Here is a 50,378-nt window from a genome sequence, read left to right as displayed (position 1 = left end):
CAAACCCGTCTTATCCTTCGGCGTGGTCCCTCAGCAGTCTGCCACCCGCCTGGCCCGCTTGTGGACTCCCCTGCTCCAGTACCTGGGAGCGAAAAGCGGGGTCACCCTGCATTTCAAAACCGCACGGGATATTCCAACCTTTGAAAAGCGGCTGGCCCAGGGAGACTATGACCTCGCATACATGAATCCCTATCACTACACGGTGTTTCACCGCGCCCCCGGGTATGAGGCCCTGGCAAAGGAAAAAAACAAACGCATCCGGGGAATCATCGTCGTGCTGGTGGAGAGCACCGTGCAAAGCATTGACGCCCTGGAAGGGGCCACCCTTGCGTTTCCAGCGCCCGCGGCCTTTGCCGCCAGTGTGCTGCCCCGTGCAAATTTCCGCCACGCCGGGATTTCCATCACGCCCCGGTATGTCTCCTCCCACGATTCGGTCTATCGAAGCGTGGCCAAAGGATTGTTTCCAGCTGGCGGCGGGGTGATGCGCACCTTTATGAATATCGACGAAGAGGTGAGAAATCAATTACGTATTCTCTGGCGCACAGAGCCCTACACCCCCCATGCCATCGCGGTTCACCCCCGAATTCCGGAGCCAATCCGGCAGGCCCTCCGGAAGGCCATGATCACCCTGGACCAGGACCCGATAGGGATCCCTTTGCTGGAGGCCTTAAAATTTAAAGGGCTGGAGGCAGCCCAGGATCAGGAGTGGAACGATGTCCGGGCACTGGGCATTGAATTGCTGGACGAATTGATCCATCCATAGGGGTCATCACACAAGGCGTCGGCATGTCCTTCAGGACAAAAACCATACTGGGAATCGCCCTCATCGAAGCGGTGCTGCTCTTTATTATCATCTTAAACAGCCTCACCTTTCTCCAACGGACCAACGAAGAGGCCCTGGAGCAGTATGCTCACTCCACCGCCAGGATTTTTGCCGCCATGGCCCGGGACTCTCTGTTGGCCAGCGACCTGGCCTCCCTGGAGAGCTATTGCCAGGCCATACTCAAGAGCCCTGGCCTGAAGTTCGCCCGGATCATCAGCACCTCCGACGGCGTGCTGGCGGCCACGGGGGATGAACAGGCCCTGGCAAAACCCTTTGTCGCCGATCGACAGGTCACCGACATCACCGACGGCACCTTCGAAGTGACGGCCGAGATCTCAGAAAGTGGCTATGAATTCGGGCGGGTTGAGATTTCCATTGCAACCGATCGGCTGCAGGGGCTGATCAACAAGGCCCGCTACCGGGTCCTGACCCTTGCCGGGATTGAGATGATCCTCACGGCCCTTTTTTCTTACGTCCTGGGCTATTTCCTCACGCGCCAGGTGGGGCGCTTATCCATCGCCTCCACACGCATCGCCTTAGGAGAGTTCGGCTATCAGATACCGGTGTCCGGCAAAGATGAAATCGCCTCCGCCAGTCGGACGTTCAACCACATGTCCACCGCGCTGAAAGAGTCCTATACCGATATCCAGTCGGCTCTGGCAGAAGCAAAACGAAACAAACACGCCAGTGAAGAGAGCGAGGCGAGCATGCGAGCCGTCCTGGAAGGCGTGGTCGATGCCGTCATCACCATCGACACCGAGGGCCTGATCCTCTCCTTTAACCCGGCGGCAGAAAAAATATTCGGGCACCGAGCCGAAGGTGTTCTCGGAAAAAACGTCGCTATCCTCATGCCCGAGCCACACCACAGCCGCCACAATCGCTACCTTCAAAGGTATCTTGAGTCCGGGGAAAACAAGATCATCGGCATCGGCCGGGAGATGGAGGCCATTCGCCAGGACGGAGGCCGATTTCCCATCGAACTCTCCGTGAGTCAGGTGAACCTGGGCACCAAAATTCTATTTACCGGTATTATCCGGGATATCACGGAACGAAAAAAAGCCGAGAAAGAATTAAAAGGATACCGGGAAGACCTGGAGCAGAAGGTCGCCAAAAAAACAACCGAACTGCAAATGGCCCAGGAAAAATTAGTGCAAAGAGCAATAGAATCGGGTCGGGCCGAGCTCTCCGCCATGGTGCTCCACAACATTGGAAACGCCGTCACCCCTTTAAAAATTCAGGTCGAAGGGATGCAGCACACAGAACTGGAACAAATCAGCGACCTGTTTTCCAAGGCGTATCAAGATCTTCGTGCCCAGGTTGGAAATCTGGACGATTACATTCAGGAAGGAAAGCGGGGGCAGCAGGTTTTTGACTATTTGGGAACGCTGGGCGAATCCCTTCAACGCCACGTATCCTCTCAGTTGTCCATGGTGATGAAAATGGAAATCGCCTTGAACTATATCTCTGAAATCATCAGCCTGCAGCAGGCTTACGCGGCGGGGAAACAGGAGATTCAGGAGATGGTAGACCTCAACCGCGTCCTTGAAGACGCCCTTCAGGTGCAGGGCAATCTACTGAGCAAACAAGGCATTGCGGTTCACAAGGAGCTCTCCCCGAAGCTCCCACGGGTCCAGATTGATCGCAGTCGCCTCCTTCAGGTGGTGGTGAACCTGCTCAAGAATGCATCGGACTCCATTATGGAACAAAACGCTTCCAACCAACGCATCACCCTCCGGTCCGGCCTGGAGGGCCCCTCCCTCTTCATGGAGGTCCTCGACACCGGCATCGGGATCGAGCCCGCCCGACAGCAAAAGATTTTCGAATTGGGAAACTCCAGCAAGGGCACCAGTGGATTCGGGCTCTACTATTGCCGACTCTTCATTGAAGAACACAACGGCACCATTGCGGTCACCAGCTCGGGGAGGGGACAGGGGGCCTGTATTCGCATGACGCTTCCGGCGGTGGCAACCGCAGACAAAAAGCTCGCGGCCCCCCCGGTCGAAAAAAGATCCCAGGGATAACCGCGGCGACCACCCGATCCTGTCACCGGGGAGACGCCCCTTGCCCGAGGACACGATAAATGTTCAGGAGAATGGCCATGACCCCACCCCCCACCCTATCCCACCGGGACCCGACGCACGACAGGTCGGCAGCAGGAGACGACGAAAACCGGCGCATCCTGATCATCGATGATGATCCGGGAGTCCGCCAGGCCTACGATGACATTCTCTCGACCACCGCCCCCCAAGAAGTGTTCACCCAAGGGGCCCAGCTCTTCGGAGAAGAGCCCACCCAGAAAAAAACGGTACCCCAAACCACCTTTGAACTCTCCATGGTGGAGTCCGGGTTAAAAGGGATTCAGGCGGTCAAAGAGAGCCTGGATCGTCAAGCCCCCTTTGCCATGGCGTTTATTGATATGAAAATGTACGGCATGGATGGGGTAGAAACCACGCGAAACATCTGGTCCCTGGACCCCACGCTCAAGGTGGTTATTGTCACGGCTTTCAGTGAGTTCACCCCAGATGAGATCATCACGGCCCTGGGTCGGGAAGATATCTTCTATCTACGCAAGCCCTTCAACGGAGAAGAGATCAAACAGTTTGCCCGGGCCTTGACCCGCACCTGGAATCTGGAGCGGGACCGGGAAGGGTTGTCCATGCGATTGCGCGACACCAACAACGCGCTGATTGCAGAAAAAGAGAAGATCGAAACGGTGCTTCGAACCGTGATGGATGGGGTCTTGGTCACCAACGAGAAGGGCTGCATTCATTTGATCAATCCGGCCGGAGTCGCTTTGCTTGAGTTGCCTGACTCCGAGGTTCTTGGCGCATCCCTGGAGCAAGTCGTCCCTGACAAGGCCCTGGCCCTCTGGATCAAAAAGAGTTTTGAAGAGGCCGCCCATCAGGAGGATTATCAGCAAGAGATCCCGGGAGAAAAAAGACCCCGCTCACTTCGCATCCGCTCCGTCATCCTCCCCGGGCCTGAGGAGGGGATCCATGAACGGGTCTCCATCGTATACGACATCACGGAAGAGACAGAATCAGGCCGGATGAAAAGCGAATTCATCTCCACGGCGGCCCATGAGCTGCGAACCCCCCTCACCTCCATCCAGGGGTATTCTGAGATTCTTTTAAATCGCAAAGACCTGGAAGAATCGGAACGGTTCCGATTTCTGGAGTATATCTACCGCCAGTCCGTGGAGTTGTCCAAGATTGTCACAGACCTGTTGGATCTCAGCCGCCTCGAAGCCGGATTCGACATGGTGTTAAACCGATCGGAATGTGTCGCCGGTGAGGCCATTCGCAGCACCGTCCCCCTTTTTAAACCGACCTCTGAGATTCACCACTTTGAGGTCCAGGTCTCCCCGGACAACATCACTCTCTACGTGGACAAGGAAAAAATGGGTCAGGTCATGAAAAATCTCATGGGAAATGCGGTGAAATATTCTCCGAAAGGCGGGATCATTGAGGTGGGCAGCGGCGTGGAGCAAGAGGACTACCACGTCTGGGTCCGCGATGAGGGACAGGGCATGACCCCGGACCAGGTGAGCCATGTGTTCAACAAGTTCTATCGGGCGGACATGACCAACGCCGCCCCCATGGGCACCGGCTTGGGAATGACCATCGTCAAACACATTATCGAGGCCCATAACGGCCGAATATGGGTCGAGTCAGCCCTCGGTGTGGGAACAACCGTCCACTTCACCCTGCCTGTGTATAATGCGGACCCAAAGGGTACCAAGGAAGCCTAACCGGAAAAGAGAACCATGAAGCCAACCGATGCGTTTATCCAACTCAGCAAATACGCCGAAGACCTGACCAAGGTCTACAAAGCGGAAAAAGGCAAACGGGCCGAGCTCAGAGCCGCAAACCTGCAGCTCAGCCAATACGCCCGCGACCTGACACAAACCCTGGAGAACCTTAAAGGGGCCCACACCGAACTGAAATCCGCCTACCTGGACACCATCGGACGCCTGGTCGCGGCCGCCGAATACAAAGATGAAGACACAGGGGACCATATCGTGCGCATGAGTCGATACAGCGAACTCATGGGGAAAGAATTGGGGTTGTCCGAACGGGATGTGGAGCACCTCCTCTATGCCTCCCCCATGCACGATATCGGAAAAATCGGGATTCCCGACAGCATCCTCTGGAAGAACGGCAAACTCTCCACCGAAGAGTTTGAGGTGATGAAAACCCACACCACCATCGGCGCGCGCATCCTTGCCAAATCAGAAGCAGGGGTGCTGCGGGCAGGCCAGCAGATCGCCATCACCCACCACGAGCGATGGGACGGCAGCGGCTATCCCCAGGGGCTATCCGGTGAGGCTATCCCACTTTTCGGACGTATCGTCGGTCTGGTGGATGTCTTTGATGCCCTCTCCTCCAGGCGGCCCTACAAGGACCCCTACCCGGTGGAGGTGGCCCTCAGCCTCATTAAAAAAGGACGCGGGACGGCCTTTGACCCCGCAATTGTCGACCTCTTTATCTCAAAATTCGGCGGAATTCTGGATATTCGCGAAGAGACCGGCGGAGAGGATCTCCCCACGTCCCAGGAATTCAGTTGGAGCGAACGAGATGTAAGTGATGGAACCGCGGCCCACTCACCGAAGACAAACCCCTGATGTTCAAACGCCAAGGAGATACGGTTGAAGACAATCATGATTGTAGACGATCAGATGGAAGTCCGGGAACTGGTGGCCGTCACCCTTCAGGTGGGTCCCTACCGCACCATTAAGGCAAAAAGCGGGGAAGAGGCGCTGACCCTGGCGGCCACCGAACACCCGGACCTGATCATTATGGACGTGATGATGCCCGGCGGAATTGACGGCTACGAAGCCACCCGCCGCCTGCGCACAGAATGGGAGACATCGGCATGCCAGATTCTGCTGCTCACCGCCAAAGGCCAGAAAGAGGATATCGAAAAAGGATATGAGGCCGGGGCCAACGGCTATTTCATTAAACCCTTCAGCCCCCTGGAGCTGATCCAGCGAGTCGAAGAGATTCTGGATCCCGAACAATCCAATTTATAAAAAATGAACGCCCCTTGACGAATCCGTGCCGGTTTCACCGCAACGTGCCAGATTCTCGCAAGGGCCCTTGCAGTGGCAGGCGGATACCATTGCAAGGGGCCATGCCAAAAAGGAAAAAAACTGTATTTTCCCATCCGTTACCGCGCCCATCTCGCCAGGAGGACTTGCACTTGACGATATCTGCATTATTTTTCAATGACGTTCAGACATGACATCCCCTTCTACCCACCTCGACATGGAGTGCCCATGAAAGACAACATCCGTCCCCTTAATGCCCCTCTTGCCCTCCCCTGCGGAACCGTCATCAAAAACCGTATCCTGAAATCTGCCATGAGTGAAATCATGGGAGACCGACAGCACGGCCCCACCGCCAAACTCTCTCGTCTTTATCGGCGATGGGCCGAAGGCGGCACCGGCCTTCTGGTCACCGGAAATGTCATGGTGGACCGCCGCGCCCTGGGAGAGCCCGGCAATGTGGTCATCGAAGACGACCGCCACCTGGAAGCCCTCTCGGCATGGGCTGAAAACGGGAAAAAGAACGGTACCCACATCTGGGTGCAGCTCAACCACCCGGGACGCCAGTCTCCCGCCTTTCTCTCCCCGGAGCCGGTGGCACCCTCGGCCATCGCCTACACCTCAGACCTCAAAAGGGTGTTCAACACCCCCAAGGCCCTGTCAAACTCAGAAATTATAGAGATCATCGACCGCTTTGCCCTCGCCGCGGAGACCGTCAAACGCGCCGGCTTCACCGGGGTGCAGATCCATGGCGCCCATGGCTATCTCGTCAGCCAGTTTCTTTCGCCCCTTTACAACCAGCGTACCGACCAATGGGGAGGCGATATTGACGGGCGCATGTTATTTGTTCTGGAGATTTACCGCGCCATCCGGAAAAAGGTGGGCCCGGAATACCCGGTGGGGATTAAGATCAATTCGTCGGATTTCAAGCCGAATGGATTGACCGAAGAAGAGGCCCTCACCGTCATCAAGACGCTCTCGGAAGAGGGCATCGACCTCATCGAAATCTCCGGCGGAAACTACGAAGCACCGGCGATGATGGGGCAAAGGAAAGGCACGGCGAAGGAGGCTCCCTATTTTATTGAATTCGCCGACCGAGCCGCAAGGCACGTGGGCACGCCCATTGTCCTCACCGGTGGTTTCCGGACCGATCAGATGATGGAGACAGCCCTGTCAGACACAGGGGTCGCCATGGTGGGGCTGGCGCGGCCCCTGGTGGTGGACCCGGAGTTGCCCGAAAAGGTGCTCTCCGCCCAACCCTACACCAGCCCGGTCAGGCCCCTGACCACTGGAATCAAGGCCCTTGATCGCATCGCCATGCTGGAGATCACCTGGTACGAAAACCAGTTGCGTTACCTGGGCATGGGAAAAAACCCCAAACCCAACGAAAATGTGTATAAAACGGTCTGGAAAATTCTTTCCGGGATGGGGGCCGTGGCGTTCAAGAGGCGTCGGGCTTGACCGATTAAAAGAGGTTTCACGGGCCTCAGGGGCCGGCTCACGCCGCCCCGCCTTGGGCCAGCCCGTTCATACAACAATGGTTTTTGTACCGAACACCCATTTTTTATTTTACTCGGATTCATTAACTGATATGTATGGATCTTCATTGTTTTAGCAATCACTCCACACTCGAACCCCTGACACATATCTCACGGAGATGTTATGAAAAAAGCACTCGGCGGCATTATTATTCTCGGTCTTATTCTACTTTTGGGCGCCCCATGGTATGTCGGCAGGCAAGTAGAGACGTTTTACAGCCAGATCACCGATGAAACGCTCCAAAAAAACCCCACGCTCGAACTCACGGACCTCAACTACCAGAGGGGATGGTTCTCATCCACGATCACCGGCAGCATGTCCCTCAAAACCATGGGACAGGACCTGGCCCTCCCCGCTGAACTTCGCTACAAAAGCGTGATCACCCATGGCCCTGTGTTTTGGGGTGCCCTCTCCTCCAAATCCCCCGTGGGCCTGGCCCTTGATCACTCCACCCTCTGGATTGAGCCCACCGAAGACGAGGAGGTGGATTTAAACGCCGTGCTCAAAGAGCTCCCCCCCTTTAAAATGGAGAGCCTCATCGGTTTTGACAAAACAATCGACAGCGTTTACAGCATCGAGGCGTATACCAAGACCATTGAAGGCGATAAAAACCCGGTCAACATCGCTTTCGCGGGATTAAACGGATCCGGCACCTTCAACTGGGCCACCCGTGACTTCAACTTCAAGGCAGAGGCTCCCTCCTTTACCGTCACGGAAAGCGACACGGAAAAACTCTCCATCGACTCGGTGATCTTGTCTGCCAATAAGAATCAAGGGGATACCAGCGCACGGTACGATATCTCCCAGGTCGCCATCACAAGCAAAGATGCAAGCATCCGCTTCAACCTGGATGACGCCTACGTAGCCGCCCAGGGAATAGAAAAGGCCGAGGTTTACAACTCAACCCTCGAGCTCGGCTTTAAAAGCCTCAAGACCCATGAGTTAAGCTATGCACCAGCCTCGCTCCAAATCCTGCTGGACAACCTGGACAAGGCCTCCATGGACGCCCTTCGGACCACCATCAACGAAGCCACCGCCAACGCCGATGAAATGGGTTCGAATATGTACGGCATGATGATCATGGGAAAAGTGATGGAACTTCTGCCGGAGATCCTGAAACGAAACCCCAAGCTGACCCTGGCCTCATTGAACCTCGGCACCGCCAAAGACGAAGCCCTCACCGCCACTGGCTATGCCGCCGTTGTGGGGGAAAAGGCAGCCAATCTTCCCTCCATGGCTTTGATTATGCAGGCCCTGGATGCCCAGTTTGAAGCGGCTCTGCCCAAAGCCTTTCTCAACACCTTTATGGACCTCGGCAAGTTGATGCAGCTCATGGACCAGGGATTCCTCGTCTCTGACGGCAAATACTACCGCACCCAGGCCACCATCAAAGAAGGCCACGTCACCATCAACGGCAACACCATCATGTAAGGCCACAAACCATACGCCCTCACCAAAAAAGGCCCCTTGAATAGACGCAAGGGGCCTTTTTTTATACCCTGCGGCCTGGCGTGAGCGGAAAGACGCCGACCTCAACCCTTCCCCTTTCAACGCCCTTGATTTATAATTGACAGGATCACTCACTGTGCTCAGGTCGACCGGACACATCCCCCCCATCGACTCAGTCGCAATCCAGCGGAGACACTGCCATGCCCCAGACCACCGCCAACGGCCTCTCCATGCACTACGAAACCCATGGTGACGGCCCCCCCTTACTGTTTATCCACGGGCTGGGATCCAGCCTTCGGGATTGGGAATACCAGGTCGAGGCATTTTCCTCTCGATTCCGGGTCATCACCCTGGATCTCCGCGGCCACGGGAAAAGTGAAAAACCCATAGGACCTTACAGCATCGCCCTCTTTGCCGAAGACGTGGGGGCCTTTCTTCAAAAAATCACCGATGAACCCGCCCACGTGGTGGGGCTCTCCATGGGCGGTGCCGTCGCCTTCCACCTCGCCCTGGACCACGCCCCCCTCCTGCGATCCATTGTGGTCACCAACATGAGCGCCATCGTGCCGGTGGAGACCTTTGCCCAACAGCGTTTTTACTACGGGCGTCTTCTTATCTCCGCCCTCCTCGGACCGAAACGCATGGGCGCACTCATCGCAAACAATGTCTTTCCCACGCCTGAGATGGCCGAGCTTCGAGAGACGTTGATCTCCCGATGGGCTGAAAACCCCAGGCGTCCCTACCTCTCCTCTCTGCGTGCCCTGAAAAACTGGAGCGTGATGGAAAGGCTCCCCCACATCACCTGCCCTGCCCTGCTCATCCATTCAGAGCACGACTACGCTCCGTTGCCCCATAAAAAAGAGGTGGCCGCCCGCATGCAAAACGCCATCCTCATGACCCTGCCCGGCACCCACCACGTCGTCAACGTGGAAGAACCGGAGTCTTTCAACACCCTCGTGATGCAATTCCTGAAAAATTTAGAGTCACGGGAGTCCCCCTGAAACAAGAGACTTGTTTTACAGGCCCCAGCCCTTCACATTCACCATCGAAAAGAGATGCCATGGAACCTCTCCTGACTCCAATGACTCGAAAACGCGCCCGGGAAATCGGGTTGCTGCTGACCACCGCCGGTATCGAACATCGCATTGCTGCCGAAAACGGATGCCTGACCCTGTGGATCCATCCCGAGGAGAGCCAGCGCTGCCGAACTCTGATCGCCACGTATGACGTGGAGAATCGCCCCCGCATCGAAAAAACATGGTCCCTGGCTCCGTCATGGTCCGGCCTCTTTGCCGCCTGCGTGATCCTGGCGATTTTTCTTAAAACCGGCTCCCTGACCGGGTTGGATGAACCGGTAAAACTTTATGCCGCCTCCTCTTCCCGCATCCTGTCCGGTGAGTGGTACCGCACCCTCACGGCCCTGTTTCTTCATGCCGACTGGCCGCACCTCCTGGGCAACATGGCTGGCCTGATTATTTTTGCCACCGGGGTCTTTCAGATCTGCGGAGACGGCGTGGGGTGGGCTCTTCTTCTTGGGGCCTCGGCCCTGGCCAATGGGATGAATGCCTTCTGGTTTTCCGGTATGGGTCACGTCTCTTTCGGCGCATCGACCCTGGTCTTTGCAGCCGCCGGACTCCTCGCCTCCGGGGGCACCTTAAGGCGCCTTTCCGCCCGCACTCCGCTTTGGAGAGCCCTCCTGCCCCTGGGCGCGGGTCTGGCCATTCTCGCTTTTTCCGGGGTGGGACCGGGGTCCGATGTAACAGGCCACCTGCTGGGATTCGGCTTTGGCCTGGCGGCCGGGGTCCTCCCGGGGCTGCTTCCAGAGAAACAAGGGCCTCTCCTTCAACAAATCGGCCTGGCGTTCTCCACCCTTGTCTGCTGCCTCGCCTTTTATGTCGGCAGGGGAGGGGCGCTGTGAACCCCAGGATACTTCTGCTGGCTCTGATGCTGCTTCTTTCCACCGCCTGCACATCTCTTCAGGACGTGGATGAGGTCTCCGCCTACCCCGACGAAAACCCAAGGCTTGCTCCCACCTTTACTCTGGTGACATGGAATGTCGCCAAAGGGGCCAAGAGTTCAACCCCTGAGATAGCGGAAACCATAATAAAGCTCACCGAAGGCAGCCCCTCGTCTCTGGTCGCCCTGCAAGAGGCGACCCCGAAGATGCTTTCCATCCCGGGCCGAGGGGCTGATTTTGCCCGCAGCTTCCGCTGGTGGTGGAGCGATACGCTCTCGGGGGTCGCCCTCCTTTCATCGACGCCCCCGATGACCACCCACCCCATCACAGTCGCACAGCGTGAATTCGGTTACACCACCCCCAAGATGGGACTGGCCGCTGTATATCCTGTGGCCGATCGGAACGGAAAAACACACCGCCTCCTCGTGATTACCCTCCATGGCCTCAACTTTGAGCTCTCCCCAGGAGGCCTGTCCGCTCAAATGGAAAAAATCCATGAAAGGGTCTCCCCCTTTAAGGGGCCTGTGGTGATCTGCGGAGATTTCAATACATGGAGCAACCAGCGACTCGCCGTGGTCAAAAAAGCCCTTCCTCACTTCATGGAAATACCTGTCACCGGAAAACGACCCGGAACCTCACCGCTGGTGGCTCTCATCGGTGGAAACACCCAGCTCGCCCTGGACCATATTTTTTACCGAGGGCTCACCCCCAGGGGGCCGGCAACGGCCTTTCCAACCCCCTTGTCCGACCACGCCCCTGTCATGGCTCGATTCACCCTTCCATGACATTTACAACCGGACATCTTTCTGTTCTAATACGCGATAGAGAGTTCGTAAAAATGTTCACAGGTATTTTATTCTTAAGGCATACCGGGTGCCTTTATGCTGCAGATCGCAGATATAAACGCACCCCTTTCACGCCGGATGGTTTTTTTATCAAGGGTGCCCCTTGCAACCATCATCGGCCCGCCAACCATGGAGAGCAACATGATCCTTAATATATCCACCCTTTCAGACAACTGGAGCCCCTTCTCCGCGAGCGAGTCCCCTGGCTGTTTCCCCGTCCTTGCCGACCTGGAGAAAAAAGGAGAGGTTCGATTCACCACCCCTGTGGCCATCGATCTTTCAGCGCGTATCACAGGAGGCCAGGTAGAGGTCAAGGGAACGCTGGCCCTCACGGTCGAACAACCCTGCGGGAGATGCCTGGAATCTTTTTCCCACGCCCTGACCACCGAGATCGATCTTCACTTCGTTCCGGACTCCGCCCAGGAGCATGAACCGCAAGAAGGTGAGGAGATGGAGGTGGAACTCAGCGAAGAGGCCCTGATCCGAGAGACCTTCGAGGGTGATCACATTGACCTGACCCCCTATCTTCAGGACGAAGTGGTGATGTCTCTCCCCTTGAACCCGATCTGCAAGGACACCTGCAAGGGACTCTGCCGTGAATGCGGAAAAAATCTCAACCAGGGTGCCTGTCAATGTGAAATCTTCACCGGACACCCTGCCTTCGCAAAACTCAGAGTTCTCAAGGGGGGGAAATAACCCATGACGCAACTCCAGGGGTTCTCGGACTACAAAAAAGAGCACTATGAATTCAGTGGCTTCAACACCCTTGAGACAAGCCAGGAGAAGACCCGGTTCCTCCTGCATAACCAACGCTCCCTGGCGGGAGTCCTCGTGCGGCAGACGACCTATGACCTCCACGTCGCAACGGATCAAGACGAGGTCGTCATCCCGAAGGTGGAGGTTAAATGCCACTTTCCGGAGGCGTCAACCGAGGTCATTACCCGCCTCATAAAAACCGATAAAAAGGCAACGGCCCTTGGCATGGGCCCCATCCATGCACCGGCCCATCGCTACTTCATCAAAAATAAAACACTTTACCCTCTCATCAGGGAGAGGCAGGTCATCCTTCTCACTCTCCTGGAAGGGGAAGTGATCAAAGGGCTGCTGGAAAATTTTTCTCGCTATGATATTGAATTAAAGATGAAAGGCGGGGTCGCCATCACCGTCCTTCGACACGCGGTCTACGACATCAGGGATAAAAAGGGGCGCTGCTACCTGAAAAGTTTTCAAAAAGAGGCCAGAGACTGGAAACGAAGCGAATGGTATGCATAGGGTGCCCTTGCGCTCCCATTCCACCGGAGCCTCAGACTGGAGGGAAATGTAAATTTAGGCATGGATCCCCGGTCACTTGGCGATACAAAAGGTGGAGAGTGTCGGGCTGTAAAACGGCTCAACCGGATCCATTTTTCAGGACAGCCGGGGAAGACGAGGAGGCAAGGGCGTCACTCTTCTCTACCGTCTTTCCCGCGAAGGCGGGAACCCATGGTGGATAGGGGATACTGCCGGGCTTTATGAAGAGGGTGGTGACGTAAACTCAAAAGGTGGGCGAAACGATGATCAATCAAGACCGGCGAATCACAACCGCATTGGGTTCGACGTAAATCTGAGACTGAGACATGTATTAAGGCCTGTTATCAACACCCAGCGCATGGTTTGTTTTAAATTGATGGAGCGTAGCGACTCCTCGAACGAAGCACCAAGCACGAAGAACGGTTTCCCTTCACTCTCCCTGCAAAATGTTTTTCAAGGCACCCTCAAGGGAAGGGTAAGCAAAAGAGAATCCCCAGGATGAGAGTTTTTCAGGCACCACACGCTGGCTGGCGATGATCTCATCGGCAAGCTCTCCCATGGCCATGCGCAGGGCAAACAGTGGAACAGTGAACGGGGCCGGACGCCCGAGGACGGCGGCAAGGGTTTTTGAGAACTCTTTGTTTCTCACCACATAAGGGGCACAAAAGTTCACGGGTCCCTCGGCACTGTCATGCCCCATCAAAAAGATCAAGGCTGTCACAAGATCATCCATATGAATCCACGGGAACCACTGCTCCCCGCTGGCAAGGGGACCGCCAAGTCCCATCTTATAGGGCGTCAGCATCGCCCCCAAAGCCCCGCCGCCCTGGCCCAGGACCCCGCCAAAACGCATGATCACCACCCGCACACCCTTGGCTGAGGCGGCCATGGCTTCTGCCTCCCACCGTTTGCACACATCGGCGAGGAACCCGTCACCACCCGCATCTTCCTCTGCCAACAGTGTATCGCCCCGGTCTCCGTAAAAACCGACGGCTGAAGCACTCAACAAAACAGCCCCCGTTGACATGGCGTTCACCACGTTTTCCGTGGTAAGCAAACGCCCCTCCAAAATGTCCGCCTTTTTCGCCTCATTCCACCGGGTGAAAATGGTGCGACCAGCCAGGTTAATCACCACGGCGCTGCGTGCCACCTCTTCCTGCCAGGTACCGGAAACGGTGGTGTCACAGGTAATGGTTCGAAAGCGGTCCCTGCCGATCAGGGAAGACAGGCCGCTGCGCCCAGTCACCGCCACCTCGTGTCCCTCACTTAAAAGGCGGGTCGCCACAACCGTGCCGATAAAACCGGTGCCTCCAGTAATCAAAACGTTCATGACTCCCCCCTGATACCATGTCAGACAGGAGACCCCACCCCCCTTGATACTCACAGGAAGAGTGGGGCCTCCAGCGCGTCGCCCTTAGCCCTGATTGTTTTCTCATGAACTATCCGGGTTAGGGCGATATCACTCTTGCCAGGTAATACAATCGGCGGGACAGGCATCCATCGCTTCTTCGATCAGTGCGAGATCGCCCCCCTCGGGCAGGGTGACCAGCGCCTTTCCGGCATCATCATCAAATTCAAACACGTCCGGAGCGATCTCCACGCAGGCTTCGCATCCCATGCACTCCTCTTCATCAATCACCACACGCTTTCCCATACTCTCCTCCTGTTGATAATAAACCACGGTTTGTCTGATACTGCCGGTAAAACGAGCTCACACCAGGGTGACACGCCACCCGGGTCCATAACGCTTGCCACATCGAGGACAAATAAGGATCACCTCTGCCCTCTGGTCCTTGACGGCGGCAAAAGAGACATGAAAGCCATCTTCATACCCACACTTCAGGCAACGGCTGAACTCTTTATCTACATGAATCAACTCCGGGTTATCGGCCCCGGTCCCCTCATCAGTCATGGATAGGCGCCGGATTGCAGACATCTTTTTCGCTGACGGCGCTTCGCCCGCAATCATTGCAGAAAAACTTGAACTCCTGCACCTGGGGTTTGCAAACGTGTTTCTCTTTGCTCACCTGCTTGCCGCAATGCTCACAGGCATAAATCTGTCCCACCTCCGTGGGGTCGCAGAGGTGCCCTTTATCCAGAGTTATCTTGCCACAGGTTTTACATTCGTGGGCTGTCATGATCGGCTCCTTTCTTTGCCCCACACACAGGCCGTCTTCCCGAACGCCCTCGAATTGAAGGCGGTTCATGATTGGGAAAAAGGGGCTTCAGGCATCAAAGGTCAACAGATCGCCATGGGCCGACGCACGCGGAAAATCCATGAATAAGAGCTGTTAAAATCACGATAGAAAAAAAAGAGAGCGCGTACCGCCAGACGGAAACAGCGAATCTGCACATCGGGGTCAACACCTGCCAGAGAAAACAAAGGGATAGAGTCGTTCTCCCCGGGTCAAATCGCCAGACACGGGGTCATTGGGGATGAATCAACAGGGAAAGGTCCCTTTTCATGCCTCCAGATGGTGAATCCATACCACGTCAACCCATGGAGATAGCAGGCATTTGGTTTGTTTAAATCTGCACGAATCCCGTGGAGATGTCAACACCCTGTTCCCCTACCGTCCCGCCGCACCCATTTCTTCCCGGCGAAACCTGGGACACGCCCCTTCCCCATAGATAACAAAAGAGTATCGATGGGTCCCTCGACGATCAAACCCAAACTAGCAAATAGTCTGTCACTACGAAATACAAGACACCGTTGTGCGTATAGGCCGTTTCAGCCTTTGCCTGAAGATATCGGGGCGTGGGGGGTACCGGTGTGTGGGGGGGGGGGCCATTGATGCCAAAAACAAAAAGGCCGGCTCCGTTGAGGGAGACCGGCCTTTTCCGGCAAAAGCACTATCCCGGATATTTCATGAGGTGAAATATCCGGGATAAGGGCAGGGCTTTTACGAAAACGAACTGTCGCTTACGCCTTTTTTTTTGGCGTTTTGGCGGACGAGGCCGCTTTTTTAGGGGGCTTGTCAGAGACCTTTTCCGGGGCGGATTCCGCCTTCAGACGAGGCGCACTCCCTTTAAGAATAGCCCCTAACGGATCTCGATTCTCCGCCAGGTACAAAGAGAGGCTTTCCAGCATCTCGTCAGGAAAATCAAGGCCCGATGCACCGATGAAACCATGGAGATTCTCGGCAATATCGAGCATCTTGTCGTAGGCATCTGCCTCTTTTTTGGTGGTAAACGTCATCTTTTCGACCCCATCGCGAACCACTACAAATTTTACGATGACTGCCATCTGTTTCCTCCAGCGTCTCGTCGGCTCGGGTCGTGAAGGCGGGCAATCCATGCCCGCCATCCCTCACCCAAATCTTTATGATTAAGCCAGATCGTCGGGAATATCGGCGTTGGTATGAACATCCTGAACGTCATCACAATCATCCAGCATATCCATCATCCTCACCATTCTCTCGGCTTCTTTGCCTTCCAGGTCACACATAGTCTGGGGGATCATGGTAATTTCTGACATTTCAGTAGGAATAGACGCGGCGTCAATGGCATCCTTCACATCAAGGAAGTCTTCCATGGCGGTGATCACTTCAAAGCTCTCGCCTTCATCTTTGACATCTTCAGCGCCCGCGTCAATGGCGGTCTCCATCAAGGCATCTTCATCGACCTTTTCTTTGTCGACCACGATGATCCCTTTTTTATCGAACATCCAGGAGACGCATCCGTTGGCGCCGATGTTCCCGCCACACTTGGCAAAGATATGACGAATTTCAGCAATGGCCCGGTTCTTATTATCGGTCAGAGACTCCACGATGATGGCTGCACCACCGGGGCCGTAGCCTTCGTAAACGATCTCTTCGTAGTTCACCCCTTCGAGTTCACCGGTGCCACGCTTGACGGCACGCTCCAGGGTGTCTTTGGGCATGTTCTCAGCGCGGGACGCCAGCATGGCGGAACGCAGGCGCGGGTTGGAAGCGGGGTCTCCCCCACCCATACGGGCGGCGACGGTGACCTCTTTGATCAGCTTGGTAAAGACCTTGCCGCGCTTGGCATCTTCACGCCCCTTCTTGTGCTTGATGTTGGCCCATTTACTATGTCCAGACATAAATCCTCCTAATTATCCATACCTGCTACCAGTCCACAGTGGCTGACACTCCCGAGCCACGATGGATGGCATTCATTCATAAAAAATATCGATGATCATCAAGGCATGCAGGCGCCCTGATTACCCCTTCAGTCCAATCCCGATGACGTAAATTTCTTTACTCTGCTTACGGCAGCTCTCGGGCTTGAATATTTTCACCTGCTTGAAGTGTCCCTTCACATGGGCCACATAGGCATCGAAATCCCCGCCCTGGAAAATCTTGCAGATAAAATGCCCCCCGGAAAGCAATCGCTCCGTCGCCACCGTCAAGGCCATCTCACAAAGCTCCAGAGACCGTGCCGCGTCCACATCTTTCATCCCGGTGGTGTCCGGAGCCATATCACTCATCACCACGGAAAAACCGGTGGAGAAAGAGGCTTCCAAGGCTGGCGTCAGGTTGAGAATATCCCCCACAAGGGCTTCGGCATGAGAGGAAAGCTTAATCGTCACCGGCTTGAGATCGATGCCGATCACACGCCCGGCACCTCCCGTCAACTCCGAGGCATAAAGAAGCCAGGAACCCGGCGAACATCCGAGATCCAGCACCTTACCACCTTTTTTTATAAGAGTAAACTTGCGTTGTATTTCCTGAAGTTTATAGACACTGCGTGCCGGATATTTCTCATCCTTGGCCTTGCGAGTATAGTGATCTTCCCACTTACCTTGCTTGGGAGGTCGTGAGATCTTTCCTTTTTTTACTGCCATGGGGTCCTGATTTCATTTAAGTTCATACAATTAGCTAAAAGCCGGAAGACAAAGCGCGCCCTCTCTGCGAGGTGAGCCCCCTCACGAACCGGCTTGCGGCCGGACTCGCTCGTGGAAGGTGACCCTTAAAAGCATTCACAGTCCCGGCTAACCCGGATATTTCACGAGTCGAGTGCACCCATATTCAAGGCATCAGAGCTGCAGATGTAGTGGTTTACCTCAAAGCTCTGGTAACGCAGAAGATGGGTACACTCGGCTCGCCCGAAGGGTTAAAAAAGCGAGTAGAAAACGGTGAATCACATTTTGCGTTTTTGAAATGTCTATATTTTGTCTTGCTCATTTTCTCATGAAATATCTGGGCTAAAACAAAATTTCCATGGCCTGGGCCACATGGCGAACGCCGCTGACCTTCAGACCGTCGATCTTTTTCAGCCGCTTGGCCCCTGATTCCGGGACAATAAAATGGGTAAACCCCATCTTCTGGATCTCAGCGGCGCGTCCCTCCAGCTGGCTGATACCCCGCACCTCACCCGTGAGACCCACCTCCCCTAAGACCACGGCCCCTTCGGGGAGGGGACGGTCCAGGAAACTGGAGGCTGTGGCCGCCAGGATCGCCAGGTCCACGGCGGGCTCGGTAATGCGCACCCCCCCGGCCACGTTCATAAAAATATCGAGGCCGGCCAGGTTCATGCCCATCTTCTTCTCCATCACAGCCACAAGAAGGGCCACGCGGTTGCTGTCCAGGCCGAGTACCGTGCGCCGGGGGGTGCCCAGGCCAGAGCGACTCACCAGCCCCTGGATCTCCACAAGGATGGGACGGGTCCCCTCCATGCTGGCCGTCACCACCGAACCGGGGGCGTTCTCCGGGCGTTCAGCCAGGAACAGGGCCGACGGGTTAAGCACCTGAACCAGCCCGCCTCCACGCATTTCAAAGACACCGATCTCGTTGGTGGAGCCAAACCGGTTTTTCACGGCGCGAAGCACCCGAAAGATGTGGTTGGTATCGCCTTCAAAATAGAGCACGGTGTCTACCATGTGCTCCATGATACGCGGGCCGGCAATGGCCCCGTCTTTGGTCACATGGCCCACCAGAAAAATGGGAATCCCACTTTTTTTGGCCATCACCATCAGCTTCATGGTGGTCTCCCGGACCTGGCCAACACTCCCCGGCGCCGAGGAGAGCTCGGCGTTGTACATGGTCTGAACCGAATCGATAACCACCGCCGCCGGTTTCTGGGTGGCAAGAATAGACAAGATGGCGTCCACGTGAATCTCCGTCACCACGAACAGGCTCTCCGCCGAGACCCCCAAGCGCTGGCTCCGAAGATGAATCTGACCCTTGGACTCCTCGCCGGAGACGTAAAGAACCCGGCGCCCATTCTGTGCCAGGCCATCTAAAACCTGGAGCATCAGCGTTGACTTGCCAATACCGGGGTCTCCGCCGATTAAAACGAGAGATCCCGCCACAATGCCGCCCCCCAACACCCGATCGAACTCCGGGATGCCTGAGGGCATACGCGGCTCTTCCAGGGTTTCGATGGCGAGAATACTCTCCGGTTCAGGCACCGCCACGCCCCGCTTCGAAGGGGCCGACTGGAACCGATCGCCGTCCTCCACCACTTCTTCGGCAAGGGTGTCCCACCCCCCGCACTCCGGGCAGCGCCCCATCCATTTTGGGGCCTGATACCCGCACGATTGGCAACTGTAGAGGCTTTTTCTTCTCTTTTTCACGGTGTCAATTCACCCCGGATTCTGGTAAGATGGCTGGCCTGTAACGGCAGTCGTAAAGCATGCCGATGCGGGCAATAGGAGGCCGTATCGACTTCCTTGCGTTTGTACCATTTTTGCCCGACATCTTCAAATGATGGTCGCGTGGACAGTGGCCGAAATCGCACCGATGAACGGCCACAAATTCCTGGGCGACCCCACTTCTCCTGTGATCGGTAAAAACGATGATTGACTACCACATCCACACATTATTGTGCAACCACGCCGAAGGAGACATCCGAAGCTACGTGGAAGCGGCGGTTCGAGCCGGCTTAAGCGAAATCTGCTTTCTTGAACACTTCAGCCTTGACACAAACAGCACGGCCCATGCCATGCACCCCAACGAGGTGCCCCTTTATGTCTATGCCGTCCAGGAAATGAAGAGAGCCTATCAAGACCGCATTACCATCCGCACCGGACTGGAGATCGACGTCTCCCCGGAAGCCATCCCCGCCCTTGAGCACATCATCCAGACCTTTGATTTTGACCTCATCGGAGGGTCGATTCACTTTGTAGACGGGGTCAATATCGCCAGCCGTCGACACGCAGCAGCCCTCTCTACCCCGGAGTTCCAATCCCTCTGCAGGCGCTACGTTGAAAGGGTCCGGGAGATGGTAGAGACGCCCTTCTTTGATGTGGTGTGCCACCTGGATGTCATCAAGAAAAATGGACGCCCCCTTCCCGAGGATGTCCAGGCAGGGCTCTTGGAGATCATCGACCGCATGGCCGAAAAGAATCTCGCCCTGGAGGTAAACACCGGAGGCCTCACCCACCCGGCCAACGCCTGCTACCCGGCCAAGACACTTTTGGCCCATGCCATCTCTCTCGGGATCCCCCTCACCACCGGCTCTGATGCCCACACCGCCCAACGGGTGGGGGCCGGTCTTGCCACGGCCATTGAAACCCTGCAAGAGTTGGGCGCCACACACCTGGCCCAATTCGAAAAACGGCGACGGACCCTCGTGCCCATTGCCCCGACCCCTTAGGAGCCTCCATGACCCAACGACTGCTCATCCCCTTGTTCCTGACCCTGCTGCTCTTCGGCGCGCTGCCGCCCTCCGGACATGCCATCGTCAAGAGCCCCGACCCCTTTAAATCGGTGCGAGCGCGACTGGTCAAAGATGGGTTTCCCCAGGAAAAAGTGGACCTCTACTTCCAGGAGGGCGCCCGCCTGTTCGCTGTGAAAGGGGTCTCCGGCTACTTCATGCACAACGAAAGCAAGCTGAATTACGGGCGGTTCCTTAAAGAGAGCGCCCTGGACACCGGTCGCCGCTACCTCAAAGGTCACCAGGCCGTCCTCGACGCCACCGAGGCCGCTTATGGCGTGGACAAAGAGATCATTACCGCCGTGTTGATGGTGGAAACGGCCCTGGGGTCCTACATCGGCAGCAGCCGGGTCTTCGAGATTCTGGCCACCCTGGCCTCCCTGTCAAACGATGACGCCAAAGCCCGACTCTGGAAAGCCGTCCCGGCGAACCGTCGCATCACCCGAAAACGGTTTGAAAAAAAGACAAAAGACAAATCAGAGTGGGCCTACCGCGAACTCAAAGCGCTGCTTCGCTACGGCGACCAGGTGGGGAAAGACCCGCGCACCTTTATCGGTTCCTACGCGGGTGCCATGGGCATCTCGCAGTTCATGCCGAGCCGTATCCTGCAGCTCGGGGTCGACGGGGACAAGGACGGACAGGTCGATCTTTACACCCATGAAGATGCTATCGCCAGTGTGGCCAACTACCTCCGCCACTTCGGCTGGAAACCCGGCATTGAAAAAGAGAAGGCACTTCGCGTGCTGATGCGCTACAACCACAGTATCTATTATGCCAGAACCCTTCACGACATAATGGACGCCCTGAAACGCCAATCATAAGGATTTATGACATCATGACCAGCTCCACCTTCTTCACCTGGATCATCATCGGGTTTGTCTTCTTCGCCCTCACCATGCTCGCCTTTGCGGACGTGGCCCGAAAAGATTTCGGCTCCACCGGGAAAAAGGCCCTCTGGGCCATCATTACCCTCCTCCCCTTTGTGGGCTGGCTCATCTATGTTGTCCTGGGAATGCGACGGGGCACGATCCCCCCAAGCAACGAAGAGATTTAAAGACGCTGCAGCAGATAGAGAAAAAGGGGGGCGCGGCTGATCCGCTTGAGGGCCGTAAACTCGGCCATGGTGGTCCGCCGGTGTGCGTGATCTTTCAAGGGAGAGAGGTAAAGGGGAGCATCCCGCGTGTCACGCGAGGCGACAAAACAGGACAGGCTTTCGTGGTGGGAGGGGGGCAGGGCGTCTCCCGTTACCATATTGAGGGAAACGGAAACATTGCGGCACCGGCGCATCACCTCGTCGGCCCGTTTCACGGCCTCTTTCACCAGAGCGACCGGGGTCGGACGCCCGAGATAATCGAGGGTGGGTGGATCCAGGGACTCCACACCGGTGTTGATGGCCACGTTAAAGGGAAGATGGTCCAAAGCCTCCCAACCCGCCTCCGAAACGTTCAACAGCGCATGGGGACTCCCAAAAAGAAAGAGAGAGGGACGATCGGCCATCCGACCGTCACCGGAAAAGAGCGTTTCACACGCCTCGGCCGCGGCCACCACCGGGCCTTCCCCGGCAGCCAGGGCGTCATGTTCTCCTAAAAACACCCCCCCCATATGGATCAGATCGGCCTTGAAATGATCGGAGAAAGAGGCCACCTGCTCGGTCACATGGTCCGGTGCCTCCACAGCAAAGGTCTGAGAGGACTTCACCTCGCAGAACCTGCAGTGATACAGGCACCCGCGGGCCAGGCGAAGGGGTAGAATATCGTAGTCCACGTGGCGACAGTCTGGAGGCAGCACGGTCAGGGGGCCATGGGTCAGCTCATGAAATCTGTCTGCCTGGGAGGCCAGGGTGTCTTTCTGATTTTTCCGGGCAACACAGGAAAGAAAAGCCGCCCCTTCCGGCGGGAGCTCCTCAGCCACCTTTTCGGCCCACGCCGTCAGCGTCTCCAGGGCCTGAAGCACCGCCCGCAATGTTTCGGCGGGATAGGCTTTCTCTCCGATCACCGGGTTACTGTGATACGGGAAAATCGGAATATAGTGTTCGCCGATGGCTGAAAAAGCCCCGTTGTAGCCTCCCGACGAATAGTAAACCCAGTCCCCACCCGCGGTGCGCTTAAACCAGTCGGTGTGCTCATGCCAGGTCCCGGGGCGCCCCTGAACAAAGCGAATCACCCCTTCCGCGCTGAATTGAAAAAGATACGAGGGCGTTCGAATTTCATGAAACAGGCCGTACCGTACCGGCCAGCTCGCTTTGAGGTAACGCTGGGCCCCCACAAGCCCCCACCGGACCTGGATTCCATCGCGTGAAAACCCCTGAACCCTGTTCTTCATATCCGCCCTCAAAAAAAAAAACGCCCCATACGCCTTACCGGCATCATGGAGCGTTTTAGAAATCAACACCGGCATCACACCCTTAACCCGAGTATTTCACGAGTTGGGTGCGCTCATATGCAAGGCATCAGAGCTGAAGATGTAGTGGTTTACCTCAAAGCTCTGATAACGCGGCAGATGAGTGCCCCCGGCTCGCCCGAAGGGTGAGAAAATCAGACAGAATACCGTGGATTACGTTTTGCATTTTTGAAACAACTAAAAATACCCCCGCAAAACACTGCAATTATTGACTTTTCTTTAGGCCTGATTGCTTTCTCATGAAATATCCGGGTTAATCCTGGCCTCCCAGGGTGTAGGTGGAACACGTGCCACTGGAACATTTACGTTTCTGGATCCCAGGCTGGCTGGAGGGGTTTCCGCCGGAAGAGGCGCCCATCTTGATGTTCATGGTGCTGATGACCCGTTCAAAAGTCTGGGAACCGCACTTGGGACACTTCAACTCCTCCTCGTCCTTTTTACCCATGACGAGCAGTTCAAAAAACTCTTCACACTTGCTGCACTTAAATTCGTAAATGGGCATAAAATCTCCCTGCCTTTTTCATCATGAAACCACGGCACCGCCGCAGGTCGTATCCAAAATCATCCCGCACAGGGCGGGTTTAAATTTGCCGTCAGTTCCGTATATTATCTGCACTTTTCGCCTGTTGTCAAGGCCGGGAGGACCGGGACACAGAGCGATCGCATCTCGTTTTGCCTCCGGCAGCCAGGAAAAGCCCGCCAGACCCCATGCGCTCATTTTTTCATATGATTACAACTGTCACCTGCCCGACCACAGAAACCTGTTTATCAAACCCAGCTCATACACGCTGGCAAAAAATGGATCCCCGGCAGGGCCGCCGGAGGCTTTTTTTACCCCGCGTTTTCCAGCATCTCACGGGCGTGATCCAGGGTAGCCCGAGTCACCTCGACCCCACCGAGCATCCGAGCCATTTCAGCCACACGGCCCTCGTCGGAGAGGGGGGTGATGGAGGTGCAGGTGCGCCCCTTGACTACCTGTTTTTCAATGCGGTAATGATGGGTTCCGAACTTGGCGATCTGGGGAAGGTGGGTGATGCAGAGCACCTGATGGTGATGTGAAATCTCTTTGATCTTCATGCCCACCACTTCGGCCACCCCGCCGCCAATTCCGGCGTCCACCTCGTCGAAGACCACCGTACCCACGGCGTCTCCTTCGGCAAGGATGGTCTTCACCGCCAGCACCACGCGGGAAAGCTCACCGCCCGAGGCGATCTTTGTCAGGGGTTTTTCCGTCTCCCCCACGTTGGGAGCGATCATAAACACCGCCCGGTCCATACCGGCCTCCCCCAGGCGAGCCCCTGCGGGGCCTTCCGCCGTGGAGCCGGACTCGGCCCCCAGGGGCGCAACGGCCACATGGAATTGGGCGCGGGGCATCTCCAGGTTTTTCAGCTCCTTCTCCACAAGAGAGGAGAGGGTCACGGCGGCCTTCTTTCTCTTATCAGAGAGGCGAACGCACTGGGCATGAAGCGCTTCTCGGGCCTGCAAAATGGCCGCATCCAGCCCCTCCATCTCCACCTCAAGGGTCTCCAGGGAGGCCAGCTCGTCGTCGATGGCCCGTTGGCGATCCAGAAGCGCCGAAAGATCGGCGGAGGCTCCCACGTACTTTCGCTTGAGTTTGTTGACAAAATCAAGACGCTCCTCCACAGCATCCAGGGCCCGTTCATCCACGGTGATCCCATCGCGATACTGCTGAAGATTGCGGGACAGATCCTCCACCTGATAGCAGAGCTCTTCGGCTTCGGAGAGAAGAGGGGCCATGCCGCCATCGGCGCCGGCTCCCTTCTCCAGCTCTTTTTTCAGCTGGGTCACACGCTCGTAAACCGCCCCTTCCGCCGTATAAAGGGTTGCCACCCCATCATTTGCGGTGCGCAGAAGCGTCTCCGCATTTTTCAGACGCAGGCGCTCCGCCTCAAGAAAGGCATCCTCATCGGCCTCAAGGGCAGCGGCATCCAGCTCCTCTTTTTGAAACCGAAGGAGCTCTTCCTGCTCTTTCTGCCGTTTTTTCAAGGCCTCTTTTTTTCGACGTGTCTCAAGGAGAGGGGCCAGGGCGTGGAAGGCTTTGCCCACCTTGTCGCGCAAGGGAATCAACCCCGCAAAGCGATCCAGGAAAAGAAGGTGGAGCTCTTCTTTCAGCAGGGCCTGATGGGCATGCTGGCCGGAGATGCTGGCCAGGTTTTCCGTGAGCTCGGCCAGGAGCTGCATGGTGGCCAGCCGGCCGTTAATATACACGCGATGGCGATCCGTGGAGGAGATGACCCGGCGCACGAGAAGCCCCTCGGCGGGATCGTGCCCCATGGCGGATAAGATCTCTGAGGTGTCACTCCCGTCCGGAACGGAAAAACGCCCCTCGACTTCGGCGGAAGATTCTCCGGTGCGCACAAGGGCCGCCGAGGCCCGTCCGCCAAGAAGTAAATTTAATGCATTGATGATAATCGATTTTCCCGCGCCAGTCTCCCCGCTCAGGACCGTCAGGCCCTCAGAAAAAGAGATGGAGAGATCATCGATGATGGCAAAATGTCGAATGGAAAGATCTGTGAGCATGGGCGATGCCTTCCCCCAAAGTTGACGTGGTGTCCATAAAACACAGCAGCGCGCACAGGCGTAGCGCGTCGGTATGTTATGTCACAGCATCCCCTGTTTGTAAAGCTGTCTGCCTTCGGCCAAAATCAGAACAAAAAATATTAATTTCAAAGCCTTGCGGCAATACAGCCCTTAAAATAACGACCTTTTTGAACGCCTGTCAAAACACCCGACCCAAAAATCAGGGCGAAAAGCCTTTGATAAAGGCCCCCAGCTTTCCACACTCCCGTTCCAGAGAGGCCAAGTCCGCCTCGAGGGTCAGAAAGGTCTTATTTCGCCCGGATTTTTCAAGTTTGGAGGCCGCTTCGGCCGCAGGCTTGGCGGCAAGGTAGGTCAAACTCCCTTTCAAGGCGTGGGCGGCTTGTTCCAGGGACTCGCCATCCCCTATACCCGCCGCATCACGGATGGCCCCCATCATCCCCTCAAATTCACCGACAAAATCGGCCAGGCAATCGCGGACCAACTCCCGATCCTCACCCATAATTTCCATCAACTCGTCAACATTGATGGGGGCCTCTTCAGAGATACGTACCATATCTACCATAGTGATTGAGTTCCTTGTCATGACGGGTTGACCTGGAGGTCAGAGCGTTCCGGTCACAAAAAACACCTGCCTCACAGGGCCGTTACGAATAAAAAATTATACCAGAACCTTTTTCACAGGGTCAAAACAAATCATGGGCGTGGCTCACGCCACGCCCATGAAAAAAGGACACACCCAAAATAAAGAAGCCTCGCATCGCAGGCGAATCAGATATTGATCACCTTGTCCGCCACCTGAAGGCTGGTGACAATATCGAGCATGTTGGTGGTCTGACCCGCGCCCTTTTCCGCCATCAACCCGAAATGTTCCAGGCAGGTGCCACAGACCAGAAGGCTGACGCCTTGTTTCTCCAACGCCTTGAACTCTGCCAGGGTATCGGTGTCACGGCAGACCAGCTTGACCCCATCGTTTACCAGCATGATGCGCCAGAGGCTGTCGCCCATCTCAGGCAAGGTCTTTAAAAAATTCAGCATCAGCTTCCTGCCGAGTTCCAGATCCCCGGTCCCAATCGTGCTGTGGGTAATCATCAGCACCACGGAACCGGCGGCCCCCTGACTCTCGCCTGCAGCAGGCAAGCTTTGGGCGTCGGTGCGCTGCCCGCAAAGCCGGTAAAGCGCCCCCTCTTCTTTCACCGCAACGACAAACCCCTGGCCTTCCAAAAAGCGGGTCACATTCTCCGCCGCCGCCTGATTATCCAACACCACGGCAAGCTGAAGGCAATCGGCCGTCTCTTCCAGGTACGCCTTGGTCCGAATCACGGGCTGAGGGCACGAAAGCCCTTTAAAATCGAGTTCTTTCATATTTATCCTTCTGACTGCTAAAAAAACCGGGTTCCACAGGCGATACATCACCCAGTTCCGGTACGCCTTTTCACAGGGGAATCATGCCAACCTGATATCTTATTCAAACCTGTCAGATGCCGGCCCAGACCCAGGGGGTTCCAGCCAAGGCAAGCACCTCAAAGCCAAAACCCGGGTTGGAGACCCGACATTTTTCAAATAAACGCCACCGCACCGAAACCTGTCCAATTGTTTTTATCGATACAAACCCGCCTTTCCATAGGATTCTTGCCATACGGCCCTTCAGAGTTTTTTGGTGACAGGGGCAAATTGATAGGTGTATATATCACACAACCGTCCTTGATAAGCCTGAAAAGACGGCCTATATTCATGCGTTTTTCAGGAGGTGACATGCCCATGAAACCCCTTGCGCTGTTCGCATCGATTGCGTTCCTCGTCGGATGCTCTGCCTGTGCCGCCGGTGGAAAAACACCGGTCACCACAAACCATTTCTACGAAGAGGGGGCTCAGGCCCTCACAAAGGGAGACCGGTCCGCAACAAAGGGATGCAACACGGGAGCCATCAAATATTATTTCACGGCGGTGGAGCTGTTCACCCTCGCCGACGCCCCGGAAGCCCTGGCCACCTGTTACAACAACATCGGCACCCTTTATACAGGGGAAGGCAAACGTGCAGACGCCCTTGCATACTATCGTGAAGCACAGGCCATTCACACCCGAATGAACAACCTTCAAGGCAACATCAGGGTGCTGACAAACATCGCCACGGCCTATCTCGCGGACGGAACCCCGGACAAGGCGGAAGCGTCCCTGAACCAGGCCGACACCCTGGCAACCGAAGGCCAGATCACCTGGCCGCAGAGCACCATCACCCGTGCCAGCCTCATGCTGCACAGGGGCGATGCCACAGGAGCCCTGGCCCTTCTCCTGGACCTGAAGACGACAATAGGGGCCCCTGAAGCCTCCCTTGCGGCGTCCCTTCATTTTACCCTGGGCCGAAGCTTTTTTGCCCTCACACACCACGAAGAGGCCCTCGCCGAATTTTCAAAGGCCCTGGACGTGGACCGAAAACGGGGCGCCCTTCACCTGATGGCGACGGATCTTCGAGAGATGGGACGCTGCCTTGCGGCCATGGATCGAAAAGACGAAGCGATCTGGCACCTGGAACGAGCCCTGCGGATTACCACGCTCCTGGGAGCCACGGGCGAACAGAAGGTGCTGCAGGAATTAGTCATCGAACTCACCGGAAACACAGAGGCAGCGCCCTTGTCTGTCTCCGGCTATTTTATAGAGCGTTGGACCCACGGAGACAGTTTCGCCGCGCCTTGCGACTGACCCGATATCCCAAGACATCAAAACGGACACCTTAAAACCTATGGAATCAACGGAAATCAACACAGAGATGGTCAAACGCCTGACGCGTGACGGCCAGGAATACATCATCATCGGCACCGCCCACGTATCCCGGGAAAGCGCCGAGCTGGTGGAACACATGATTCAAGAAGAGACCCCGGACACCGTCTGCGTGGAGCTCTGCCAGGCACGTTACCAATCCATGACCGACAGCGACAGCTGGCGCAACATGGACATCATCAAGGTGATCCGTGAAAAGAAGGCCTTCCTCCTGCTTGCCAACCTGCTTTTGGCCTCCTTTCAAAAAAAAGTGGCCGCAAAGTTCGATATCCGACCCGGCGAAGAGATGATCCGTGCGGTGGCCAAAGCGGACGAAATCGGAGCCACGCTGGTGCTTGCCGACCGAAACGTCCAGACCACCCTCTCCAGAGCCTGGAACTCCATGGGATTCTTCAAAAAGATGTCCCTGCTCTTTCAGATGCTCCTCTCTGTGGGCAGCGCGGACGAGATCGAAGAAGAGGAGATCGAAAAGCTGAAAAATCAGGATATGCTGGAGAGCGTGTTAGAAGATGTGGGCAAATCCCACCCGGCCCTTCGAGAAATCCTCATCGATGAACGGGACCGCTACCTCGCCCACAAAATCCGCCACGCAGGGGGCGAAAAAGTCCTGGCCGTCGTGGGGGCCGGACACCTCGCCGGCATCCTGCGCTATTTTGACGACACCATCGACACCTCCGAGCTCGATCAGGTTCCCCCGCCGGGAAAGACCGGAAAGATCATTAAATGGGGCCTGCCCCTGATGGTCACCGCGTTTATCGTCTACGGATTCTTCACAGGCGGTGCCGAGGCCGGTGCAGGCATGATGGGCTGGTGGATCGCCGCCAACGGAATCCTTGCCGGTATCGGAGCCATCATCGCCTTTGGTCATCCCGCCACCATCATCTCAGCCGTCTTAGCCGCCCCTTTGACCTCCCTGAACCCCATGATCGCCGCAGGCTGGGTCTCGGGCCTGGTGGAGGCCTTTGTGAGCAAGCCCAAGGTCATGGACTTCGAAACACTCGGTGACGATATCCTCTCCGTGCGAGGCTTCTGGCACAACAAGGTAACCCGCGTCCTCCTCGTCGTGGTCTTTACCAACCTCGGCAGCACCCTGGGCACTGCCGTGGCCCTGCCCATGATGGCCCGGATCCTTCACGGGTAAGAAATCAAAACAAGGGCCTCTGCTCACGCCCATCGCCAAGGGCCAGAGCGATGTGATGCCGCCCCGACAGGACTAAAAAACACAAAAACCGGGCCATGGAAGCAACGCTTCCATGGCCCGGTTTATTTTTGTAAGAAGAAACACACAGGCGTTACCCGGCAGGCAGGATCTCCACCACGCGCGTGCCCTGGTGCTCCACCACCTTAAGGCGGCCTTCGGCATACAGGCGAATGCATTCGGGGAAGAGGCGCCACTCTTCGGCGAGCCCTTTCTCCTTCACGGCATCCAGATCGTCTCCGGGAAGAATGGGAAAGCTGCTCTGGCCGATGATGGGACCGGAATCTTCGCCATAGTCCACGAAATGCACGGTACAGCCGCCCACTTTGCACCCGTAACGGAAGGTGTCGCCGTATCCATCGGTCCCTGGAAAGGCCGGAAGAAGGGCGGGGTGAATGTTCATGATCCGGGGAAGATCGGAGCCGGTGGTAAAACCGTCGATAAAATAGGGGGTAAACACCCTCATAAACCCGGCCAGCACGAGAAGGTCCAGCTTGTACGGAGCCAGCTGGGCCAAAAGATCCGCTTCTGCGATGGCCCGCTTTTCAAGAAAGCCTTTCAGGGCGGCCGGCGCCGCGCCTTTCATCAGGCTCTGCCGGTCTGCCACAGCCTCCAGGGAGAAATCATCCGGCGCGGGAACCCCCTCTTTCCAGCGGGCAAAATGGGCACTGTAATCGGTCACAAAGGTAGGAATCCCTGCCTTTTCAGCGCGGTTTAGCCCCCCCGCCCCAGAGTTGTCCGCGCCCACGCAGACGATCTCCACGTCCAGAACTCCCACGGACACGGCGTCCATAATCGCCTGGAGATTGGACCCCCCACCGGAAACCAGCACCCCTATTTTCATCTTTGAATTCTCTTTGATCCGACTCATTTTTCTGCAACTGTTCCTTCTTCAGCAACCCATCATGATTGTTGATGATCGTCTCTTTTCTTTTGACCACCCCGAGCCATTTCCCTATACTCCGTACTTTGGACCTTCCTTCACGTCAGAAGGCCCCTCTCCACGCCGAACCCGGCACATCGGGAACGGCTATAATCCAGGAGTAACGGATGGATACCCACATTGCACGGCAACCGATCTTCGACACCCAAAAGCAGGTCTACGGTTATGAGCTTCTCTTTCGAAACGGTCCGTACAATGCCATGCCCGATAATGTAGACGGAGACACGGCCACCTCTCAGCTCCTCTCCAGCAGCTTCTTTACCATAGGCATCGACACCTTAACAAACGGAAAGTACGCCTTTATCAACTTCACTGAAAAGCTGATAAGCACTGGAATCCCCAATCTTTTCCCCTGGAAACAGACCGTCATCGAAGTTCTGGAGACCGTACCCGCCACCCCCGAGGTGATGCGGGCGCTCGCCTCTGCACGAGCCCAGGGGTACATGGTGGCGCTGGATGATTTCGTCCTGAATGCCGACTCCAGCCCCCTGCTCGACGTGGCCGACATCATCAAGGTGGATCTCATCGACACCCCTCTGGACAGAGCCGAAACACTGGCCACCACCGCCCGGAAGCGGGGCATCACCCTCCTGGCGGAGAAGGTGGAAACCGAGGCGATGTTCACCCGTGCCCAAGAGATGGGGTTTTCGCTCTTCCAGGGTTACTTTTTCTGTCGCCCTGAGATCATCTCGGGCAAAGAGATTCCCGCCGCGAGCCTCACCCTGCTCCAGCTGGTGGCGGAGATGAGTCACCCCGAGGTCGATATGGAGACCATTGAACAGCTGGTGGTCAAAGACGTGGCCATCGTCTACAAGCTCCTCTCCCACCTCAACAGCGCATGGTTCGGAATGCGAGTCCCGGTCGCCTCCCTCAAAGAGGCCCTGCGGATGCTGGGGGTAGACGAAATCCGACGCCTCATCGGCCTCATCGTCATGAGCAAGATCGCCTCCCAGGCCCCGACAGAGCTGCTCCGGGTCTCCGCCATACGCGGGCGCCTGTGCGAGCTGGCCGGTCAAAGCGCCTCCCTGACCACCGAGCCCTCGGAGCTGTTCACTCTGGGCATCTTCTCCCTGATCGACGCCATTTTACAGCGCCCCATGGACGAGGTGCTGGCCCACCTGCCCCTCTCCCCGGCCACCGTCTCCGCCCTCACCGAGGGATCCGGCCCCCTGGCCCCCTTTCTCCACTTTGCCCAATCCTTTGAGCAGGGGCACTGGGCGGAGATGACCCATGCGGCCCAGGCCATCCATCTTCCGGAGAAACGCATCGGAGAAATCATCATCGACACCCTCTCCTGGAGCCACAGCCTGCCCATCTGATTCAGCCTGCCCGTCGGACTCAGCGGCCTCCCAAACGGTGGCCCGCGCCCACGGGAAAAGCCTCCCATCGCCGGGGCCTGCCGCCACAACCCTTCCACATTTGAGCCAAAGGGAGTATACTCACAAAGATTGTTTTTCAGCACCCGGCCCCTAAAAAAACGACGCCACCCCCCGGTATCGCTTCCTCAGCCCGGGATTCCCGACAGGCGCCACTTGACAAGCCCGTGAAGCGTAAATATATTTCAACGCAAAGAAAATCATTAAAAAAACAAACCATATCAAATAAAGGAAAACGATCATGGCTGAAGGTATTCTCGATATTACCGATGACACATTTGAAACTGAAGTTATGAGCGCCGACCTACCCGTTGTTGTAGACTTCTGGGCCCCCTGGTGCGGACCCTGCCGAGCCATCGGCCCCATCATGGAAGAGCTCTCCAGCACTTACAGCGGCAAGGTAAAATTTGTAAAATGCAACGTGGATGACAACCCACTTTCACCCAGCCGCTACGAAGTGCGTGCCATTCCCACCCTGCTCTTCGTCAAGGGCGGGGAGATTGTGGACACCATCACCGGCATGACCGCCAAGGCAAAGCTGGAAGAGACCATCGGTAAAATGCTCTAAGACTGACTTAGATGTCTGTGTAAAACCATCTCCGCCACGCCCCGAAAACGCTGTGGCTTTATGCTTTTGCACCGGCCTATTTCACGACGGAACCACTCAATCGGATCATCGGCCCGGCACATCTCACCCCTCGGGCGAGGTGCGGGGCCGTATCGCCCTTTACGCCCGGCAATTCTGGATGGAAGATATGGCAGAGACCCACTACGACTTGATTATCATCGGCGGCGGCCCCGCCGGCCTCACGGCAGGCATGTACGCGTCCCGCGCACGCCTCAACACGGTCCTGGTAGAAAAAGTAGCCACCGGCGGCCAGATTCTCATCACCGACTGGATTGAAAACTACCCCGGCTTTCCCGAGGGCATCAGTGGCCCCGATCTTTCCGACAAAATGCTGGAACAGGCCCGGCAGTTCGATCTCCAATTCGAATACGGTGAAGTGGAAAAGGTGGAGCTGGAAGGTGCCGTAAAATCCATCACCATCGGAGACAAGGTGCTCACGGCAAAAGCCGTCATCATCACCACCGGTGCCTCTCCCCGCTCCCTCCACGTGGGTGAAGAAAAATTTCACGGCAAAGGGGTCTCCTACTGCGCCACCTGTGACGGCCCTTTTTACAAGGACAAAACCGTTGTGGCCGTCGGCGGAGGAGATACCGCGGTCCAGGAAAGCCTCTACCTCACCAAGTTTGCTAAAAAAGTTCACCTCGTGCATCGACGTGACCAGCTTCGAGCCGCCAAGATTCTGCAGGAACGCGCCCTTGCCAATGACAAAATCGACATGGTCTGGGACTCCGTGGTCACCGGTATGGACGGTCTCTTTGGCGTGGAAAATGTCACGGTAAAGAACGTGAAGACCAACGAAGAGACCAAGATCGCAGCCGCCGGCTGTTTTATCTGGATCGGCATTCTTCCCAACACCGATTTCCTGGGCAACGCCCTGGAAATGGATGAATGGAATTTCATTAAAGCCGATGCCAACATGGCCACCAGCATTCCCGGTGTGTTTGCCGCCGGTGACGTTCGCAGCACCCCCCTGCGCCAGATCGCCACAGCCGTCGGTGACAGCGCCATTGCAGCCATCTCGGCTGAACACTATATTGAAGGGCACTGATCCATGAAGCGTTTGATCTCCTTCTCACTCGTCGTCTTTGTTGCGCTCACCTTTCTCGCCTGCGGACCTAAAAACAAGCAGGAGAAGCTGGCCCCTGAGTTGGCTGCAGATGCCAAGGTCCAGTTTGATAAAGAGCGCTACAAACAAGCCATCGATATCTACACCAAACTCCGGGACTGGTACCCCTTCGACAAGCTGGCGATTGAGGCGGAATACAACATCGCCGAGGCCCACTTCAATATGGAAGAGTACGATGAAGCGGCCCTTGCCTACGCAGAGTTCGAAAAACTCCATCCCCGGCATGGGTCCATCGACTACATCATCCACCAACAGGCCCTCTGCTATTTCAACCGCCTGGACACGGAAGACCGGGATCAAACCCATGCGATCAAAGCGCTCTCTATTTTTACCCGTCTCATGAAGCAATTCCCGGAGAGCGATTACATCAAAAAGGCAGAAGAAAAAAGGACGGCCTGCCTCAAAAGCCTGGCCGACCACGAGATGTACGTCGGGCGCTATTACCTGAAAAATAAAAAATATAAAAGTGCCCTCCACCGCTTTCAAACCGTCCTCGATGCCTACCCCGGCATAGGGCTTGACACCGAAGCCGAAGAACTGAGCGCCCGTGCCAAGGATAAACTGGCGGAAGAGCCAGAGGACAAATAGTCGTGGACCTTTCATTTATGCAGGTCTTGCCCTCTTTTGGTTTGATCTGAAGCGATAAAAAGACTTTACACGGCCTCACTTTTGTTTTATACAGACTCGTTATTTTTTTACGTCACCTGAAGCATTGACGGGTTCGTAAAAAAGAGCCGGTAAACCACTTGTGTCTTGCCGAATGGATATCCGGCCTGCCGGCCGTTTTACAAAGCCATCAACGTGAAAAAAGGAGTGTGTAACATGTCCAAGATGTGTGAAATATGTGGTAAAAAACCGATGGTTGGCAACAACGTGAGCCATGCCCACAATGTCAACAAACGCCGTTTCAATCCCAATCTTCAGAGCGTTCGTGCCATGAAAAACGGCGTCGCGAAGAAGATGACCGTTTGCACCAACTGCATCAAAAGCGGCAACGTGATTAAAGCACCCAGATAATGCTTTGAATCGCTTGCGTGATCGTGCTTGTAAAAAATCAGGTTTAAGCGCTTCACAGCGCATGGACGTGTTGCCGTACGGGTGTTTTACTTTGCAGTCCCCGGAACACAGATGAACCGACAGTTTACATTTCACATCATGCCTACGTTTCGCCCGCAGAAGACCTCAGGCTCTCTTGACGCCCGCCGTGACCGATTCAAGAGGGCCTGTAGTGTTTTCTCACCCCGGGCGACGATTGCTGCTCAACCCGTCGTTTTCTCTTATGATAGATGATGCCCTCCCCTTCTCCACGCACAAAAAAATTGCGAAAAATCTAAAAAAGGTTATGATACCGAAACCGGAGTCCTGGCCCATACGGGCCCCCGATCCCCACGTCTGAAAAGACCATATTATAGGGTCCCCACTCCGAGATCGATAAACCCCACGGCACACGCCTTGCCGGATTTATCCCTTGTTTCCAACCCATGAATCGGATTTTCAGGAGCGTTGTTTCACCGCTATGGATATGGATGTAAAACGATATGATGCGGATGCGATTGAGGTTCTGAAAGGCCTTGACCCCGTCAGGCGCCGGCCTGGGATGTACACCGACACCGAGCGCCCCAACCACCTCGCCCAGGAAGCCATCGACAACAGCGTGGATGAAGCCATCGCTGGCTACGCCGACAAGGTCTCGGTGGTGTTGTTCGAAGACGGATCGCTGGAGGTCAGCGACAACGGCCGTGGCATGCCCGTGGACATTCACCCCATCGAGGGAATCACCGGGGTCGAGCTCATCATGACCCGGCTCCACGCCGGAGCCAAGTTTTCGGGCAAAAACTACCAATTTTCCGGCGGTCTCCACGGCGTGGGCGTCTCTGTGGTCAACGCCCTGTGCAACAGGGTCGAGGTAGAGATCCGGCGGGACGGCAAGAAATACGCCATCGCCTTTGAACACGGTGAAACCGTGGAGCCCCTCACCCAGACCGGTGAGGTCGGCCGCCGCAACACAGGGACCACGGTCCACTTCTGGCCGGACCCCAGCTACTTCGACTCCCCGAAATTCTCCGTTCGGCGCCTGATCCATATCCTCAAAGCAAAGGCCGTCTTGTGCAAAGGGCTCACCGTCTGCTTCCGAGACATCCCCGGTGGCGAGAAGCACCAGTGGCATTATGAAAACGGCCTCTCCGCTTACCTGACCGAGAGTCTGGGGGACGTGGAACAGGTCCCGTCACCGCCCTTTATGGGGGAAATCGAAGCGGAGGGCGAATTCGCCTCCTGGGCCGTCACCTGGCTCCCCGACGGAGGAAGCGTCCTCGCCGAAAGTTACGTCAACCTCATCCCCACGGCACAGGGAGGCACCCACGTCAATGGCCTGAGGAGTGGACTCCTGGCGGCGATGCGCGAATTCTGTGAGATCCACAAACTGCTTCCGCGCGGAGTACGCCTGGCCCCGGAGGACATCTGGGACAGCTGCGCCTACGTCCTCTCGGTCAAAATGGAAGACCCCCAGTTTTCAGGGCAAACCAAAGAGCGCCTCTCATCCAGACAGATTGCCGCCTATGTCTCGGGCATCGCCAAGGACGCCTTCAGCCTCTGGCTCAACCAGCACACGGCGGAAGGGGAATTTCTGGCGGAGCTGGCCCTGGACAAAGCCCAGAAACGCATGAAGGCCGGAAAGAAAGTGGCGCGGAAGAAAATCACCCAGGGCCCCGCCCTTCCCGGCAAGTTGGCGGACTGCGTGGAAACCGATATCACCCGAACGGAACTTTTTCTGGTGGAGGGAGACTCCGCCGGCGGGTCGGCCAAACAGGCCCGAGACCGCCAGACCCAGGCCATCATGCCCTTGAGGGGCAAAATCCTGAACACCTGGGAGGTGGAGGCTGAGATGGTCTTGAACTCCAAGGAGATCCATGACATCGCCGTAGCCTTAGGGGTGGACCCCGGCTCCGACGACCTCAAACAGCTCCGCTACGGAAAGGTCTGCATCCTGGCCGATGCCGACTCCGACGGCCTGCACATCGCCACCCTGCTCTGCGCCCTCTTCCTCAAACACTTCCGCCCTCTGGTGGAAGAGGGGCACGTTTATGTGGCTATGCCGCCCCTGTTCCGCATCGATATCGCCAAAGAGGTCTATTACGCGCTGGACGAGTCGGAAAAACAGAGCATCCTGGACCGCATCGCCAAAGAGAAAAAACGCGGCACCGTCAACGTGGTCCGATTCAAGGGCTTAGGGGAGATGAACCCCCTGCAGCTCCGGGAGACCACCATGGCCGAAGACACCCGCAGGCTGCTTCAGCTCACCACAGGGGATGAGGAGAACACCCCCGATGCCATGTTCGACATGCTCCTGTGCAAAAAAAGAGCCGGAGACCGACGCCACTGGCTGGAGACCAAAGGCAACCTTGCCGACGCCAACACCATGATCATTTAAGCCTGAATGACGACCGGCGCTAAAAAAAACCACAATCTTAAGGGACACGAGGCGACCCACCCCTCTCCCATCAGGATGCACGGATGAAACACGAAACACACTTCACCGAAGAGGGTGGCGAACAGCAACCCATCAAACATTTTGCCGAGGACGCCTACCTGGAATACTCCATGTACGTCATCCTCGACCGCGCCCTGCCCCACATCGGCGACGGTCTGAAACCCGTTCAACGGCGTATTATCTACGCCATGAGCGAGTTGGGCTTAAAAGCCACCTCCAAATACAAAAAATCGGCCCGTACCGTGGGCGATGTCCTGGGCAAATTCCATCCCCACAGCGACTCCGCCTGTTACGAGGCCATGGTGCTCATGGCCCAGGATTTTTCGTATCGTTACCCCCTGGTCGACGGCCAGGGAAACTGGGGAGCTCCGGACGATCCGAAATCCTTTGCCGCCATGCGATACACCGAGTCCCGGCTCTCCCCCTATGCCCAGGTGCTCCTGGATGAGGTGGGCCTGGGCACCGTCTCCTGGGTTCCCAACTTCGACGGGACGCTTAATGAGCCCTCCGTGCTTCCGGCCCGGCTCCCCAACCTCCTGTTGAACGGCACCACCGGCATCGCCGTGGGCATGTCCACGGACATCCCTCCCCACAACCTGAGGGAGGTGGCCGCAGCCTGCATCCACCTGCTGGACGACCCCGAGGCCACGACAAGCGACCTTCTCACCCACATCAAGGGGCCTGATTTCCCCACAGAAGCCGAAATCATCACCCCGGCCGAAGACCTCCGAAAGATGTATGAAACCGGTCATGGCTCCATCAAAATGCGTGCCATCTGGTCCCAGGAAAACGGGGACATGGTCATTACCGCCCTCCCTTATCAGGTCTCCGGTGCCAAGCTGATCGAGCAGATCGCCGCTCAGATGCAGGCCAAAAAACTGCCCATGGTGGCGGACCTGAGGGACGAGTCGGATCACGAAGCCCCCACCCGCATTGTGGTGGTTCCCCGCTCCAACCGGATCGACAAAGAGGCCCTGATGGACCACCTCTTTGCCACCACCGACCTGGAACGCAACTACCGGGTTAACATCAACGTCATCGGCACCTCGGGCAAACCACAGGTCAAAGGGCTCGTCCAGCTCCTCGCCGAGTGGCTGGAGTTCCGGAAAGAGACGGTGACCTCCCGCCTCACCCATCGCCTCGAAAAGGTCAGAAGCCGACTTCACCTGTTAGACGGCCTGTTGGTGGCCTTCCTCAATATCGATGAGGTCATCGCCATCATCCGAAGCGAAGACAAGCCCAAGCCTGTCCTTATGGAGCGTTTTGCCCTCTCCGAACGCCAGGCCGAAGCAATCCTTGAGTTGCGCCTGCGCCATCTGGCAAAACTGGAGGAGATAAAAATCCGGGGCGAGCAGGAAGAGCTGGCCAAAGAGCGGGAGGGCCTCGAAAAAGTCCTGGGCTCCAGCAAGCGCCTCATCAAGATGATTCAAAAAGAGATCAAAGATGACGCCAAAGCCTACGGGGACGACCGGCGATCCCCCGTGGTGAAGCGACAGGAAGCCCAGGCCCTCTCTGAAAAAGACCTCATGCCCACGGAGCCCGTCACCCTCATCCTCTCTAAAAACGGATGGATTCGCTCCGCCAAAGGCCATGATGTGGACCTCTCCCGGATCAAATACAAGGCCGGAGATGAGCTCCTCTGCGCAGCCGAAGGCAAAAGCTCCCAGTTCGCCGCCTTCATCGACTCCACGGGCCGCAGCTACAGCCTGGAATCTCATACCCTGCCCTCGGCCCGAAGCCAGGGAGAGCCCCTCACCGGCCGCTTCACGCCACCGACCGGGGCCACCTTCGACCACATGCTCATCGGCCGACGGAAAACCCACCTCCTCCTCGCCTCGGATGCAGGCTACGGGTTCATTGCCCAATTCTCGGATCTCTTAAGCAAAAACAGGGCTGGCAAAGCGCTCCTCACCCTGCCCGCAGGGGCCAGCCCGATCCCGCCTCTGTCCGTTCCTGAACTGGACGAGACCCTTTTGGCAGCCATCACCAGCGAAGGTCGCATGATCATCTTCCCCTTGAAGGATCTCCCCGTACTTCCCAAGGGCAAAGGAAACAAGATCATCAATATCCCCACTGCCAAGGCAAAATCAGGGGAGGAGCAACTGATCCGCCTCTTCACCCTGAAAAAAGAGAGCAGCATCATCATCTACGCAGGCAAACGCCACCTCACCCTCAAGCCGGGGAACGTCGCCGAATACATCAGCTCCCGAGGCCTAAGGGGAAAAAAACTCCCCCGTGGCTACCAGAAAGTCGACCGCGTGGAGGTCAAAGAATCCGAACAGCCCATGCTGATCGGATAACAGAGTCGTGCCTCCGGCGGCAAGGTGACGCCACGTTGAAAGCGGGTTTGCGAATGCTCTTCGGCGACGGGTACTCCGGGGGCCTCGCTTCCGCGACGGCTGAGGGGTGGCAACGGCTGTCGCAAGGGCATGATGCCGGTGCTTCAATGCCAATTCACGGGTTAACATGAACCGGAATAACTCAGGCGGCCTGACTGAGACGTGTCCGTAACCGTCCATGCCCCTCCCCAAACCCAAAACGCCCTGCCGACATCGGCAGGGCGTTCCCTATTCCCTATTCCCTATTCCCTATTCCCTATTCCCCACTCACTATTCCCTATTCCCTATTCACTATTCCCTATTCACTATTCACCACTCACCACTCACTATTCACTATTCACCACTCACCACTCACTATTCACTATTCACCATTCACTATTCACTATTCACCATTCACCATTCACCATTCACTATTAACCATTCACCACTCACTTCCCCGGTCGCCAGGTCTCCGAAACCACCATCCCACAAAGAATCAGGGCCGCCCCCCCGAGGGCCATTCGCCCCATGGCTTCCCCGGCCAGTCCCCAGGCAAAAAGCGCCGCAAACACCGGCTCCAGACAGAAAATAAGGGCCGTATCCGAGGGTGAGACCCATTTCTGCACCGTGGTCTGAATCAAAAAGGGGAGCACCGTGGCAAAAAAGGAGCAGAGCAATAGAGCCCCTGCGATCTCCGGCTTCCAGGAAAAAACGGGGTATCCCTTCAGCAAGGCGGTGACCCCAAAAATCCCGCCAATGGTTCCCAGCTGGACCACTGCCAGCCAGTAACTGTCACACCGGCCGGCATAGCGCCCCGTATAGAGAATATGCAGGGCAAAAAACACCGCACACACCAAGGCATAGAGATCGCCTTGATTCATGCCCCCACTGCCTCCTTTTCCCATAAGCCCGCACATCAGATAAATCCCCCCCACCGCCAGGACGGCGCCCACGGCCTTGGGCATTTCCAGACGCCGTTTGAAGAGAGGCACGGCCAGAATCGGCACCCACACCACGTTAAGGCCCGTTAAAAAAGCAGTATTGGAGGCGGTGGTATCAATCAATGCCACGGTCTGCAAAGCATACCCCGCCACCACAAGCCCCCCCAGAAGCATTCCACGCCCCAGGGTATATGTATTCAAAGACCCCTTGGCCAAAGGGCGGCCCAGAAGCAGAAGGCCAAAGGCCAGCAAAAACCGCTGGGCCAGAAACAGGGAAACCGCCACATCATCGAGGGCTCCTTTGATCACGGTAAAAGTCATCCCCCAGAAAAAAGCCACCAGGACCAGACCACTGAGTCCCAGGAGACGCTTGTTCTTAGTCATTTCATCACTCCATATCATTCCATTGGGTTGTGTTGTCTCTCCCATGAGTCATCGGTTAAACAGGGACAGGAACTTTACACCAATCGTCCACCTCGGGTCATCTATTTTCAACCCTTCGTTTCGCAATGGGGACCGATTGACACCAACATGCCGATCTGATAGTATATTTTCTAGTATATTTAGCCATTGTCTCTGTCGGTAATTTTCAACATCCAATCCCCTTGCACACCGGGTAGGGCTCTTGAAAAGAATCCTGCACGCATCGTTTCAGGATACCGTCAAAAAACCAGTTATTTATCAAATATCCCCGGCCCTTGCCGGTTTCACGCGTCATCGCGTCATAGAAGGTGGTAACCCGAAAAATGAAGATTGAAGTTGGAGGTCAGATACAGGGAATTTCCCTCAGCTCATTCCTGCAGATTGTCCAAATGGACAAGACATCCTGTACACTTAAAATCTATTCCAATGATGAAGTCGGCTATTTGTGGTTAAGCGACGGCAACCTCGTCGCCGCGGAATCCGGATCTCTGCGAGGTCTCGATGCCGTCTACGAGATCATTTGCTGGAACGATACCATCATCGTGATCGACAATGCCCCGGCACCCGAGCACAACATCACCACCCCCCTGCTCACCATCCTGATGGAAGGCTTGAAGCTGCGGGACGACAAAGCGGCCCTGGCCGAGAAGGTCGAAGAAACAGCCCCGGACCTACCCGACCAAAGCCCATCCATCGACGATCAGATCGCCATGCAGTTTGTCATGGAGGAAAAACCCGACCTTCCAAAATTTATGGACGACGTGCCCTCCCCTCCGGCCCCGGCCACCCCAAAAATGGCCACCCCTTCGCCCTCCCTCCCCCTTCACCCGGCCGTTGCCATGGACCTGAAAGAGCAGGCCGCAGCGGCCGGCGACGGCAAGAAAAAGGACGAGGACTGGCTCTACGAATATGAAGACGAGGAGGCCAAAGAGACCTCAAACCCCGTCCGCACCATTTTGCTCTCCTTTCTCGCGTTTCTCGTCATCGCAGGAGCGGGCTTCGGAGGCTACATCTGGTACCGGTCTCATACCCTGGAGACCGAGTTCAACACCCTCATGACCGACCTTGCGGCCATGAAAGATTTCCAGCAACAAAAAGGGTTCCTGGAGAGCTACCTGAACGGCCACGTGAACAATCGGTTTACCCTTCAAGTCACCGATCGTCTCAACGAGGCCAATGCGCTGCTTGATCTCGAAACGCAGATCAAGGCCATGCCCCGGGACGGAGATTTTATCGGCACCTCGGTGGGGCTCTTCAAAGACTACCTCAAAACCCATCGCGGCACGCCCTTCATGACTGCCATTCGCATGAAGATGAAGAACCTCCCCACCCAATTAGACGGCCTGGACTACAAACGCCTCCGAGAGGTAGACGACCAGAGCACCCCGGTACGCCTGGGCCTCTACCGGGCCTACCTGGACGACCATCCCCACGGCAAACACATCAGAGCCGTCACCAACCTGGTGGCCTCGATCAGCGATGAATACTACCTGATACTCAAGGAAAAAATCCCCTCCTGTTACAAGGCGAAAAACTGGGAACCCTGTATTGCCGTGGCAGACACCTTCACAGCCGAATTCCCCAACGATCACCGATTTAACGAAGTCTGGCTCCTCAGAGGCGAGATGATCGACATGGGAGCCCTTAAAGAGATGCGCAGGCAGGCCTCAAGCCTCTCACTGAGCGACTCTCGCAACCTGTACATCAACTACCTCCAGAAAAATCCGAACACCACCATCGATACAGAGATCCGAAAAGAGATCATCTCCATCGGAAAGAAAATCGAACAACAAGGGCAGTGGGCCGAAGTCCAGGCCATCGCCGACAACCCTCAAAAGCCCATCAACATCCGCATCCGTGAAGTGGAACTCTACATCGAGCAATACCCCGACGGCGCGTTTATCAAAGACGCACGCCAAAAGAAACGCACTCTGGAGTCTCAGCGAACCCGGTTGCTGAAGGCAGAGCAGGCATCACGAGAAAGCCTGCGCACCCAACAGGCGGGGCAACGGCGCTTAGAAGAGCAGGAAAAGGCCCTTCTCTCCCAACAGCAGGCCGCTGCCGAGGCCAAGAGGAGACGGAAAACAGCCGCCCTCATCCAAGCCCGCGAAGCCGATATCCGAGCCCATCTCCGCGGCAAAGAGAGCCGGTTTGTCGATCACAACAACGGCACCATCACAGACACCCAGTCCGGTCTCACCTGGATGATACTGGATTCCAGAAACAGGGGGCTCTCCTGCACGTCCTTTAAAGCGGGGAAAGCCTGGGTGGATGCTCTCACCCTGGGGGGCTTCACCGACTGGCGTCTGCCCACCCCCAATGAGCTGGCTCTTCTCTATAACGGGAAGCCCTATTACCCCAGCAGCGGCGCGCCATGGTACTGGACGGCCGAGCTTGAAACCAGCGCCTGGGGCACAAGCACCGAGGCGTTTACCTTTGATCCGAACAACAAAGCCACCTACAAACGGGAGACCCATCCCCTGACAAGCTGCGGATATGTTCACGCCGTTCGAACGCCTTGACCTGAAAAAAGCGGCCCCTTAATAATTAGGTGCCGCTTTTTTAGCGGGTTAACCTCGAAGTCCCTCCCTTCGACAGTTTTGTTTGACAACCTCTCCCAAGTATGAAAAAGATTTTTAACAGGCCTTTTCAGGGTCTGTTTACCGAAGCCGCCATCACCCCAAATCAGGAGGGTTTCATGTCACATCCCCACGACCACGATCACAGCCACGAGCACAGCCACGATCACGACCACCATCATCATCACGAATCCGCACCCCTTTCTCTGAAAGAGCAGCTGGCCACCTTGATCGCACACTGGGTGGACCACAATGAATCCCACAAGGGCAATTACCTCACGTGGGCCGAGCGGGCACGTGAAGGAGGCTTCGCAGAAGCCGCAGCCCTTATCGAAGAGATCGCTGGCATGACCGACGCCGTCACCGACAAACTCAAGCAGGCCCAGGAGAAGGTGCACACCGCCCCATGAGCCCTGCCGCCTCACACAAAAAAGCGCAGCCGAATGCATCGGATGCGCTTTTTATCTACTACCTGGAAGGGGTGATCCATCCGGCCACCCCCATGCCTCATCCAGACTTCCTCGGCAACTGGGTCGAGGAGACCTCCACCTTTCTTTTTTTTGGCAGCCCCGCCGACGACATGGTGCAGGGCTTTTGCCGATCCATGAGCCACCTGACCTTCATCGACCGATATGAGATGACCTACGAGCAATGGCAGGGAGGGGATGCCGAGCCCTTCACCGCCGGGGGACTCACCATCACCCCCTTTCGCAAGGGGACGCCCCCCGAAGGCAGGCCCGGGCCAGGGGATATTTTTCTCGATGCCGGGGTGGTGTTCGGGAACGGGGCGCACCCGACCACGAGTTCTTGTCTATCCCTGCTGGCCAGACTCGGCCCGGAGCTTGCCGGACAAACCGTTCAGGACCTGGGCACGGGAACCGGCCTCCTCGCATTGGGCGCGGCCCGCCTGGGTGCCGAAAAAGTCCTGGCCGTGGACTTAAATCATCTGGCCGTTCGTACCACCCTTGCCAATGCCCGAATCAACGGACTGACCCGGCAGATCGTGGCGGTTCAGGGACGCGCCGAAGAGATGGTCCACGCACCGGCAGATCTCGTGGTGTCCAACATCCACTATGACATCATGAAACACCTGGTGGTCTCCGAAGGCTTTCTCATCAAAAAAGAGGCCATCCTCTCAGGCCTGATGACCACCGAGGCCCGAACCATCGAACAGGTGCTGAAGTCCAAGGGCTTTCTCATCGCCGACCACCTGTCACCGGATGGTATCTGGCATACCTTTCACGTAAAAAGAGGGTAATACAGATTGCTTTCCGTGTGACCGTTCATCTCATCACACTGTTCGGCGGGGATCTCAAAACAAAGACGGGTCCCCTCACCCGGAGTGGACTCAATACGAGCCCTGCCTTTGATCAGCCGTGCCCGATTTTCCATCCCCTTCAGTCCCATCCGTTTTTCCCAGTCCCCCTCCTCCATGCGCCGTGCGACATCAAACCCTTTGCCGTCATCATCGATGCGAAGGATCACGTGGGGATGCGCCGCAACCAGCCGGATAACCACCCTCTGCGCTCCAGCGTGCTTCCACACATTGGTTAACGCTTCCTGAATGATCCGCTGAATATGATGATTATGCTCCCTGTCAGGGACGACATTATGCATCCCGGCCGTATGAAAATCGACACAAATACCGAAGCGTTGTTTGAACTCCTCGCAGTAATTGTAAATGGCATCCACAAGGCTCATTTTATCTGTATTGGGGGGTTGTAACGCGTACGCCATCTCTCGAACGGTGTTGATCGAATGCTGTAAAATATCTGAAAATCCCGTCACCGTCTTTTCCAATTCCCGGGGGGATCTCCGCCCGGCATCCACCAGGGTGTCACAGCTGATTTTCAGTGTCGCCAGTTCCTGGGCCACGTTGTCATGCAGATCGTAGGCAATCCGTTGACGCTCTCCCTCCTGGGCCATCACCAACTCCCGGGTCAGATTTCGAACGTTCGTTTCTGCCTCCTTGAGAGGGGTGATGTCATGGGAATAAAAGGCCACCTGCTCCACGCCCCCCTGAACGTTAAAGACCGGGTAGATCACATTGGAGAGAATCAGGCCGTTGTTGTCGTCTTGAAACCGAACAGGTTGACCGCTCCTCACCACCTCACTCACCTGCTTGCGGCGAAACCGCGCCAGAAAAGGAGGGATAAAACAATAGAAGATTTTTCCTTTGATATGCTCCGGGCTGGTTTTCAATCGACACGCAAAGGATCGATTAATGGCCAGGACCGTCCCCTCGATATCCATCAGCACCGCCGAATCCGTGGTGGCATTGATCAGGGCTGAAGCCAGCGATTCCCTCTTTTTAAGCTCCATCGTAAGCTCTACCTGACACATGGAACTGATAAAAAGCCCCTCCACCGTTTTCAGAAGTCGCATCATCAACTCTTCGGGCCACAGGTACTCTTCGCCCGGCCCTCCAAAGAGGCAAATCCCACCCTCCTTGCCGTCGCGGCTTCGAAGGTGAAGCCCCACCATGGCTCGAAAACCATGGGACCGCATCCACCGCCTCTGCTCAAAATTCAGGGTCGCCACGTCCGATTTTTGACTCACAACCATCAACTTATCCTGGCGCAAACGGGGCAAGAAGACAGAAAAAGCTCTGGAAGTGACTGTCTCAAAGCTCGCCTCTGAATCTGCCTCCGAGATCCACTCAAAAAAAAGCCCCCCCTCCCCATCCCCCTCGGGACCCAAAAAAGCAATGCCACGGGTGGCTCCGGCAAACTCAGCCACTCGTTTCAGGGCTTTTTGAATCACATCACCGGTCCATCCGCCCGACGCATCCAGAAAATCAGAAGAGACCGCTGCGATCATTCGGTCCAGTTCCCTTCTGTCCTCAAGCTCCTCCCGGAGCTTTTCATGGTCGGCGACGATATCGGCCAACGCCTTACCCGTCGGCAATGGAATCACTTCCGTCATGATATCCTCCAACTTGTATCAACGCGTGTCAGGGGGCATTAAGAAAAAAACGATCACACTTTCACCTTAGTATTCAAGGACGGTTGAAAGCCTGTAAAATGGATTTTCATCAGGAAAAGAATCGATTTCAGGAAACAGCCTGGAGCTTCAGAAGGTTCGTGAGAACCCCTTAGAAATAGACCAGTTTGCCCGATGTGTCAACAGGGTATATACCGCGAAACCCTGTTAACACATCGCGACAAAAGTAAGGGAGCCTTCGGCCGAAGGCCCCCTGAAACGCTGAATAAGGCCTCACTTTCAGGCCCGTTTACACGCGAAAAAAATCAGGACAGCCGGACCTTCACCGATTGGGCGTGGCCCTGGAGTCCCTCGGTTTCTGCAAGGAGCATCACCGCATCGGCCTCTTTGTGAAAGGCCTCTTCAGAATAGCAGATCAGGCTGCTCTTTTTGGTAAAGTTCTCCACAGAAAGGGCAGAGGAGAAACGTGCGGTGCCGGCGGTGGGCAGCACGTGGTTGGGACCTGCAACATAGTCCCCCATGGGCTCGGGCGTAAAGTGCCCCATAAAGACCGCACCGGCATTTCGGATCAGACCCACCACTTCAAAGGGAGCCGTCACCAGAAGTTCCAGGTGCTCGGGGGCCAAACGGTTGGCCAGTTCACAGGCGGACTCGATCGTATCCGTCACCAGGATGGCCCCGTAATCGCGAATGGACGCCTCGGCGATCTCCTTTCGCGGCAACGCGTCCAGCTGACGGCCCACCTCGGCGAGGACCTTTTTGGCCAGCTCTGCGTCGGTGGTGACAAAAATGGAAGACGCCAAAGGATCATGCTCGGCCTGGGAGAGGAGGTCCGCAGCCGCCCACACCGGGTTGGCGCTCTCATCGGCAATGGCGAGGATCTCACTCGGCCCGGCGATCATATCGATCCCCACGGTGCCCGAGACCAGCTTCTTGGCCAGGGTCACATAAATATTGCCCGGTCCCACGATGACATCGACCTTTCCCACGCTCTCGGTACCATAGGCCAGAGCCGCCACGGCCCAGGCGCTGCCCGCCTTGTAGACCACATCCACGCCGGTCCGTCGTGCCGCGGCCAAAAGGTGCTTGTTGACAGTGCCGTCGGCCATGGGAGGGGTCACCATGGCGATATGCTTCACCCCGGCGATCTTGGCAGGAATCGCGCCCATCAGCACAGAGGAGACCAGGGGGGTCATCCCGCCTGTGGCTCCGGGAACATAGACGCCCGCAGCATCCACAGGGTTCACCATCTGCCCCAGGGTCACCCCTTTCCTCGGCATATCAATCCAGGAGTTCTCCAGCTGCTTTTTGTGAAAGGATTCCACCTGGGTCGCGGCCAAGTCCAAAGCCGCCATAAAGTCATCATCCACGGCAGCCACGGCCGCGTCAATCTCCTCTTCGGTGACCACCAGCTGAGAAAGGGTCATCTCCGGAGCGTCAAAACGACGAATATAATGCAAAAGGGACTCATCGCCGCCCGTGCGAACCGCTTCGATAATATCGATAACGCCCTTTTCATCTTTCGCCGTGTATCCCAGGCCCCGGCTCGTGATGGCACGAACCTTGGCTTCCGCTTCTACCGAAGGGTAATTGAAAATTTCCATGATCTCCCGTCTCCATATCCGCCTGTGAAGGCTGGCTCACTTTCTTATATTAACCCGGCTCCCCAAAGACACGGAAACCGCTCCCGGACCCGCAATGGGAGAAACCAACTCCGGGCGATGATATCTGCTCATCCGATTCGTAAGTTATCGCAAGACGTCTGCAGATCCCAAACACGACCCACCTAAATGTCTGCGTCGCCACGTTAACGCCGGTATCATCGTCATAAAAAACACATTTGTAAAAAGGGGTGCATTATACCCGGAGGTCCCCCTCGTGTAAACCTGCTTTCCCCTTGTATACAAGGAAATAATCACTTTTTCTGTTCTTCTCACCCCCGGCCCCCCGCTCTTTCTCTGACCAGAAGAACCCCCGTAAGCATATACCCGGCGGGGACGGCCATGGCCAAAGGAAAGGCATAAAGTGCCAGGGTGTTCCCCACAAAAAGAAGGGGAGACGCCGTCACCGCCAAAAGACTGAAGGCCACCATCGAACGCCGAAACGTGTCTCTTTTTACGTAGGGGATATCCCCTTTCATCCCGTCTATCAACCGGCCGTACTTGGGCGTCCGGTGGAACACCCCATGCCGGGTAAACAGGCCTTCCACCGCCGCACAGGCCAGAAAAGGGGCCACGCCGATACAGATCAGGGGAAGCAAGGGGACATAGCGCAAAAGATGCCGGGTCCGCGGCTCCAGCAACGCGTAAACCATATAATAGAAAAGAATGGCCCCACAGCTCCCGGTGAGAGCTGCCACACCGGGCACCCAGGCCAGGGCCGAGCTGCCGGTGCCGTGAACCAGCAGCGCCGGCCAGAGAGTGACCGTGGCCAGAGCCCCGGCCAGCCACCCCATCCCTCCCAGAAGATGAAACAGCGCCTCCACCTTCACCCGCAAAGGCAACGGAGCCGCCAGCAGCCGGGGAAGGATCTTCACCGCCGTCTGGCTGGCCCCTTTGGTCCATCGCTGCTGCTGAGAAATAAAATCCGTCAAAGTGGGCGGAAGCTCCGAGGGTGCCACGCATCCCCCATGATAGACAAGACGCCACCCCGCGAGCTGGGCGCGGTAACTCAAATCCAGATCTTCGGTCACGGTATCCGCCCGCCACCCCCCTGCCCCCACAATCGCCTCTTTTCGCCACACCCCGGCGGTTCCGTTAAAATTAAAAAATCGCCCCAGCGCATGCCGGGTGCCATGCTCAATATCAAAGTGCGAGGAGAGGGTCAGGGCCTGCACCCCCGTCACCAGAGAGTCGCTATCGTTTAAAAACCCCCAGCGGGCCTGCACCATCCCGATATCCGGGGAGGTAAAACGCGGCACCGTCTGCAGAAGAAAATCCGTGGGCGGAATAAAATCGGCGTCAAACACGGCCAGAAAGGCTCCTCCCGCCTCTGCCAGCCCCTCGGCAAGGGCTCCGGCCTTAAACCCGTGCCGGCTGCTCCGCCGCAGCACAGAGACAAAAAATCCATCGGCCCGAAGCCTCGCCACCCCCCGATCCACCGCCTCCCGCGTCCCGTCCGTGGAGTCATCCAACACCTGAATCTCCAACCGATCACGGGGCCAGGAGAGTTCCCCCGCCGCCGCCAGCAGCCGTTCCGCCACCGCCTCTTCATTATACAAAGGGAGCTGCACCGTCACCTTCGGCAAGGGGTCCGCAAGCCGCGGCACAGGCGGCGCGGGCCTTCCCCGCATGCGGAGCCATGAGCGCAAAAGAGCCAGCCGATGCACCCCGTAAAGGGCCACCAGGAGCACCGACACCAGATGCAGCACGTAAACGGCGGTAAGAAACGAACTATTCATAAAAACAAGCCTTCGTGGGTTAAGGTGCTTGGTGATAAAAACGTTCTTCGTGCCTGGTAAAAAAGCGTTCTTCGTGCTTGGTTCTTCGTGCTTCGTTCGAGGAGTCGCTGCGCTCCAACCGTATTGTACAAAACGTTCTTCGTGCCTGGTGCTTCGTGCTTCGTTGAGGAGTCGCTGCGCTCCAACCGTTATAAAAAAAACATGCGTGGGTGGGTGACGTCGTAAGGCTTCGAGGGTTAACGTGCTTCTCTCGTTCTCTGGCTCCGCCTGGGAATGCTCCACGGAGGCTCTGCCTCCAAGCTTGAAACCCCGCAACCTATGCGCTTGTGACGAACCTCGCATCCCCTCAAAGATCGCGCGAATGCGGATGCATTACAGCCCGTCAGTGAAAAATCCGCGGGGCATTCGCAAACCCGCTTTCAAGGTGGCTCACCTTGCCGCCGGAGGCCGCTCTCTGACACTTTTTTCTCTCGTCCCCAGACTCTCTTCTGCCTCCAAGCTTAAACCCCGCAACCTATGCGCTTGTGACGAACCCCGCATGCCCTCAAAGATTGCGCGAATGCGGATGCATTACAGCACGTCAGTGAAAAATCCGCGGGGCATTCGCAAACCCGCTTTCAAGGTGGCTCACCTTGCCGCCGGAGGCCGCTCTCTGACGCTTTTTTCTCTCGGCCCCAGGCTCTCTCTGCCTCCAAGCTTGAAACCC

Annotated in this window: 45 protein-coding genes; 27 read left to right on the top strand and 18 right to left on the bottom strand. The window is 56.5% G+C overall.

The window, feature by feature from the left end:
* The 12 genes from Q1Q75_RS15240 to Q1Q75_RS15185 all read left to right on the top strand — a co-directional run.
* Nucleotides 1-763 (top strand): phosphate/phosphite/phosphonate ABC transporter substrate-binding protein (locus Q1Q75_RS15240; RefSeq protein WP_300672355.1); only part of this gene is annotated, 763 nt, incomplete at its 5' end.
* 23 nt (nt 764-786) lie between these two features.
* Nucleotides 787-2,844 carry a PAS domain S-box protein gene (locus Q1Q75_RS15235; protein ID WP_300672353.1) on the top strand — a complete coding sequence of 686 codons (2,058 nt, stop codon included), beginning with the start codon at nt 787-789 and terminating at the stop codon, nt 2,842-2,844.
* Between the two features lie 77 nt (nt 2,845-2,921).
* Nucleotides 2,922-4,574, top strand: a complete 1,653-nt coding sequence (locus Q1Q75_RS15230; RefSeq protein WP_300672351.1) for an ATP-binding protein — start codon at nt 2,922-2,924, stop codon at nt 4,572-4,574.
* Nucleotides 4,575-4,589: 15 nt separating this feature from the next.
* Nucleotides 4,590-5,447: an HD domain-containing phosphohydrolase gene (locus tag Q1Q75_RS15225; RefSeq protein WP_300672349.1), complete on the top strand. Its 858-nt coding sequence runs from the start codon at nt 4,590-4,592 to the stop codon at nt 5,445-5,447.
* 24 nt (nt 5,448-5,471) lie between these two features.
* Nucleotides 5,472-5,855, top strand: coding sequence for a response regulator (locus tag Q1Q75_RS15220; protein ID WP_300672347.1), 384 nt, complete (start codon nt 5,472-5,474; stop codon nt 5,853-5,855).
* 246 nt (nt 5,856-6,101) lie between these two features.
* On the top strand, nt 6,102-7,331 hold the full coding sequence (locus Q1Q75_RS15215) for an NADH:flavin oxidoreductase/NADH oxidase family protein (protein ID WP_300672345.1): 1,230 nt from the start codon (nt 6,102-6,104) through the stop codon (nt 7,329-7,331).
* Between the two features lie 201 nt (nt 7,332-7,532).
* A complete protein-coding gene (locus Q1Q75_RS15210) occupies nt 7,533-8,840 on the top strand; it encodes a YdgA family protein (protein WP_300672343.1) in 1,308 nt (435 codons plus the stop codon).
* A 218-nt stretch (nt 8,841-9,058) separates the two neighbouring features.
* The gene (locus Q1Q75_RS15205; RefSeq protein ID WP_300672341.1) at nt 9,059-9,859 is read left to right on the top strand and encodes an alpha/beta hydrolase; all 801 of its coding nucleotides are present in this window, start codon (nt 9,059-9,061) and stop codon (nt 9,857-9,859) included.
* Between the two features lie 59 nt (nt 9,860-9,918).
* Nucleotides 9,919-10,776: a rhomboid family intramembrane serine protease gene (locus Q1Q75_RS15200; RefSeq protein ID WP_300672339.1), complete on the top strand. Its 858-nt coding sequence runs from the start codon at nt 9,919-9,921 to the stop codon at nt 10,774-10,776.
* Entirely contained in the window at nt 10,773-11,600 is an 828-nt protein-coding gene (locus tag Q1Q75_RS15195; RefSeq protein WP_300672337.1) for an endonuclease/exonuclease/phosphatase family protein, read from the top strand. The genes Q1Q75_RS15200 and Q1Q75_RS15195 overlap by 4 nt, the downstream gene beginning before the upstream one ends.
* A 201-nt stretch (nt 11,601-11,801) precedes the next feature.
* Nucleotides 11,802-12,356: a DUF177 domain-containing protein gene (locus Q1Q75_RS15190; RefSeq protein WP_300672336.1), complete on the top strand. Its 555-nt coding sequence runs from the start codon at nt 11,802-11,804 to the stop codon at nt 12,354-12,356.
* A 3-nt stretch (nt 12,357-12,359) separates the two neighbouring features.
* A complete protein-coding gene (locus Q1Q75_RS15185; protein WP_300672334.1) occupies nt 12,360-12,932 on the top strand; it encodes a hypothetical protein in 573 nt (190 codons plus the stop codon).
* Between the two features lie 448 nt (nt 12,933-13,380).
* On the opposite strand, the gene Q1Q75_RS15180 is transcribed toward Q1Q75_RS15185, so the two are convergent.
* The 8 genes from Q1Q75_RS15180 to radA form a co-directional block, all read right to left on the bottom strand.
* On the bottom strand, nt 13,381-14,280 hold the full coding sequence (locus Q1Q75_RS15180; protein ID WP_300672332.1) for a TIGR01777 family oxidoreductase: 900 nt from the start codon (nt 14,278-14,280) through the stop codon (nt 13,381-13,383).
* Nucleotides 14,281-14,409: 129 nt separating this feature from the next.
* Entirely contained in the window at nt 14,410-14,604 is a 195-nt protein-coding gene (locus tag Q1Q75_RS15175) for a ferredoxin (protein WP_300672330.1), read from the bottom strand.
* A 57-nt stretch (nt 14,605-14,661) separates the two neighbouring features.
* Nucleotides 14,662-14,862: a hypothetical protein gene (locus tag Q1Q75_RS15170; RefSeq protein ID WP_300672328.1), complete on the bottom strand. Its 201-nt coding sequence runs from the start codon at nt 14,860-14,862 to the stop codon at nt 14,662-14,664.
* Nucleotides 14,855-15,088, bottom strand: a complete 234-nt coding sequence (locus tag Q1Q75_RS15165; protein ID WP_300672326.1) for a hypothetical protein — start codon at nt 15,086-15,088, stop codon at nt 14,855-14,857. Before Q1Q75_RS15165 ends, Q1Q75_RS15170 begins: the two co-directional genes overlap by 8 nt.
* A 785-nt stretch (nt 15,089-15,873) precedes the next feature.
* On the bottom strand, nt 15,874-16,197 hold the full coding sequence (locus Q1Q75_RS15160) for a YebG family protein (RefSeq protein ID WP_300672324.1): 324 nt from the start codon (nt 16,195-16,197) through the stop codon (nt 15,874-15,876).
* An 81-nt stretch (nt 16,198-16,278) separates the two neighbouring features.
* Nucleotides 16,279-17,013, bottom strand: a complete 735-nt coding sequence (locus tag Q1Q75_RS15155; protein ID WP_300672322.1) for a YebC/PmpR family DNA-binding transcriptional regulator — start codon at nt 17,011-17,013, stop codon at nt 16,279-16,281.
* A 120-nt stretch (nt 17,014-17,133) separates the two neighbouring features.
* Complete coding sequence (locus tag Q1Q75_RS15150) at nt 17,134-17,757, bottom strand: RlmE family RNA methyltransferase (RefSeq protein ID WP_300672320.1); 624 nt, start codon at nt 17,755-17,757, stop codon at nt 17,134-17,136.
* Nucleotides 17,758-18,117: 360 nt separating this feature from the next.
* Entirely contained in the window at nt 18,118-19,488 is a 1,371-nt protein-coding gene (radA, locus tag Q1Q75_RS15145) for a DNA repair protein RadA (protein ID WP_300672318.1), read from the bottom strand.
* 221 nt (nt 19,489-19,709) lie between these two features.
* Between radA and Q1Q75_RS15140 the strand changes: the two genes are divergently transcribed.
* From Q1Q75_RS15140 to Q1Q75_RS15130, 3 genes are read left to right on the top strand one after another with little or no spacing between them, the layout of a single operon-like run.
* Nucleotides 19,710-20,510: a histidinol-phosphatase gene (locus Q1Q75_RS15140; RefSeq protein ID WP_300672316.1), complete on the top strand. Its 801-nt coding sequence runs from the start codon at nt 19,710-19,712 to the stop codon at nt 20,508-20,510.
* 8 nt (nt 20,511-20,518) lie between these two features.
* Entirely contained in the window at nt 20,519-21,391 is an 873-nt protein-coding gene (locus tag Q1Q75_RS15135) for a lytic murein transglycosylase (RefSeq protein WP_300672314.1), read from the top strand.
* Between the two features lie 14 nt (nt 21,392-21,405).
* Nucleotides 21,406-21,624, top strand: a complete 219-nt coding sequence (locus Q1Q75_RS15130) for a PLDc N-terminal domain-containing protein (RefSeq protein ID WP_300672312.1) — start codon at nt 21,406-21,408, stop codon at nt 21,622-21,624.
* On the opposite strand, the gene Q1Q75_RS15125 is transcribed toward Q1Q75_RS15130, so the two are convergent.
* The 5 genes from Q1Q75_RS15125 to yedF all read right to left on the bottom strand — a co-directional run bounded on the left by Q1Q75_RS15125 (nt 21,621) and on the right by yedF (nt 26,894).
* Nucleotides 21,621-22,892, bottom strand: coding sequence for a radical SAM protein (locus Q1Q75_RS15125; RefSeq protein WP_300672310.1), 1,272 nt, complete (start codon nt 22,890-22,892; stop codon nt 21,621-21,623). The genes Q1Q75_RS15130 and Q1Q75_RS15125 overlap by 4 nt on opposite strands.
* A gap of 331 nt (nt 22,893-23,223) precedes the next feature.
* Nucleotides 23,224-23,472 carry a zinc ribbon domain-containing protein gene (locus Q1Q75_RS15120; RefSeq protein WP_300672308.1) on the bottom strand — a complete coding sequence of 83 codons (249 nt, stop codon included), beginning with the start codon at nt 23,470-23,472 and terminating at the stop codon, nt 23,224-23,226.
* 329 nt (nt 23,473-23,801) lie between these two features.
* On the bottom strand, nt 23,802-25,511 hold the full coding sequence (gene recN, locus Q1Q75_RS15115) for a DNA repair protein RecN (protein ID WP_300672306.1): 1,710 nt from the start codon (nt 25,509-25,511) through the stop codon (nt 23,802-23,804).
* Nucleotides 25,512-25,731: 220 nt separating this feature from the next.
* Complete coding sequence (locus tag Q1Q75_RS15110; RefSeq protein WP_300672304.1) at nt 25,732-26,094, bottom strand: Hpt domain-containing protein; 363 nt, start codon at nt 26,092-26,094, stop codon at nt 25,732-25,734.
* A gap of 206 nt (nt 26,095-26,300) precedes the next feature.
* A complete protein-coding gene (gene yedF / locus Q1Q75_RS15105; RefSeq protein WP_300672302.1) occupies nt 26,301-26,894 on the bottom strand; it encodes a sulfurtransferase-like selenium metabolism protein YedF in 594 nt (197 codons plus the stop codon).
* A gap of 390 nt (nt 26,895-27,284) precedes the next feature.
* On the opposite strand from yedF, the gene Q1Q75_RS15100 reads away from it, so the two are divergent.
* Together Q1Q75_RS15100 and Q1Q75_RS15095 are read left to right on the top strand one after the other, a co-directional pair.
* Nucleotides 27,285-28,229: a tetratricopeptide repeat protein gene (locus Q1Q75_RS15100; RefSeq protein WP_300672300.1), complete on the top strand. Its 945-nt coding sequence runs from the start codon at nt 27,285-27,287 to the stop codon at nt 28,227-28,229.
* Nucleotides 28,230-28,269: 40 nt separating this feature from the next.
* On the top strand, nt 28,270-29,448 hold the full coding sequence (locus tag Q1Q75_RS15095) for a TraB/GumN family protein (protein WP_300672298.1): 1,179 nt from the start codon (nt 28,270-28,272) through the stop codon (nt 29,446-29,448).
* A 151-nt stretch (nt 29,449-29,599) separates the two neighbouring features.
* On the opposite strand, the gene purN is transcribed toward Q1Q75_RS15095, so the two are convergent.
* Nucleotides 29,600-30,376, bottom strand: coding sequence for a phosphoribosylglycinamide formyltransferase (purN, locus tag Q1Q75_RS15090; RefSeq protein ID WP_300672296.1), 777 nt, complete (start codon nt 30,374-30,376; stop codon nt 29,600-29,602).
* Between the two features lie 179 nt (nt 30,377-30,555).
* Between purN and Q1Q75_RS15085 the strand changes: the two genes are divergently transcribed.
* From Q1Q75_RS15085 to parC, 7 genes are all read left to right on the top strand, one after another.
* Nucleotides 30,556-31,767 (top strand): EAL and HDOD domain-containing protein, encoded by a 1,212-nt coding sequence (locus Q1Q75_RS15085; RefSeq protein WP_300672294.1) that lies wholly within the window; start codon nt 30,556-30,558, stop codon nt 31,765-31,767.
* 298 nt (nt 31,768-32,065) lie between these two features.
* Nucleotides 32,066-32,392: a thioredoxin gene (trxA, locus tag Q1Q75_RS15080; protein ID WP_300672292.1), complete on the top strand. Its 327-nt coding sequence runs from the start codon at nt 32,066-32,068 to the stop codon at nt 32,390-32,392.
* 187 nt (nt 32,393-32,579) lie between these two features.
* A complete protein-coding gene (trxB, locus tag Q1Q75_RS15075; protein WP_300672290.1) occupies nt 32,580-33,500 on the top strand; it encodes a thioredoxin-disulfide reductase in 921 nt (306 codons plus the stop codon).
* Nucleotides 33,501-33,503: 3 nt separating this feature from the next.
* Entirely contained in the window at nt 33,504-34,166 is a 663-nt protein-coding gene (gene bamD / locus Q1Q75_RS15070; protein WP_300672288.1) for an outer membrane protein assembly factor BamD, read from the top strand.
* 234 nt (nt 34,167-34,400) lie between these two features.
* Nucleotides 34,401-34,595: a 50S ribosomal protein L28 gene (rpmB, locus tag Q1Q75_RS15065; RefSeq protein WP_300672286.1), complete on the top strand. Its 195-nt coding sequence runs from the start codon at nt 34,401-34,403 to the stop codon at nt 34,593-34,595.
* Nucleotides 34,596-35,094: 499 nt separating this feature from the next.
* Nucleotides 35,095-37,008, top strand: coding sequence for a DNA topoisomerase IV subunit B (gene parE / locus Q1Q75_RS15060; protein WP_300672284.1), 1,914 nt, complete (start codon nt 35,095-35,097; stop codon nt 37,006-37,008).
* Between the two features lie 83 nt (nt 37,009-37,091).
* The gene (gene parC, locus Q1Q75_RS15055) at nt 37,092-39,368 is read left to right on the top strand and encodes a DNA topoisomerase IV subunit A (RefSeq protein ID WP_300672282.1); all 2,277 of its coding nucleotides are present in this window, start codon (nt 37,092-37,094) and stop codon (nt 39,366-39,368) included.
* A 467-nt stretch (nt 39,369-39,835) separates the two neighbouring features.
* Here parC and Q1Q75_RS15050 read toward each other — a convergent pair whose 3' ends face one another.
* Complete coding sequence (locus tag Q1Q75_RS15050; protein ID WP_300672280.1) at nt 39,836-40,711, bottom strand: DMT family transporter; 876 nt, start codon at nt 40,709-40,711, stop codon at nt 39,836-39,838.
* Between the two features lie 362 nt (nt 40,712-41,073).
* Between Q1Q75_RS15050 and Q1Q75_RS15045 the strand changes: the two genes are divergently transcribed.
* From Q1Q75_RS15045 to Q1Q75_RS15035, 3 genes are all read left to right on the top strand, one after another.
* A complete protein-coding gene (locus tag Q1Q75_RS15045) occupies nt 41,074-43,272 on the top strand; it encodes a DUF4388 domain-containing protein (protein WP_300672278.1) in 2,199 nt (732 codons plus the stop codon).
* 176 nt (nt 43,273-43,448) lie between these two features.
* Nucleotides 43,449-43,739 (top strand): hypothetical protein, encoded by a 291-nt coding sequence (locus tag Q1Q75_RS15040; RefSeq protein ID WP_300672276.1) that lies wholly within the window; start codon nt 43,449-43,451, stop codon nt 43,737-43,739.
* A complete protein-coding gene (locus Q1Q75_RS15035) occupies nt 43,736-44,587 on the top strand; it encodes a 50S ribosomal protein L11 methyltransferase (RefSeq protein WP_300672274.1) in 852 nt (283 codons plus the stop codon). The genes Q1Q75_RS15040 and Q1Q75_RS15035 overlap by 4 nt, the downstream gene beginning before the upstream one ends.
* Here the strand turns inward: Q1Q75_RS15035 and Q1Q75_RS15030 are convergent.
* From Q1Q75_RS15030 to Q1Q75_RS15020, 3 genes are all read right to left on the bottom strand, one after another.
* Complete coding sequence (locus tag Q1Q75_RS15030) at nt 44,569-46,254, bottom strand: histidine kinase (RefSeq protein WP_300672272.1); 1,686 nt, start codon at nt 46,252-46,254, stop codon at nt 44,569-44,571. The two genes, Q1Q75_RS15035 and Q1Q75_RS15030, sit on opposite strands and share 19 nt — an antisense overlap.
* A 323-nt stretch (nt 46,255-46,577) precedes the next feature.
* A complete protein-coding gene (hisD, locus tag Q1Q75_RS15025; protein WP_300672270.1) occupies nt 46,578-47,876 on the bottom strand; it encodes a histidinol dehydrogenase in 1,299 nt (432 codons plus the stop codon).
* Nucleotides 47,877-48,205: 329 nt separating this feature from the next.
* The gene (locus Q1Q75_RS15020; protein WP_300672268.1) at nt 48,206-49,672 is read right to left on the bottom strand and encodes a glycosyltransferase family 2 protein; all 1,467 of its coding nucleotides are present in this window, start codon (nt 49,670-49,672) and stop codon (nt 48,206-48,208) included.
* Nucleotides 49,673-50,378 lie beyond the last annotated feature (706 nt).

It is taken from the genome of Desulfoluna sp. (genome assembly GCF_030145185.1).
Taxonomy (GTDB): Bacteria; Desulfobacterota; Desulfobacteria; order Desulfobacterales; family Desulfolunaceae; genus Desulfoluna.
This window is presented reverse-complemented; position numbering and strand designations above follow the sequence as displayed.

Excerpts from the sequence above, each read along its gene's own strand:
- Q1Q75_RS15235 (WP_300672353.1), top strand. The coding sequence starts at position 787 with ATGTCCTTCAGGACAAAAACCATACTGGGAATCGCCCTCATCGAAGCG.
- Q1Q75_RS15230 (WP_300672351.1), top strand. The coding sequence starts at position 2,922 with ATGACCCCACCCCCCACCCTATCCCACCGGGACCCGACGCACGACAGG.
- Q1Q75_RS15225 (WP_300672349.1), top strand. The coding sequence starts at position 4,590 with ATGAAGCCAACCGATGCGTTTATCCAACTCAGCAAATACGCCGAAGAC.
- Q1Q75_RS15215 (WP_300672345.1), top strand. The coding sequence starts at position 6,102 with ATGAAAGACAACATCCGTCCCCTTAATGCCCCTCTTGCCCTCCCCTGC.
- Q1Q75_RS15210 (WP_300672343.1), top strand. The coding sequence starts at position 7,533 with ATGAAAAAAGCACTCGGCGGCATTATTATTCTCGGTCTTATTCTACTT.
- Q1Q75_RS15205 (WP_300672341.1), top strand. The coding sequence starts at position 9,059 with ATGCCCCAGACCACCGCCAACGGCCTCTCCATGCACTACGAAACCCAT.
- Q1Q75_RS15200 (WP_300672339.1), top strand. The coding sequence starts at position 9,919 with ATGGAACCTCTCCTGACTCCAATGACTCGAAAACGCGCCCGGGAAATC.
- Q1Q75_RS15190 (WP_300672336.1), top strand. The coding sequence starts at position 11,802 with ATGATCCTTAATATATCCACCCTTTCAGACAACTGGAGCCCCTTCTCC.
- Q1Q75_RS15185 (WP_300672334.1), top strand. The coding sequence starts at position 12,360 with ATGACGCAACTCCAGGGGTTCTCGGACTACAAAAAAGAGCACTATGAA.
- Q1Q75_RS15180 (WP_300672332.1), bottom strand. The coding sequence starts at position 14,280 with ATGAACGTTTTGATTACTGGAGGCACCGGTTTTATCGGCACGGTTGTG.
- Q1Q75_RS15175 (WP_300672330.1), bottom strand. The coding sequence starts at position 14,604 with ATGGGAAAGCGTGTGGTGATTGATGAAGAGGAGTGCATGGGATGCGAA.
- Q1Q75_RS15170 (WP_300672328.1), bottom strand. The coding sequence starts at position 14,862 with ATGACTGATGAGGGGACCGGGGCCGATAACCCGGAGTTGATTCATGTA.
- Q1Q75_RS15165 (WP_300672326.1), bottom strand. The coding sequence starts at position 15,088 with ATGACAGCCCACGAATGTAAAACCTGTGGCAAGATAACTCTGGATAAA.
- Q1Q75_RS15160 (WP_300672324.1), bottom strand. The coding sequence starts at position 16,197 with ATGGCAGTCATCGTAAAATTTGTAGTGGTTCGCGATGGGGTCGAAAAG.
- Q1Q75_RS15155 (WP_300672322.1), bottom strand. The coding sequence starts at position 17,013 with ATGTCTGGACATAGTAAATGGGCCAACATCAAGCACAAGAAGGGGCGT.
- Q1Q75_RS15150 (WP_300672320.1), bottom strand. The coding sequence starts at position 17,757 with ATGGCAGTAAAAAAAGGAAAGATCTCACGACCTCCCAAGCAAGGTAAG.
- Q1Q75_RS15140 (WP_300672316.1), top strand. The coding sequence starts at position 19,710 with ATGATTGACTACCACATCCACACATTATTGTGCAACCACGCCGAAGGA.
- Q1Q75_RS15135 (WP_300672314.1), top strand. The coding sequence starts at position 20,519 with ATGACCCAACGACTGCTCATCCCCTTGTTCCTGACCCTGCTGCTCTTC.
- Q1Q75_RS15130 (WP_300672312.1), top strand. The coding sequence starts at position 21,406 with ATGACCAGCTCCACCTTCTTCACCTGGATCATCATCGGGTTTGTCTTC.
- Q1Q75_RS15125 (WP_300672310.1), bottom strand. The coding sequence starts at position 22,892 with ATGAAGAACAGGGTTCAGGGGTTTTCACGCGATGGAATCCAGGTCCGG.
- Q1Q75_RS15120 (WP_300672308.1), bottom strand. The coding sequence starts at position 23,472 with ATGCCCATTTACGAATTTAAGTGCAGCAAGTGTGAAGAGTTTTTTGAA.
- recN (WP_300672306.1), bottom strand. The coding sequence starts at position 25,511 with ATGCTCACAGATCTTTCCATTCGACATTTTGCCATCATCGATGATCTC.
- Q1Q75_RS15110 (WP_300672304.1), bottom strand. The coding sequence starts at position 26,094 with ATGGTAGATATGGTACGTATCTCTGAAGAGGCCCCCATCAATGTTGAC.
- yedF (WP_300672302.1), bottom strand. The coding sequence starts at position 26,894 with ATGAAAGAACTCGATTTTAAAGGGCTTTCGTGCCCTCAGCCCGTGATT.
- Q1Q75_RS15100 (WP_300672300.1), top strand. The coding sequence starts at position 27,285 with ATGCCCATGAAACCCCTTGCGCTGTTCGCATCGATTGCGTTCCTCGTC.
- Q1Q75_RS15095 (WP_300672298.1), top strand. The coding sequence starts at position 28,270 with ATGGAATCAACGGAAATCAACACAGAGATGGTCAAACGCCTGACGCGT.
- purN (WP_300672296.1), bottom strand. The coding sequence starts at position 30,376 with ATGAGTCGGATCAAAGAGAATTCAAAGATGAAAATAGGGGTGCTGGTT.
- Q1Q75_RS15085 (WP_300672294.1), top strand. The coding sequence starts at position 30,556 with ATGGATACCCACATTGCACGGCAACCGATCTTCGACACCCAAAAGCAG.
- trxA (WP_300672292.1), top strand. The coding sequence starts at position 32,066 with ATGGCTGAAGGTATTCTCGATATTACCGATGACACATTTGAAACTGAA.
- trxB (WP_300672290.1), top strand. The coding sequence starts at position 32,580 with ATGGCAGAGACCCACTACGACTTGATTATCATCGGCGGCGGCCCCGCC.
- bamD (WP_300672288.1), top strand. The coding sequence starts at position 33,504 with ATGAAGCGTTTGATCTCCTTCTCACTCGTCGTCTTTGTTGCGCTCACC.
- rpmB (WP_300672286.1), top strand. The coding sequence starts at position 34,401 with ATGTCCAAGATGTGTGAAATATGTGGTAAAAAACCGATGGTTGGCAAC.
- parE (WP_300672284.1), top strand. The coding sequence starts at position 35,095 with ATGGATATGGATGTAAAACGATATGATGCGGATGCGATTGAGGTTCTG.
- parC (WP_300672282.1), top strand. The coding sequence starts at position 37,092 with ATGAAACACGAAACACACTTCACCGAAGAGGGTGGCGAACAGCAACCC.
- Q1Q75_RS15050 (WP_300672280.1), bottom strand. The coding sequence starts at position 40,711 with ATGACTAAGAACAAGCGTCTCCTGGGACTCAGTGGTCTGGTCCTGGTG.
- Q1Q75_RS15045 (WP_300672278.1), top strand. The coding sequence starts at position 41,074 with ATGAAGATTGAAGTTGGAGGTCAGATACAGGGAATTTCCCTCAGCTCA.
- Q1Q75_RS15040 (WP_300672276.1), top strand. The coding sequence starts at position 43,449 with ATGTCACATCCCCACGACCACGATCACAGCCACGAGCACAGCCACGAT.
- Q1Q75_RS15035 (WP_300672274.1), top strand. The coding sequence starts at position 43,736 with ATGAGCCCTGCCGCCTCACACAAAAAAGCGCAGCCGAATGCATCGGAT.
- Q1Q75_RS15030 (WP_300672272.1), bottom strand. The coding sequence starts at position 46,254 with ATGACGGAAGTGATTCCATTGCCGACGGGTAAGGCGTTGGCCGATATC.
- hisD (WP_300672270.1), bottom strand. The coding sequence starts at position 47,876 with ATGGAAATTTTCAATTACCCTTCGGTAGAAGCGGAAGCCAAGGTTCGT.
- Q1Q75_RS15020 (WP_300672268.1), bottom strand. The coding sequence starts at position 49,672 with ATGAATAGTTCGTTTCTTACCGCCGTTTACGTGCTGCATCTGGTGTCG.